The 57671-nt window shown below is 61.7% G+C and carries 52 protein-coding genes and 4 tRNA genes (2 of these 56 cut by a window edge); 13 read left to right on the forward strand and 43 right to left on the reverse strand.

Annotated elements, in window-relative coordinates:
- From AB0O81_RS11530 to AB0O81_RS11600, 15 genes are all read right to left on the reverse strand, one after another.
- On the reverse strand, window positions 1-1402 hold the 5' portion of the coding sequence (locus AB0O81_RS11530) for a Rieske 2Fe-2S domain-containing protein (RefSeq protein WP_363584376.1). It extends 173 nt beyond the left edge of the window; 1402 of the gene's 1575 nt are visible here — the first part of the coding sequence; it begins with the start codon at window positions 1400-1402; the stop codon falls past the left edge of the window.
- 77 nt (window positions 1403-1479) lie between these two features.
- Window positions 1480-4752 carry an SNF2-related protein gene (locus tag AB0O81_RS11535; protein ID WP_363584378.1) on the reverse strand — a complete coding sequence of 1091 codons (3273 nt, stop codon included), beginning with the start codon at window positions 4750-4752 and terminating at the stop codon, window positions 1480-1482.
- A 31-nt stretch (window positions 4753-4783) separates the two neighbouring features.
- On the reverse strand, window positions 4784-5194 hold the full coding sequence (gene nusB / locus AB0O81_RS11540; protein ID WP_363584380.1) for a transcription antitermination factor NusB: 411 nt from the start codon (window positions 5192-5194) through the stop codon (window positions 4784-4786).
- A 2-nt stretch (window positions 5195-5196) separates the two neighbouring features.
- The gene (gene efp, locus AB0O81_RS11545) at window positions 5197-5757 is read right to left on the reverse strand and encodes an elongation factor P (protein ID WP_337337907.1); all 561 of its coding nucleotides are present in this window, start codon (window positions 5755-5757) and stop codon (window positions 5197-5199) included.
- Between the two features lie 83 nt (window positions 5758-5840).
- Window positions 5841-6299 (reverse strand): type II 3-dehydroquinate dehydratase, encoded by a 459-nt coding sequence (aroQ, locus tag AB0O81_RS11550; protein WP_363584382.1) that lies wholly within the window; start codon window positions 6297-6299, stop codon window positions 5841-5843.
- 9 nt (window positions 6300-6308) lie between these two features.
- Window positions 6309-7388: a 3-dehydroquinate synthase gene (gene aroB, locus AB0O81_RS11555; RefSeq protein ID WP_363584384.1), complete on the reverse strand. Its 1080-nt coding sequence runs from the start codon at window positions 7386-7388 to the stop codon at window positions 6309-6311.
- Window positions 7385-7912, reverse strand: a complete 528-nt coding sequence (locus tag AB0O81_RS11560; RefSeq protein WP_363584386.1) for a shikimate kinase — start codon at window positions 7910-7912, stop codon at window positions 7385-7387. The genes aroB and AB0O81_RS11560 overlap by 4 nt, the downstream gene beginning before the upstream one ends.
- Window positions 7896-9122, reverse strand: a complete 1227-nt coding sequence (aroC, locus tag AB0O81_RS11565; RefSeq protein WP_363584388.1) for a chorismate synthase — start codon at window positions 9120-9122, stop codon at window positions 7896-7898. Before aroC ends, AB0O81_RS11560 begins: the two co-directional genes overlap by 17 nt.
- A 4-nt stretch (window positions 9123-9126) precedes the next feature.
- On the reverse strand, window positions 9127-9963 hold the full coding sequence (locus AB0O81_RS11570) for a shikimate dehydrogenase (RefSeq protein WP_363584390.1): 837 nt from the start codon (window positions 9961-9963) through the stop codon (window positions 9127-9129).
- Complete coding sequence (gene mltG, locus AB0O81_RS11575) at window positions 9957-11405, reverse strand: endolytic transglycosylase MltG (protein ID WP_363584392.1); 1449 nt, start codon at window positions 11403-11405, stop codon at window positions 9957-9959. Before mltG ends, AB0O81_RS11570 begins: the two co-directional genes overlap by 7 nt.
- Window positions 11406-11407: 2 nt before the next feature.
- Window positions 11408-11875, reverse strand: coding sequence for a Holliday junction resolvase RuvX (gene ruvX / locus AB0O81_RS11580; protein ID WP_363584394.1), 468 nt, complete (start codon window positions 11873-11875; stop codon window positions 11408-11410).
- Window positions 11872-14529 carry an alanine--tRNA ligase gene (alaS, locus tag AB0O81_RS11585; protein ID WP_363584396.1) on the reverse strand — a complete coding sequence of 886 codons (2658 nt, stop codon included), beginning with the start codon at window positions 14527-14529 and terminating at the stop codon, window positions 11872-11874. The genes ruvX and alaS overlap by 4 nt, the downstream gene beginning before the upstream one ends.
- Window positions 14530-14600: 71 nt before the next feature.
- On the reverse strand, window positions 14601-14885 hold the full coding sequence (locus AB0O81_RS11590; protein WP_363584398.1) for an ATPase: 285 nt from the start codon (window positions 14883-14885) through the stop codon (window positions 14601-14603).
- Between the two features lie 111 nt (window positions 14886-14996).
- Complete coding sequence (gene rpsD, locus AB0O81_RS11595) at window positions 14997-15626, reverse strand: 30S ribosomal protein S4 (protein WP_337337917.1); 630 nt, start codon at window positions 15624-15626, stop codon at window positions 14997-14999.
- A 188-nt stretch (window positions 15627-15814) separates the two neighbouring features.
- Window positions 15815-17164 (reverse strand): replication-associated recombination protein A, encoded by a 1350-nt coding sequence (locus AB0O81_RS11600; protein WP_363584401.1) that lies wholly within the window; start codon window positions 17162-17164, stop codon window positions 15815-15817.
- A gap of 108 nt (window positions 17165-17272) precedes the next feature.
- Here AB0O81_RS11600 and AB0O81_RS11605 point away from each other — a divergent pair, with 108 nt between their 5' ends.
- From AB0O81_RS11605 to AB0O81_RS11615, 3 genes are all read left to right on the forward strand, one after another.
- Window positions 17273-17584, forward strand: a complete 312-nt coding sequence (locus AB0O81_RS11605) for a dioxygenase (protein WP_363584403.1) — start codon at window positions 17273-17275, stop codon at window positions 17582-17584.
- Between the two features lie 96 nt (window positions 17585-17680).
- Complete coding sequence (locus AB0O81_RS11610) at window positions 17681-18943, forward strand: DUF349 domain-containing protein (protein WP_363584405.1); 1263 nt, start codon at window positions 17681-17683, stop codon at window positions 18941-18943.
- Window positions 18944-19019: 76 nt separating this feature from the next.
- Entirely contained in the window at window positions 19020-19568 is a 549-nt protein-coding gene (locus AB0O81_RS11615) for a hypothetical protein (RefSeq protein WP_363584407.1), read from the forward strand.
- On the opposite strand, the gene AB0O81_RS11620 is transcribed toward AB0O81_RS11615, so the two are convergent.
- The 11 genes from AB0O81_RS11620 to pdxS all read right to left on the reverse strand — a co-directional run bounded on the left by AB0O81_RS11620 (window position 19555) and on the right by pdxS (window position 30354).
- Entirely contained in the window at window positions 19555-21804 is a 2250-nt protein-coding gene (locus AB0O81_RS11620) for a bifunctional (p)ppGpp synthetase/guanosine-3',5'-bis(diphosphate) 3'-pyrophosphohydrolase (RefSeq protein ID WP_363584409.1), read from the reverse strand. The genes AB0O81_RS11615 and AB0O81_RS11620 overlap by 14 nt on opposite strands.
- A 58-nt stretch (window positions 21805-21862) precedes the next feature.
- Window positions 21863-22852 carry a protein translocase subunit SecF gene (gene secF / locus AB0O81_RS11625; protein ID WP_363584411.1) on the reverse strand — a complete coding sequence of 330 codons (990 nt, stop codon included), beginning with the start codon at window positions 22850-22852 and terminating at the stop codon, window positions 21863-21865.
- Complete coding sequence (gene secD, locus AB0O81_RS11630) at window positions 22852-24585, reverse strand: protein translocase subunit SecD (protein WP_363584413.1); 1734 nt, start codon at window positions 24583-24585, stop codon at window positions 22852-22854. The genes secF and secD overlap by 1 nt, the downstream gene beginning before the upstream one ends.
- Window positions 24586-24624: 39 nt before the next feature.
- A complete protein-coding gene (locus tag AB0O81_RS11635) occupies window positions 24625-25080 on the reverse strand; it encodes a preprotein translocase subunit YajC (protein WP_363584415.1) in 456 nt (151 codons plus the stop codon).
- An 80-nt stretch (window positions 25081-25160) separates the two neighbouring features.
- Window positions 25161-26189: a Holliday junction branch migration DNA helicase RuvB gene (ruvB, locus tag AB0O81_RS11640; RefSeq protein WP_363584417.1), complete on the reverse strand. Its 1029-nt coding sequence runs from the start codon at window positions 26187-26189 to the stop codon at window positions 25161-25163.
- Entirely contained in the window at window positions 26182-26805 is a 624-nt protein-coding gene (gene ruvA, locus AB0O81_RS11645; protein ID WP_363584419.1) for a Holliday junction branch migration protein RuvA, read from the reverse strand. Before ruvA ends, ruvB begins: the two co-directional genes overlap by 8 nt.
- 46 nt (window positions 26806-26851) lie before the next feature.
- Entirely contained in the window at window positions 26852-27424 is a 573-nt protein-coding gene (gene ruvC, locus AB0O81_RS11650) for a crossover junction endodeoxyribonuclease RuvC (RefSeq protein WP_363584550.1), read from the reverse strand.
- Window positions 27425-27483: 59 nt separating this feature from the next.
- The gene (locus AB0O81_RS11655; protein WP_363584421.1) at window positions 27484-28248 is read right to left on the reverse strand and encodes a YebC/PmpR family DNA-binding transcriptional regulator; all 765 of its coding nucleotides are present in this window, start codon (window positions 28246-28248) and stop codon (window positions 27484-27486) included.
- Between the two features lie 72 nt (window positions 28249-28320).
- Complete coding sequence (locus AB0O81_RS11660) at window positions 28321-28863, reverse strand: DUF1697 domain-containing protein (RefSeq protein WP_363584423.1); 543 nt, start codon at window positions 28861-28863, stop codon at window positions 28321-28323.
- Window positions 28860-29456, reverse strand: coding sequence for a pyridoxal 5'-phosphate synthase glutaminase subunit PdxT (gene pdxT / locus AB0O81_RS11665; protein WP_363584425.1), 597 nt, complete (start codon window positions 29454-29456; stop codon window positions 28860-28862). Before pdxT ends, AB0O81_RS11660 begins: the two co-directional genes overlap by 4 nt.
- Before the next feature lie 4 nt (window positions 29457-29460).
- The gene (gene pdxS, locus AB0O81_RS11670) at window positions 29461-30354 is read right to left on the reverse strand and encodes a pyridoxal 5'-phosphate synthase lyase subunit PdxS (protein WP_363584427.1); all 894 of its coding nucleotides are present in this window, start codon (window positions 30352-30354) and stop codon (window positions 29461-29463) included.
- Between the two features lie 98 nt (window positions 30355-30452).
- Between pdxS and AB0O81_RS11675 the strand changes: the two genes are divergently transcribed.
- A complete protein-coding gene (locus tag AB0O81_RS11675) occupies window positions 30453-31796 on the forward strand; it encodes an aminotransferase class I/II-fold pyridoxal phosphate-dependent enzyme (protein ID WP_363584429.1) in 1344 nt (447 codons plus the stop codon).
- 7 nt (window positions 31797-31803) lie between these two features.
- Window positions 31804-32655 (forward strand): pyridoxal kinase PdxY, encoded by an 852-nt coding sequence (gene pdxY, locus AB0O81_RS11680; RefSeq protein ID WP_363584431.1) that lies wholly within the window; start codon window positions 31804-31806, stop codon window positions 32653-32655.
- 4 nt (window positions 32656-32659) lie between these two features.
- Here pdxY and AB0O81_RS11685 read toward each other — a convergent pair whose 3' ends face one another.
- The 6 genes from AB0O81_RS11685 to AB0O81_RS11710 form a co-directional block, all read right to left on the reverse strand.
- On the reverse strand, window positions 32660-33184 hold the full coding sequence (locus AB0O81_RS11685) for an HIT domain-containing protein (RefSeq protein WP_363584552.1): 525 nt from the start codon (window positions 33182-33184) through the stop codon (window positions 32660-32662).
- A gap of 38 nt (window positions 33185-33222) precedes the next feature.
- Window positions 33223-35232 carry a threonine--tRNA ligase gene (thrS, locus tag AB0O81_RS11690; protein WP_363584433.1) on the reverse strand — a complete coding sequence of 670 codons (2010 nt, stop codon included), beginning with the start codon at window positions 35230-35232 and terminating at the stop codon, window positions 33223-33225.
- 198 nt (window positions 35233-35430) lie between these two features.
- Complete coding sequence (locus AB0O81_RS11695) at window positions 35431-36285, reverse strand: DUF6159 family protein (RefSeq protein WP_363584435.1); 855 nt, start codon at window positions 36283-36285, stop codon at window positions 35431-35433.
- A gap of 78 nt (window positions 36286-36363) precedes the next feature.
- Window positions 36364-36435, reverse strand: a tRNA-Val gene (locus AB0O81_RS11700).
- Window positions 36436-36461: 26 nt separating this feature from the next.
- Window positions 36462-36532, reverse strand: a tRNA-Cys gene (locus tag AB0O81_RS11705).
- 54 nt (window positions 36533-36586) lie between these two features.
- Window positions 36587-36658: transfer RNA gene (locus tag AB0O81_RS11710), tRNA-Gly, on the reverse strand.
- 153 nt (window positions 36659-36811) lie between these two features.
- Between AB0O81_RS11710 and AB0O81_RS11715 the strand changes: the two genes are divergently transcribed.
- A tRNA-Val gene (locus tag AB0O81_RS11715) sits at window positions 36812-36887 on the forward strand.
- A 31-nt stretch (window positions 36888-36918) separates the two neighbouring features.
- Here the strand turns inward: AB0O81_RS11715 and AB0O81_RS11720 are convergent.
- The 4 genes from AB0O81_RS11720 to AB0O81_RS11735 form a co-directional block, all read right to left on the reverse strand.
- Window positions 36919-37464, reverse strand: a complete 546-nt coding sequence (locus AB0O81_RS11720; protein WP_363584437.1) for a type II toxin-antitoxin system PemK/MazF family toxin — start codon at window positions 37462-37464, stop codon at window positions 36919-36921.
- Window positions 37465-37540: 76 nt separating this feature from the next.
- Window positions 37541-38764, reverse strand: coding sequence for an ammonium transporter (locus tag AB0O81_RS11725; protein WP_363584439.1), 1224 nt, complete (start codon window positions 38762-38764; stop codon window positions 37541-37543).
- A 213-nt stretch (window positions 38765-38977) separates the two neighbouring features.
- Complete coding sequence (gene zapE / locus AB0O81_RS11730) at window positions 38978-40003, reverse strand: cell division protein ZapE (protein WP_363584441.1); 1026 nt, start codon at window positions 40001-40003, stop codon at window positions 38978-38980.
- Window positions 40004-40015: 12 nt separating this feature from the next.
- Window positions 40016-41209, reverse strand: a complete 1194-nt coding sequence (locus AB0O81_RS11735) for an alpha/beta fold hydrolase (protein ID WP_363584443.1) — start codon at window positions 41207-41209, stop codon at window positions 40016-40018.
- 25 nt (window positions 41210-41234) lie between these two features.
- Here AB0O81_RS11735 and AB0O81_RS11740 point away from each other — a divergent pair, with 25 nt between their 5' ends.
- The 4 genes from AB0O81_RS11740 (at window position 41235) to AB0O81_RS11755 (ending at window position 46455) form a co-directional block, all read left to right on the forward strand.
- Window positions 41235-41825, forward strand: a complete 591-nt coding sequence (locus tag AB0O81_RS11740; RefSeq protein WP_363584445.1) for a DUF3000 domain-containing protein — start codon at window positions 41235-41237, stop codon at window positions 41823-41825.
- Entirely contained in the window at window positions 41818-43017 is a 1200-nt protein-coding gene (locus tag AB0O81_RS11745) for a ribonuclease D (protein ID WP_363584446.1), read from the forward strand. Before AB0O81_RS11740 ends, AB0O81_RS11745 begins: the two co-directional genes overlap by 8 nt.
- Window positions 43018-43090: 73 nt before the next feature.
- Window positions 43091-44296 (forward strand): thiolase family protein, encoded by a 1206-nt coding sequence (locus AB0O81_RS11750; RefSeq protein ID WP_363584448.1) that lies wholly within the window; start codon window positions 43091-43093, stop codon window positions 44294-44296.
- Window positions 44297-44307: 11 nt separating this feature from the next.
- On the forward strand, window positions 44308-46455 hold the full coding sequence (locus AB0O81_RS11755; RefSeq protein WP_363584554.1) for a 3-hydroxyacyl-CoA dehydrogenase NAD-binding domain-containing protein: 2148 nt from the start codon (window positions 44308-44310) through the stop codon (window positions 46453-46455).
- A gap of 57 nt (window positions 46456-46512) precedes the next feature.
- On the opposite strand, the gene dxs is transcribed toward AB0O81_RS11755, so the two are convergent.
- From dxs to dut, 5 genes are all read right to left on the reverse strand, one after another.
- On the reverse strand, window positions 46513-48438 hold the full coding sequence (gene dxs, locus AB0O81_RS11760; protein ID WP_363584450.1) for a 1-deoxy-D-xylulose-5-phosphate synthase: 1926 nt from the start codon (window positions 48436-48438) through the stop codon (window positions 46513-46515).
- A 99-nt stretch (window positions 48439-48537) separates the two neighbouring features.
- The gene (acnA, locus tag AB0O81_RS11765; protein ID WP_363584452.1) at window positions 48538-51363 is read right to left on the reverse strand and encodes an aconitate hydratase AcnA; all 2826 of its coding nucleotides are present in this window, start codon (window positions 51361-51363) and stop codon (window positions 48538-48540) included.
- A 139-nt stretch (window positions 51364-51502) separates the two neighbouring features.
- Window positions 51503-52291, reverse strand: a complete 789-nt coding sequence (locus tag AB0O81_RS11770) for a DUF3159 domain-containing protein (RefSeq protein ID WP_363584454.1) — start codon at window positions 52289-52291, stop codon at window positions 51503-51505.
- Window positions 52288-52887 carry a DUF3710 domain-containing protein gene (locus AB0O81_RS11775; RefSeq protein WP_363584456.1) on the reverse strand — a complete coding sequence of 200 codons (600 nt, stop codon included), beginning with the start codon at window positions 52885-52887 and terminating at the stop codon, window positions 52288-52290. Before AB0O81_RS11775 ends, AB0O81_RS11770 begins: the two co-directional genes overlap by 4 nt.
- A complete protein-coding gene (dut, locus tag AB0O81_RS11780) occupies window positions 52884-53336 on the reverse strand; it encodes a dUTP diphosphatase (RefSeq protein ID WP_363584458.1) in 453 nt (150 codons plus the stop codon). Before dut ends, AB0O81_RS11775 begins: the two co-directional genes overlap by 4 nt.
- Window positions 53337-53348: 12 nt before the next feature.
- Here dut and AB0O81_RS11785 point away from each other — a divergent pair, with 12 nt between their 5' ends.
- The gene (locus AB0O81_RS11785; protein WP_363584460.1) at window positions 53349-53837 is read left to right on the forward strand and encodes a DUF3093 domain-containing protein; all 489 of its coding nucleotides are present in this window, start codon (window positions 53349-53351) and stop codon (window positions 53835-53837) included.
- On the opposite strand, the gene AB0O81_RS11790 is transcribed toward AB0O81_RS11785, so the two are convergent.
- Window positions 53812-54108: a DUF4193 domain-containing protein gene (locus AB0O81_RS11790; protein ID WP_337337949.1), complete on the reverse strand. Its 297-nt coding sequence runs from the start codon at window positions 54106-54108 to the stop codon at window positions 53812-53814. The two genes, AB0O81_RS11785 and AB0O81_RS11790, sit on opposite strands and share 26 nt — an antisense overlap.
- 210 nt (window positions 54109-54318) lie before the next feature.
- Between AB0O81_RS11790 and sepH the strand changes: the two genes are divergently transcribed.
- A complete protein-coding gene (gene sepH / locus AB0O81_RS11795; RefSeq protein ID WP_363584462.1) occupies window positions 54319-55368 on the forward strand; it encodes a septation protein SepH in 1050 nt (349 codons plus the stop codon).
- A gap of 8 nt (window positions 55369-55376) precedes the next feature.
- Here the strand turns inward: sepH and AB0O81_RS11800 are convergent, their stop codons facing one another.
- Window positions 55377-56492 (reverse strand): nucleotide pyrophosphatase/phosphodiesterase family protein, encoded by a 1116-nt coding sequence (locus tag AB0O81_RS11800; protein ID WP_363584464.1) that lies wholly within the window; start codon window positions 56490-56492, stop codon window positions 55377-55379.
- A gap of 68 nt (window positions 56493-56560) precedes the next feature.
- On the opposite strand from AB0O81_RS11800, the gene AB0O81_RS11805 reads away from it, so the two are divergent.
- On the forward strand, window positions 56561-57671 hold the 5' end (the start) of the coding sequence (locus AB0O81_RS11805) for a DNA topoisomerase IV subunit A (protein WP_363584466.1). Its footprint extends 1349 nt past the window's final position; 1111 of the gene's 2460 nt are visible here — the first part of the coding sequence; the start codon lies at window positions 56561-56563; its stop codon lies off the right edge, out of view.

A 57671-nucleotide genomic window follows, 5' to 3' on the forward strand; every position in this document is an offset into this window, starting at 1 on the left:
GCAGATGGGGGCACCGCCGCTGCACCACCCAGTCTTCCAGCTGCACGTCTTCTGACACGTCGGACTGCTCGGCATACCAATTCTCGACGTACTCGATGCGATCGCGGGAAAGGCACTTGAAGAACGTATAGATGAACTCGTTGAACTTGCCGATGCGGCCCGCGCCGAACTGCATCGAAAGGAAGATGGAGTTCGACCAGTCGATCTCGTGATCACGGATATTCGTTGAAACAAGATCGGCGGGGATCGTGAACCAGTAGTTCGTCTCCTCCCCCGCGTACTCACGCACCTTGGCCTTCGGAAAGTCGACCACAAGGTCGAGTTCGCCGATGGTCATGCGCACTGCCCCGCCGACGCCGTTGCGGAAGATTTTTCCGCGACGCAACAGAGGCTCCCACCAAGACTTCAGTTCAGAGAGCATTTCGGCAGGGGCGAGCACCGGCGCCCGAGAAGCGACTTCTGCGGCGACTTCGTCTTGGCGGGTATCGCGCTGTTCGGCAAGATACGCCCACTTGTCGTCGAAGATTCTGTCGATCTCAGCATCGGTATACAGCGTTTGCGTGACTGAGATCTCACCTTGATTGAGTTCCACTGCGGTGCCTGGCACGAACTCGTAGCCGTTCTGCTCCGGCCGAAGCTGCTTCATATGCGCGAGAAACTGACGTTGGTCTGTGAAGATCGAATCGTCTTCGAGACCGTAGCCGTTGTAGCGGAACAGCTCTTCGCGGAGGAACATCGGCGGCCCGGCCATAGGGAACACGTGCGCCGCATCGACCTTGTCGATGTAGTACATGGCTCGCTTGTTCTGAGCGTCGCGCTTGAGCCTCGCGAAGTTCTGCTTGGCATCGTGTGGCAGGTCGTAGACCATCGGCCACCAGATAGCGCCTGAGACCTGAGTGAAATACGCTTCCGGCTTGCTGAATCGAAGCAGGGTCTCGAGATCGAGCGGGTGGGAGTCGTTTTGATTCAGGATGCTGGCTGTACCGTCGTCGACGCTCAGCGACGAGTCTCCGATCGGGCCATCGCTCGGTGCGCGCAACGGAGTGACCATGATCTTCAGTTCGCCGAAGGTCAACGGCTCCCCTGCCTGGGTGTGGATGATGTTGTTGTAGCCGAGCCGGCGCAGATCGTTCTCGAGGTCCTCGGTCGGGTAGTCAGGCAACAGCACCTTGATGCTCTTGGGAACGTGTTTCTGCATCAGCGCGGGATCGAAGTGATCACGGTGGCGGTGTGAGATGTACAGAAAGTCAGCGTTGCCGAAGTGAGCCCAGTCGAGCGCACGGTTGTCGGGAAATGGGAACCACGATCCGAAGAATGTTGGTCCGACGACGGGGTCGCAAAGGATGCTGCCGCCCGCCGTCTCGATGAACATTCCGGCGTGGCCGAGGCCCGTGATGCGCATGAAATCCTCCTGATTGGAACAGTCCCAATTCTATGGTGCGCGATCGCGCACCAGCGAAGCGGCGCGGCTTGTGAGCGTTACGACTCAAAGAGGCCGCGAATATCGTCCGCGGTGAGCGCGCTGCCGAATAGCGCGTCATCGTCCATCACCGACCGGAACAGGCGGGCCTTTCGTTGCTGCAGTGCCATCACCTTCTCTTCAATCGTGCCGTTCGCGATGAGTCGATAGACCATGACCGTGCGAGTCTGCCCGATGCGGTGAGCTCGATCGACGGCCTGTGCTTCTGCAGCCGGGTTCCACCATGGATCCAACAGGAACACATAGTCGGCTTCGGTCAGCGTGAGTCCGAAACCACCCGCCTTGAGGCTGATCAAGAACACCGGGGCATCGCCTTGGCGAAAGGCTTGTACCGCGGCGTCGCGATCTTTGGTCGACCCATCAAGGTATGCGTATGGCACGCCCCGCTTGTCGAGTTCGGCGGTGACGAGCGCCAGAAACGATGTGAACTGGCTGAAGATCAGCGTGCGATGGCCCTCAGCGAGGATCTCGTCGAGCTGTTCGAAGAGTGCCGTGATCTTGCTCGGGGCGATGTGTGAATGCTCTGGGTCTACCAAGGCGGGAGCCAGCGCAAGCATGCGCAGCAGGGTGAGCGAACGAAACACAATGAACCGGTTGCGGTCGAGATCATCGAGCAAACCGAGCACCTTTTGACGCTCTCGCTGCAGCACGGTGTCGTAAAGCTCTCGATGGGCAGCGCTGAGCTCAATGCGCACTTCCTGCTCTTGCTTGGGCGGGAGGTCGGCGGCGACGATATCTTTGGTGCGTCGCAATACCAGGGGGCGGATCCGACGTCGAAGCTGAGCCAAACGCGCCGCTCGATACTCACCACCCTCACGGTTACTGGGTACCTTGCCCTGCTCGATCGGGCCGACATACTCTTCGCGGAAGCGGCGAGCGGAAGGAAAGAGCCCTGGAGCAGAGAGCGCGAGTAGCGACCAGAGCTCAGTCAGGCTGTTCTCCAGCGGGGTGCCCGTGATGGCAAAGGTGACCTCGGCAGAAACCGCGCGCGCCGCACGGTGCGCCTTGGTCTTGGCGTTCTTCACGAACTGTGCCTCGTCAAGCACGAGTACGGCCCACTCGACGGCAGCGAACTCGCGCTCGTTGAGCCGAAGCAACGTGTAAGAGGTGATCAGCACATCAGCCGTGGCGGCCACGACAGGCACTGTGTCGCCGCGTTTGCTTGTCGTCGCGTCTACGAGCGCCACCCGCAACTCAGGCGCGAAGCGAGCGGCTTCGCGCTGCCATGTCGACATCACCGAAGTCGGCGCCACCACAAGCACGGGCCGCGTCTCGCCTGACTCACGCAGGTGCTCGATGAGGGCCAGCATCTGCAGCGTCTTACCGAGCCCCATATCATCGGCAAGAATGCCGCCGAGCCGGTGCTGCCAGAGGAACGCGAGCCAGTCGAAGCCCGCGCGTTGGTACGGCCGCAATTCCGCTGCAATCCCACGAGGCATCGGCGTCGTCGCGATCCGCTCGACGTCACGTAGCCCTTCCGCAGTGCGTCGCCACGATATCGCCGGCTCCGCTTCGTCTGCGACGTCTTCGAAATCTGCCCAGAGATCGGTTTGATACCGGCTGAGCCGAGGAGGTGTCTCCCATTCGCTCAAGCCACCCGCTTCATCGATGAGGTCGCGAAGGCGCTGCAACGCTGGATGGGAAAGTGAGAAGTATCGGCCATCGCTCAAGAGCATCTTCTTGCGACCACGAGCAAGTGCGGTGAACAGTGGCGTGAACGGGATCGTGCGACCGTCTACTGTGACGATGATGCCCAGGTCGAACCAGTCTGGGTCGGTAGATTCCACCGTCGAGATCTTGACGTGCGGATCAGCGGACAGCTCGCGATACTTGGGACGCTCACCTCGCAACCCCACTCGCACCCCGTCGCAGGATTCGAGCTCGGGAAGCAGCTCGGCCGCAAACACGGCAGCATCCAGCCCGGTTGCCAGTCCCTTGGCACCCATCGGTACGGGCGAAATCGGATCCCATAGGCGCTCGACGCGTGTCAGAATCTCAGACTCGCCGTCGTGATCTCGATGAGTTGAGGAATTCCAGATGAAGGGTTCGCGCCGTCGCGCACCATAGCGCCATTCCAAAGTGAACGACAGACGATGTTGCGCCGAGAACTGCACCTCGACGACAAGTTCTGGGCGAGGCGCGAGCGGAACCTCGACGCCCTGAGTCTCTACGGTGCTTTGTCTGGCGAGCAGAGGAAGGTGCTCGTCGAGGAATTCGTCGGCGTCGGCCTCGGGAACCTCGACGGGAGTTCGCGCAACGAGCAAACCGCGCAACGGCGCTGACAATGGCACTTGCGCGAGCGTCACATCAATGCGCTCGCGGTGCACCTCGAACCTATACACGCCCACATGGCCGATCGGCCTCAGCGATTCGATATCCGCGACTTCGCCATCGATGCGCACTCGCGGCGAGAGCCGGATTCCGCTGGCGGTGCGCTCGGCGCGCACGACTGCATCAGCGCTGTCAGCGATCGTGACTCTGTTCTGCTTCTTCGTTGCGACGATCGGAATGTTCCGCGCGGCGGTCTCACCCAGGTGTGCCCATAGCAAGGTCGACTCGACGTCGTCGATGGTGAGCCACTCCGAGACGTCGACAAAGGAACCTAACGAACGTACTTCGTGGGCGATGCTCCACAGCTCCGCGAACCAGCGTGCTTGCGCGGGCTCGAACGGGTTGCCGGGGCGCCTGACCGTGTCCCATGAAGCGCCACCCTTGATCCAGGTGGCACTGCGACCGCTGAGCTCGAGCGGGCGTAGACCTACGAGCAGGTCGGCGCCGGCAAAATGCAGGCTGCGGGCCGTCGCGGCTTCCGCGCGAATCGGTGCCCAATTCGATGCTCCGCGCCTGATGCGTTGCCGCAGTTCGACGCCGAGCGCGAGAGGTGTCGCCGTCTCACGGGGTGCTGCCGCATCGACAAAAAGCGACCTCCACCGGTCAGATCCAGCCGCCGGTGTTTCTGCTGCTTGCTCGGCGCGTTGGTTGCTGGCGAGCAGCGTCGCTATGGTGTGCTTGCAATCTGCATGCAGCGGGCAGGTGCACCGGGCGGAAAGAATTGGTCTCGTGCTTCGGGCCGGGTCGAGATGAATGCGACAGCGGTAGGAGAAGTCTCCGCTGCCGGTCACCTCACCGATCAGCAAGGATCGGCGATCATCCCAGGTCAGGTTTCGCACCGCGCCGTCCGCAAAGTAGGCGACGCCTCGCTCGTACGCACCGCCCGATGCCTGTCGGCGGATGTGCGACGAATCGATGAAGGGCGCGTTCACAGCATCCATCCTGCTGCTCGCCCCTGACAATGCCAGAAGATCAGGAAGAGCGTGCGATGCGCGCGAGCACCCCGTGGACGAATGATCCTGCTTCGTCGGTCGAGAACTCTTTTGCGAGGTCTACTGCTTCATCGATCGCCACGGCTGTCGGCACAGCGTCGTTGTACAGAATCTCCCACACGCCGATCCGCAACACGGCTCGATCGACGGCCGGCATACGCTCCAGCGTCCAGTCTTTGGCAAAGGTAGTGATCTGCTCATCGATGGCCTCGCGGTTGTCGACGACACCATCGACGATCTCGCGCGCGTACAACCATGAGGCCTCGCGAGACGGTTCATTTGCCGCGCGCTTAGCTTCGGTAGCGAGCATCTCTGCAAGCGCGACGTCGCGGACGTCGGCTTGAAAGAGAATATCGAGCGCCCGTTTGCGTGCCTTAGTGCGAGCACTCACGGTTAGTTCACACGACCGAGGTAGTCTCCGGTGCGGGTATCGACTTTGACCTTGGTGCCGGTCTCGAGGAACAGCGGCACCTGAATCTCGTAGCCCGTCTCCACGGTGGCAGCCTTGGTTCCGGCCGAAGAACGGTCGCCCTGGAGGCCTGGCTCGGTGTAGGTGATTTCAAGAACAACAGAGGGGGGCAACTCGACATAGAGCGGGTTGTCGTTGTTCAGCGCGATCTGAACCTGCTGGTTCTCAAGCATGAAGTTTGCCGCGTCGCCGACTGTAGCCGCCTGAAGGCTGATCTGGTCGTACAGTTCAACATCCATGAACACGAAGCTGTCGCCGTCGTTGTAGAGGTAGGTGAAGTCGCGGCGGTCAACGTTCTCGACGTCTACCTTTGCGCCAGCGTTGAAGGTGCGGTCGATGACCTTGCCGCTGAGTACGTTCTTCAGCTTGGTGCGGACGAATGCTCCGCCCTTGCCAGGCTTGACGTGCTGAAACTCCACAACGTTCCAGAGCTGTCCGTCGATCTTGAGCACGACGCCGTTCTTGATGTCTGCGGTGGATGCCATGAGGAAAACAAGTCCGTTCGTGAGGGAAGGGGGCCGTGGCGGCCCGACGTGTCATTCTACGGGATGGGTGGGCTCCCGCGTGTTTAGGCCGTTGCGCGCTCGACGATGACATCGAGCAGTTGCTCTACCGCGCGAGCATATCCGGCTACTCCCTCACCGATCACGTGCACCGATGCGATATCGCGGACATATGAGTGGTGGCGAAATTCCTCTCGCGCCATAACGTCTGAGATGTGCACTTCGGCGACGGGTAGCGAAACTCCTGCCAGCGCATCGCGTAGCACTACTGAGGTGTGAGTCAGGCCGCCCGGATTGATGACGATCCCGGCACACTGTTGCCGCGCCTCGTGAATAGCGTCTATGAGAACGCCTTCGTGATTGGACTGGATCGTGCGCACGTCATACCCGCGCGCCTGGGCAGTGGCGGTCACCAGCGCTTCGACGTCGCGCAGCGTCTCGTGCCCGTAGATCTCAGGCTGGCGCACCCCAAGCAAGTTGAGGTTGGGCCCATTGACGAGCAACAGCGGCAGGTTCGATGTCACGCGCTCAGCCTACGACGCCGCAACTTCTTGGTATGCCGCAAACAGCAGCGATTCGTCGGGAGCTTGAAGCACGGTGGGCTTGGCAATGTCGTCAAGCACGATGAAGCGCAGCATTCCGCCGCGGCTCTTCTTGTCGCGTTGCATCGAGGCTTTCAAGGTGGGCCACGCTCCCGCGCGGTAGCTGACTGGAAGCCCCAGTGATTCGAGAATGTCGCGGTGGCGCGCCGCGGCTTCGTCAGAGAGTCGTCCCGCTAGCCGGGACAGTTCTGCGGCGAACACCATGCCGATAGAGATCGCAGCGCCGTGGCGCCAACGATAGCGCTCCGCATGTTCGATCGCGTGGCCGAGCGTGTGGCCGTAGTTGAGGATCTCGCGCAGTCCGGCTTCGCGAAGGTCCTCCCCCACTACACGTGCCTTCATATCGATGGCGAGTTCCACAGTGCGCCGAAACTCTGGGGTTGTGGGGTCGGTGGCCACGAGCGGATCCGCTTCGATGATCTCAAGGATCTCTGGTGCCCAAATGAAACCCGCCTTGACCACTTCGGCGTAGCCGGCGACCAACTCGTTGCGTGAGAGGGTGTCGAGCAATTCCAGGTCGCAGATCACCGCACGAGGCGCCCAGAAGGCGCCCACCAGGTTCTTTCCCTCGGCGGTGTTGATTCCCGTCTTGCCGCCGACGGCTGCATCGACCATGCCGAGCACCGTTGTGGGAATCTGCAACACTTCGACACCGCGCAGCCAGGTCGCCGCGACGAAGCCCGCGAGGTCAGTCACCGCCCCACCGCCGAAGCCGATGACGGCGTCGGTGCGTGTGAAGTCGGCCTGGCCCATGACCTGCCAGCAGAAGGCGGCTACCTCGACGCGCTTGCCTTGTTCCGCGTCGGGAACCTCTGCGAGAAGCACCTCGCGTTCGCCGCGAAGCGCATCTCGCAGCGCTTCGGCCTGGGCAGCGAGCGTTGGCGGATGGATGATGAGCACTTTACGTGCCGCGGGAGGCAGCAGCTCGCCCGCGCTAGCGAGGATGCCGCGTCCTACCGTGATGTCATACCGTGCGTCGCCGCTGACCGAGATGGTGGTCACGTCTGTCACTTCTCCTCCGGGGTTTCGTTCTTTCGCGACCACGCCACAATCTCTGCGACGATGTCGGCCAACGGGCCGCTCGAGGTGTCGAAAGTGACATCCGCGAGCGTTTCGTAGATGGGGCGCCGTGTCTCGAATATTTCGGTCCAGCGCTGGGCGGCGTCGTCGCCCTGCAATAGCGGACGTTTCGAACCGGACACTCGAGTTGCCACCACGCGGGGCGCAACAGTGAGGAAGACCACGCGGTGCTCCGAGAGCTCGCGCTGTGTCGCTTCATCGAGCACCGCGCCACCTCCCAGAGCGACCACTCCGCCGTCGACCAACGCATCGCGCACCGCGACGCGTTCCAGAGAGCGAAAGTGTGCCTCGCCACGCTCGGCGAACAACTCAGCGATCGCGCCGTGTTCGCGCACGACGACAGCGTCGGTGTCGACGAATCGCACGTTCAGAGCGCGTGCCACGCGTTTTCCGATACTGGTCTTGCCAGCACCCATCGGCCCGATCAGAACGATCGAATCAGACCGATTCGTCATTGCTCAGAGAAGCGTCGCTGGCCGCAGCGGTGTGGAGTGGCTCGGGGATTGAGGCGAGGTACGACTCGACGTTGCGACGAGTCTCTCCGATGCTGTCGCCACCGAACTTTTCGAGCACAACATCGGCGAGCACCACAGCAACCATCGCTTCCGCAACGACACCAGCCGCAGGAACCGCACACACGTCGGAGCGTTGATGGTGAGCGGTCGCATCATCACCCGTGGCAACATCGATCGTGCGCAGCGCCTTGGGCACGGTGGCGATCGGTTTCATCCCGGCGCGGACGCGCAGAACGGTGCCGGTCGACATGCCACCTTCTGTCCCACCCGCACGATCGGTTGAACGAGTAATTCCGTCGTCAGTCGCATAGAGCTCGTCATGAGCTTTTGAGCCGCGACGAGTCGTGGTGAGGAAACCGTCGCCGACCTCAACGCCCTTGATCGCCTGGATGCTCATCAGCGCCTGCGCAAGCTTGCCATCGAGGCGACGATCCCAGTGCACGTGAGAGCCCAGACCGGGTGGCAGTCCGTAGGCGAGCACCTCGACGATGCCACCAAGCGTGTCGCCAGCCCTGCGCGCGTCGTCAACTTCTTCGACCATTTTCGCGCTCGTCGTGGCGTCGAAGCAGCGCAACGGATCGGCATCCAGCGCCTCGACATCATCGGCTGAGGGAACCGGAGCGTCTTCAGGCACGCGAACCGGACCGATTGAGAGCGTGTGACTGACAAGCTCGATGCCAAGTTCAGCGAGAAAACTCCGTGCCACAGCGCCAAGTGCCACGCGGGCGGCGGTTTCGCGCGCGCTCGCACGCTCAAGGATCGGTCGGGCTTCGTTGAAGTCGTACTTCTGCATGCCGACGAGGTCGGCATGACCGGGCCGTGGGCGTGTCAACGCTGCGCCGCGGCCACGTGACTTGTCGCTGAGTTCGACGGGTTCGGCACTCATCACCTCGACCCATTTGGGCCATTCGGTGTTGCCAATGCGCAACGCAATCGGACTGCCCAGGGAATAGCCGTGTACGACACCCGTTGAGATCGTCAATTCGTCTTGCTCGAACTTCATGCGAGAACCGCGGCCGTAGCCGAGCTTGCGTCGTTCGAGGTCGGCTTGGATGGCAACGCTGGAGACAGGGACGCCCGAGGGCAGACCTTCCATGACAGCGACAAGTTCGGGGCCGTGCGATTCGCCGGCCGTGAGCACACGGAGCATTGGTCTAGTCTCCCATGAGCGTCGCGCGCATTTCGGCGACGACAGCTGATTCGTTGTTCAGTGGCACATCAATCTCACCCGATGTGAATACTCGTACCTGCAGAACTGCTTGGTGCAGAAGCATTCCGAGCCCCGATGACGCGGTGTGCCCGGCTCTGACCCAGGCGGTAGAGAGCGGGGTCGGCCAGTTTCCGTATACGACGTCGCAAAGGTGTCCGCCGGAGTCCGCAAGAGCGTCAGATTGTGCGTCGTCGAGCACGGTCCCGCCGGGCAGAGTGGCGATCGTCACCGTCACCGCGTTGAATCGTTCAGCACCGAATGCCACACCATCGACCTGCACGCCGAGCTTCTCGCCAAGGGCTCGCAAGGGCAGAACAGATTCTGGTCTACGCGCGACGACCTGCACATCTCGCGCACCGATCTCGCTCAGCGCGATGAGCGCTGATGTCGCGGTGGCACCGGCCCCGATAATGCGCCCAGTGGGCGCCTGAGCTACCCCGTCTTCGCCAAGTGCGCGGACCAAACCGCCGACATCGGTGTTGAACGCACGAGGGCCCGCAACAGTGAGCAAGAGAGTATTCGCAACACCGGTGAGGGCGGAGTGGCGATCATGGCTGATGGCGTGGTTGAACGCTGCGGTCTTGAGAGGCATCGTCAGCGACAACCCGCGCCAGCGTTCATCCAGACTGGCGAGTGCGGCTGCGAATCCTTGCTCGTTGACGCAACGGCGTCCGTAGTGCCAATTCAGGCCGAGCGCTCGGTATGCCGCGGCATGAAGCCTCGGAGATCGGCTGTGCTCTATGGGGTCACCCCATACCGCGAGCTCGGCAGAAGTCAGCACCCGGCGTCCGGGTTCTCAGAGCACCACGACAGCCAGTCGTTCACGGCCGCGTTGTGGTCGTTGAGGTTCGTGGTGAATGTCGTTTCACCGGTGTTCAAATTCACGGTGACGAAGTAGAGCCAGTCGCCTTCGGCGGGGTCCATTGCCGCGGCAATCGCGACATCGCCGGGGTTTGCAATCGGACCTACTGGCAGGCCAGGGTGCACATAGGTGTTCCACGGGTTGTCGTCGTACTGAGCATCCTCTGACGTGCTCACTGTCCCATCATCTTCACCGAAGCCGTACTGCGACGTCGAGTCCATCTGGAGATACCCGAAGGTCTCCTGGTTGTCTGCGTCCAGGCGATTTTCGATCACCGTGGCAACCTTGCGCATGTCTTCTTCGTAGCGCGCTTCGCGCTGAATGATCGACGCGATCGTGAGGATCTCTTGACGCTGGTCGACCGGAACCTCTGCGGCATCCAATGAGGTGACAGTTCGGTTGACCAGCGTTTGGATCACTTCTTCGGCGGTCACACCTGGATCGAACGAGTAAGTGGCCGGAAAGAGCCAGCCCTCGAGAGTGTCAGCTTCAACCCCGTAGTCAGCAGGGTTCTCGACGGCAGCCTCGAAGTCTTCAAGCGGCAATCCGATGCCCTCTGCCAGCAGGGGCAGCGAGTCTTCGACGGTGAGGCCCTCGCGCAACTGCGCAGAGTTCTCCATCTTGTTCTCGGGATTCATCAGTGCGGCAAGCGCGGCTTCAGAAGTCATTTGCTGCTGCAGCGTGAACACACCGGGTACGAAATTCGGATTCTGTCCGGTATCGATCAGATAGTCGTAAAAGGCATCGGGCGTTTTGGTCACTCCGGCGTCGTACAACGACTGCGAGATCGGCGAACCCGTATCGCCCTCTGAGATGGTGACAAACGTCTCGCCTGTCGCGAGACCTTCCTCGTAGTCCTGCGGTTCTTCCCAGCCCATGACCTCGCGGATCTGGCTTTCGTACGTAGACCAGACATACCAGGTGGCGACGGCCGCGCCGCCGATGAGAAGCAGAAAGATCGCGAGAGCTATCCATGCGCCGATGCGACGCTTTCGCCGGTTCGCTGGCGGCGGCGCCGCTCCGAGAACATCGGCGGTCGCCTCTCCGCTGAACAGGTCATCGAGAGTAGCGGTTGATGCGCGTGGCGTCGGCGCAGTCGAAGATACAGCGGCTGGGTCGGCGCTCGCGCGCGGGTACGACGGTGAGGCGGTTGGACGCGTTGCGGGGGTGCCGAAGATCCACGAGTCGTCGTCCGAGCCGTTCGACTGCGCTGATGCACGCACAGGTGCTGCGGGCGCTGGCTGCTCAAGCGCATCGGGAGCGTTGGATGACGCTGCCTCACGCGCCGCCGCTTCGCGCGCGGCGCGTCGCGAAACAGGCGCCGCATCGTCAGCGGGACCGTGCGTCGGGGTATCAGACATGTTCAGGTGGGCTCCTGAGAGAGTGGGGTTCCAGGAGATCGCCCGGTGTTCTTCTCAACGTCGAGAGCCTGTTGCAACAGAACCACTGCGGCGACCTGATCAACAATGTTACGAGACGAACGCTGTGATCTGCCCGAACTGCGTAAGGCCGCGTGCGCTGAGACCGTCGACAATCGTTCGTCAACGAGCCTCACAGGGCGCTCCGCCAGCTGCGCAAGTGCTGCGGCGAACTCCCTGGCGTCGGTCGTCGATTGTGTGTCGGAGCCTTGCATGTTCAATGGCAAACCAACAAGAATCTCGAGCGCCTCGTACTCAGCGGCAATCGCGACTACCCGGGCCACGCTCTGCTGCTCTCGTGCGACCGTTTCTACCGGAACGGCGAGCATTCCGTCGGGATCGCACCGCGCGACACCCACTCGGGCACGCCCGACGTCCACGCCGATGCGCACGCCACGCCGAAAGCCGTTCACGCCTCGAGTGCCGCCGCGATCGCGGCGAACGCGGCGGGGAGAGCAGCGACGTCTGTGCCGCCACCCTGCGCAACGTCATCGCGTCCGCCACCGCCGCCGCCGAGTATGGCTGAAGCCGTCTTCACAAGCGCACCCGCTTTCGCTCCAGCGCGTCGAGCCGAATCATTCGTCGCAACGATCACGATCGGCCGACCAGAGATCTCAGCACCCAGGGCGACAACGGCTGCGCGATCTCCCAGGCGCTCCCGCACCTGAAGAGCGACTGCACGAACATCGTCTGCCGAGGCTGCGTTGCCCAGGGACGATGCGACAACGGTGTACTCCCCCACACTGCTGGCCGAGGCGACAAGGGCAGGCAATTGATCGCCCAACGCCTTGGACTCGAAAGCAGCGATCTTCTTCTCGGCTGCTTTGAGGCTCGCCGTTAGCTCAGCAATCTTCGCGGGTAGACCTTCGCGCGGCGTCTTCAACGTTGTGGTGAGCTGCGAAACCAGGGCGCGCTCTGCAGCCATGGAGCGGAACGCGTCCAATCCGACCAGCGCTTCGACGCGACGGTTCGAGGCTCCGACGGACGACTCCCCCACGAGGTTGATGATGCCGATCTCGGCGCTCGATGCCACGTGCGTGCCGCCGCAGAGTTCGCGCGACCAGGGGCCGCCGATGTCGACCATACGCACGGTATCGCCGTACTTCTCGCCGAAGAGTGCCATCGCGCCGAGAGCCTTCGCGTCATCCAGCGCCAGCACGCGCGTCGTGACTTCGAGATTGTCGTGCACCGCATTGTTTGCGATCTCTTCGATCTCGGTCTTCGTTTCATCCGACAGTGCTTGGCCCCACCTGAAGTCGAAGCGCATGTAGCCGGCGCGGTTGAGCGAGCCGGACTGTGCCGCAGACTTGCCTAAGGTGTCGCGCAGCGCGGCGTGCACCAGGTGTGTGGCGGAGTGCGCCTGCTGCCCAGCACGACGATTCGCGGCGTCAACCACGGAGGTCGCAACCTGGCCGACGCCGACTTCGCCCGAGCTCACCTGCACGGTGTGGCTGATGAGACCGGCGACGGGGCGCTGCACATCGAGCACCTCGAGCTCGAATCCCGGTCCGACGATGAGGCCCTTGTCGGCGACCTGTCCACCAGACTCCGCGTAAAGAGCGGTTTCGGCAAGAATTACCTCGGCGATCTGCCCGACGGCGGCGCTGGGGACTGGCAGTCCATCGACCAGCAGTCCGAGAACGCGCGACTCCGTCTCAAGGTCGGAGTACCCGGTGAAGATCGTCTCGCCCTGCGAGCGGAAGTCGCGGTAGACGCTGAGGTCTGCCAGCTGACGCTTGCGCGACTTCGCATCGGCCTTGGCCCGAGTGCGCTGCTCCTGCATCAGGCTGTCAAAAGCGGGGCGATCGACGCTGAGCCCGGCTTCTTCGGCGATCTCCAAAGTGAGGTCGATGGGAAAACCGTAGGTGTCGTGAAGCAGGAACGCTTCGTCACCGGCGAGGCGTGAGCCCCCAGCATCCTTCGTCGAAGCCAGCGCATCGTCAAGAATCACCGATCCGGCTGCGAGCGTGCGCAGGAATGTCTGCTCTTCTGCGTACGCATAGACGGAGAGGCGGTCGTACTCTTCGCCAACGACGGGGTACGCCTCTTGCATCGCATCACGCGAGGCAGTGAAAAGGTCGGGGAATGTCGCGCCCTCAACGCCGAGAAGGCGCATTGAGCGGATTGCGCGCCGCATGAGTCGGCGCAGGATGTAGCCACGGCCTTCGTTCGACGGGGTGACCCCGTCGGCAAGCAGCATGAGCGAGGAGCGCACGTGATCGGCAACGATGCGAAAGCGCACGTCATCTTCGTGAACAGCGCCATAGGTCTTGCCGCTCAGTTCGACAGCCTTGTCGAGAACGGGCCGAACCTGGTCGGTCTCATACATGTTGTCGACGCCCTGCTTGATGAACGCGACGCGCTCAAGTCCCATGCCGGTGTCGATGTTCTTGTTCGGCAGTTCGCCAATGATGTCGAAGTCGATCTTCGATCTCACATTGTGAATTGCGTACTGCATGAAGACCAGATTCCAGATCTCCACGTAGCGGTCGTCGTCGGTGGCGGGACCACCGTCAATGCCATAGTCGGGGCCGCGGTCGAAAAAGATCTCTGAGCACGGGCCGGCGGGGCCGGGCACGCCGGTGCTCCAGTAGTTTGTGTCCTTGCCCAGCCGCTGGATGCGCTCATCTGGCAGGCCAGCGATCGTTTGCCAGAGCCCGAACGCTTCATCGTCGTCTTCATAGACCGTGACCCAGAGGTCCTTGGGGTCGAAGCCGAACTTTCCGTCGTCTTCAGATCCGGTGAGCAAGTCCCACGCGAAGGTGATTGCACCCTCTTTGAAGTAGTCGCCGAACGACCAGTTACCGAGCATCTGGAAGAACGTGCCGTGTCGGGGCGTCTTACCGACCTCTTCGATGTCGTTGGTGCGGATGCACTTCTGCACATCGGCGGCGCTCGGATAGGGCGCGGGCACGACGCCGCTGAGGTAAGGAATGAAGGGGACCATGCCAGCGACGGTGAACAGCAGCGTTGGGTCGTCACTCACGAGAGACGCGCTCGGAACGATCGTGTGACCGTTCTTTTCGAAATAGTCCAGATAGCGCTTCGCGATTTCGGCAGTCTTCATCGGGGTCCTCGTCGTTCAGCGCGCCAGAGACGGTCCCTGTGGGGACACTGGCGCAAAGGTCGGGCAGTGTGTCAGTCGCGGGTCTTGTCGACGATCGCGGCCGCGGAATCGGCGGCGTCGGATGCCGCCGCGAGGGCAGCTTCAGCGCCCGCAGCCGCAGCATCTTTCACATCGTCTACGAGCCCAGAGAAGCGGGATTCTTGTTCACGGTAGGCGTCGCTCATGCGATCGGTGAACTCGGTGATACGAGCGTCAACGTCGGTGAGGACCTCGTGGCCACGGGGGTCTTTGTCGATCAGATGCGCCAAGACGAACCCACCAACGACGCCCGTCAGGAACCACAGCAGCTTTCTCATGTCACCACTCTCTCGTGGGCCGCACATGCGCGGCCTCCCCCATCGTAGGCGGAAACGATGAAGGGTGCCGGGATTCCCCGGCACCCTTCTCGCTACAGCTTGCTGTTTTGTTTAGCGCGCTGCGTAGTACTCAACGACGAGCTGAACGTCGCATACGACCGGAACCTCGGCGCGCTTCGGGCGACGCTCGAGGCGTGCCTGCAGCTTGTCGAGCTCAACCTCGAGGTAGCCGGGAACGGGAGGCAGAACCTCGGCGTGACCGCCGGCTGCTGCAACCTGGAAGGGCTCGGTGCCCTCGCTCTTGGCCTTGACGTGGATGGTCTGTCCCGGCTTGACGCGGAACGAGGGGCGGTCTACGGGCTGGCCGTCGACGAGAATGTGGCGGTGCACAACCAGCTGGCGTGCCTGCGCGGTGGTGCGGGCAAAACCCGAACGAAGCACAAGAGCGTCCAGACGCATTTCGAGCAGCTCGACCAGGTTCTCACCGGTCAGGCCGTCCTTGCGGCGGGCTTCGTTGAACGTGTTGCGCATCTGCTTCTCGCGAATGCCGTACTGCTCGCGCAAGCGCTGCTTCTCGCGCAGACGAACGGCGTAGTCGCTGTCCTGCTTGCGCTTGGTGCGGCCGTGCTCACCCGGAGCGTAGGGACGCTTTTCGAGGTAGCGAGCAGCCTTGGGGGTCAGCGCAATACCGAGTGCGCGTGAGAGGCGGACCTTGCGGCGGTCCTGGGACTTCGTGGTCACGAAGATGTCCTTCCGATGACGTGGCCGCGTCTTTCGCAGCTCACGGACGTATCGCCCATTCCCGCCATTCGGCGCGCACGTCGGGGCGAACCGGTGGTTTTGTGGGGAGTGGGGATGCCCGAAAACTGTGTTTCGAGCCGGTCAACCTTATCAGAGAAGCACAGAGAGATTTCTGAGTGGATGCCGCGTCACTGTCCGTCCGACAGGATTCGCCGAATTTTCTCGAGGCGGGCTTGCACATCGCGCTCAGCGCCGTGGTTCGTCGGCTGGTAGTAGTGCTTGCCTACGAGCTCGTCTGGCAAGTATTGCTGAGCCACGACGCCGATTTCAGAATCATGGGGGTATCGATAGCCCTTACCGTGTCCAAGCCGCTTCGCTCCGGCGTAGTGCGCGTCTCGAAGCGGCACGGGCACACGGCCGAATCCACCGGCACGTACGTCAGCGATAGCCGCGTCAATCGCTACGTAAGCGGCGTTGGACTTGGCAGTCGTCGCGAGATAGGCGGTCGCTTCCGCGAGTGGAATGCGCCCTTCGGGCATACCGATGAATTGCACGGCATCGGCGGCAGCCACCGCGATCGTGAGCGCCTGTGGGTCAGCGAGGCCGATATCTTCGGCTGCCGAGACTATGAGACGCCGAGAGATGAATCGAGGGTCCTCCCCCGCTTCGATCATGCGAGCTAGGTAGTGAATTGACGCATCCACATCAGACCCGCGGATCGACTTGATAAACGCACTGATCACGTCATAGTGCTCGTCGCCCTGGCGGTCGTAGCGCAACAACGCCCGATCGACCGCCAAGGACACATGCTCCGCGGTAATCACCGGCGTGCTCTCGGACGTGTCAGCGTCAGCGTCGCTGGCGGGTTCGGCCAGTGACGCAGCGGCTTCGAGTGATGTTAATGCGCGACGCGCATCACCCGACGCAAGCTGTACTAGCGCCGCGCGCGCGGCAGGCTCAAGGGTTGCGGCATCGGCGAGCCCCCGAGGGTCTGACACGGCGCGATCGAGCAGCGTTGCGATGTCTTCATCGGTCAGCGGCTGCAGCGTGAGCAAGAGGGAGCGCGAGAGCAACGGTGAGATCACCGAGAATGACGGATTCTCTGTCGTAGCGGCGATAAGAACGACCCAGCCGTTTTCCACTCCCGGGAGCAAGGCGTCTTGTTGCGCTTTTGTGAAGCGATGAATCTCGTCGAGGAACAGAATCGTTGACTGGTCGTAGAGATCACGTTGGGTCAGCGCCTCTTGCATCACCTCTCGCACGTCTCGCACGCCCGCGGTGACTGCCGACAGTTCAACGAAACGCCGACCTGAAGTTCGTGCGATTGCTTGAGCCAAGGTGGTTTTGCCTGTGCCGGGCGGGCCCCACAAGATGACAGAGGTGCCCGCTCTGGTGGCTGCGCCTGGATCGGCGAGGGCTACCAGAGGCGAGCCTCTTCGCAACAAGTGGCCTTGCCCAGCCACCTCGCTGAGGGAGGTAGGACGCATGCGCACCGCGAGGGGGGTCTGCCCCTGGAAGAGTGCGCTAGGAGTGGTCACGTCTCCAGGCTAATGCGCGAGCTGGCTGTGTTCGGCGGTTTGGTTGTCGGTGAAGCCGCGCCGTAGGATCAACCCGGCCCGGGCATCGTCCCGGAGCGAGGAGGTCCCGTGGCCGCTGGTGGCAAGGATCGCGAAACACGCGAGTCCCGTGAACGTGCGCGTCGGTATGTGGCGCGCCAGCAGTATCAGGCGGGTCTCAGCACGCGCCGCACGCGCGACAATGTGATTGCGGCTGTGGTTGGCGGCTTGATCATCGTCGCCGCGTTCGTCGCTCAGTCGCTGTATTTCACGTCGGGACCTGGCGCACCTGAACCGGTGCCCACTCCTGCACTCACCTCGACCCCCACGCCCGCGGTCGAGCCCACAGCGGAGCCGTCTGCAAGCCTCGAGCCAGAAGCAACCGAGACTCCCGAGCCGTAACGACTAGTGAAACTCCCGTAGAAGCGGTCCCGGCGTACTAGGCTTGGGAGCCGTCCATCCCCCACAGGCGGCGTATGCCGCGATGAGGTGCATTCCGTGACTGCCGCAGCAGATTCAACTCCCGATCCGACAACAAGCGAGCCCTGGGGCCGCGTCGACGACGACGGTACGGTTTCCGTGCGCGAAGCCGACGGATGGCGGGTCGTGGGCCAATACCCCGACGGCTCCCCCGAAGAGGCACTCGGATACTTCGAACGGAAGTATGCCGACCTGGCCAGCGAAGTCGGACTGCTCGAGGTGAGGCACCGTCGCGCGGGAGCGTCTGCCGCAGACTTGCGTGGCGCGGCCCGCACCGTCAGTGGCAAGCTCAAGGACGCCGCGGCTGTGGGAGACCTCGCAGCCTTGGAAGCGCGAGTGGCTGCCCTCAACGTGCAGTTGGCCGCAGAGTCTGAGACCGAGGCCGTCGCTGCCCGCGAGGCCGTCGACAACGCAGTCGCCCTGCGTACGGCGCTGGTCGAGAGAGCTGAGGCTCTCGCCGCTCGTGACCCCAAGACTGTGCAGTGGAAGCAAGCCTCCGCTGAGCTCGCCGAGATGTTCGACCAGTGGCAAGCTCAGCAGCAGAACGGTCCACGCTTGCCGAAGTCGACGGCTCAGCAGCTATGGAAGCGTTTTCGCGATGCTCGTGCCACAGTCGACAAGCACCGCCGCGAGTTCTACGCCGAGCTTGACAGCGCCCACAAGGTTGTTCGCGACCAGAAGACTCGACTCGTAGAGAAGGCTGAAGCGCTCGCGCCAAAGGGCGAAGACGGAATCGCCTCATACCGGGAGCTTCTCGACCAGTGGAAGAGCGCAGGCCGCGCGGGCAAAAAGGTAGATGACGCGCTCTGGGCCAGGTTCAAAGCCGCCGGTGACGCGCTCTATGGCGCGCGCATTGAGCGCGAAGCGGCCGAGAATGAGGCCTCAGTCGAGAAGATTGCCGCCAAGCGCGAGCTTCTTGAGGAAGCCAAGGCTGTCGCGGACGAACGCGTGATCGCCAAGGCTCGCACCCTGCTGACCAGTATTCAACGCCGTTGGGACGAGATCGGACGCATCTTCCCGCGCGATACTGAACGCGGACTCGACGACAGTTTGCGCAAGATCGAGACGGCGTTGCGCACGCGTGAGGACGCAGACTGGAAGAGCAACAACCCCGAAACTAAGGCGCGCGCCAACGACATGACCCGCCAGCTCACCGACGCAATCGAAAAGCTTGAAGAAGAGCTTGAAGCTGCGAAGAGATCTGGCGACAAGCGTGCAATCGCGGACGCCAATGATGCGCTCGAAGCTCGGCGCACCTGGTTGAAGGCACTGGGGGGCTAGGTGACGCGGCGGGCGATCTGTCCACAGATCGCCCCGCAAGCGCTTCTCGGAGCCGCTCGTCAGGCACGATGCCGGTATGTCATCGCCGTTTCTTTACTTTCCTGATGATCGCTTGTCTCTTGCCGAGCTAACGGCGGCCTGCCTGGACGGAGACCTCGTCGATCTCGGGCCGGCTTTCATGCCTGCGGATGCCGTTGAGACCACGGCGATGCGTGCGGGATCGATGCGATTGTTGCTTGGTGATTCGTTGGCGGCGACGCACTTGAGCGCCGCATGGATTTATGGGACGCGTTACAATCCACCTCTTCGCCACAACGTGCAACGGGCGGTTTCGCAGCGGCGCAACCGGCTTCCTGCGCGGAGCGTGATCTACCGAGACGTGCAGCTGCCCAGATCCGACCTGCAGCGCATCGGTGGAGTGTGGGTCACCTCGCCCGCGCGCACGGTCGGAGATCTCGCTCGTACGCGCGATGAAGAGTACCGAGCTGCCGCCATGCAGATGGTCGCAGGTGACCTTCCGCTGCTACAGAGGAGTATCTCCCAGTTGGAGGCGAGCACATTGCCGTACAAGCACGATGCGCTCGCGCTCTTGAGTCAGCAAGAACCTCCGGCTAAGAGGACTTGACTCGATACACGTCGTAGACAGCGTCGATCCGACGCACAGCGTTCAGGACTCGGTCGAGGTGCACGATGTCGCCCATCTCGAAAACGAACTTGCTGATTGCGAGCTGATTCTTCGACGTGGCGACCGTAGCCGAGAGGATGTTCACATGGTGCTCGCTGAGCACGCGCGTGACGTCGCTGAGCAATCCCGAACGATCGAGAGCTTCCACTTGGATCTGCACCATGAAGATGCTCTTCGTCGAGGGCGCCCACTCGACGTCGATCATTCGCTCTGGCTCGTCGCGTAGCGCGCTGACGTTGGTGCAGTCGTCACGATGCACTGACACTCCGCTCCCCCGCGTGACAAAGCCGAGAATCGCGTCGCCAGGAACCGGGGTGCAGCACTTCGCCAATTTGACGAGAATGTCGGGGGCCCCACGAACAAGCACTCCCGAATCGCCTGTGCGAGGTTGGCGAGCACGGCCGAGGGGAAGGTCGATGGGTCCGGTGTTGGTGTCTTCTTCGGCGCTCACCAGCGCAGTGACCTTTTCAATCACCGACTGGGTCGAAATGTGCCCTTCGCCTACGGCGGCGTAGAGGGCGGAGACGTCTTCGAACCGGAGCTGGCGGGCTACTTCGGTGAACGAATCCTGACTCATGAGGCGTTGTAAAGGAAGGTTCTGACGCCTCATTGCCCGAGCAATGCCCTCTTTGCCCTGCTCTACAGCCTCTTCACGGCGCTCCTTGGTGAACCAGCCGCGAATCTTGCTGCGCGCCCGCGTACTCTTCACGAAGCTCAGCCAGTCTTGACTAGGACTCGCGTCAGGGTTCTTCGAGGTGAATACCTCGACGACGTCGCCGCTCTTCAGCTCAGACTCCAGAGGAACCAGCCGTCCATTGACCTTGGCACCCATCGTGCGATGGCCCACTTCGGTGTGCACGGCATACGCGAAGTCGACAGGAGTTGCTCCCGCGGGAAGACCGATCACACGCCCCTTGGGGGTGAACACGTAGACCTCTTTGGCTCCGATTTCGAATCTGAGCGAATCGAGGAACTCACCCGGATCGGCGGTCTCGGCCTGCCAATCCGAGATATGTGCCAACCAGGCCATGTCGGTGTCGTTCGCCTTGACATCGAACTTGCCGCCAGCAATCTGCTCTTTGTATTTCCAGTGTGCCGCAACGCCGTACTCGGCCTGCTGATGCATCTCGTGGGTGCGAATCTGGATCTCCACGGTGCGACCGCCGGGGCCGATCACGGTGGTGTGCAGAGACTGGTAGAGATTGAACTTAGGCGTGGCGATGTAGTCCTTAAACCGGCCCGGTAGCGGCGTCCAACGGGCGTGAATTGAGCCCAGCACCGCGTAACAATCGCGCACGCTGCCCACCAGGATGCGAATGCCGATCAGATCGTAGATGTCGTCGAACTCGCGGCCGCGCACGACCATCTTCTGGTACACCGAGTACAGCTGTTTGGGACGGCCCATGACTCGTCCGCGAATGCGCAATTCGCGCAGGTCGGAATCAACGGCGTTGATGACGTTCTGCACATATTGCTCTCGCTGTGGAGTGCGCTGAGTCACCAAGCTGTCAATTTCGGCAAAGATCTTCGGGTGCAGCACGGCGAAAGAAAGATCCTCGAGTTCAGACTTGATTGCCTGGATGCCGAGACGGTGCGCGAGCGGCGCGAAGATTTCGAGTGTCTCAGTGGCCTTCTTCGCTGCTTTTTCTGGGGGGACGAAACCCCAGGTGCGCGCGTTGTGAAGCCGATCGGCAAGCTTGATCAACAGAACGCGAATGTCCCTTGACATCGCCACGATCATCTTGCGAACGGTCTCGGCCTGTGCGGAGTCGCCGTATTTGACCTTGTCAAGCTTCGTCACGCCATCGACGAGCATCGCGACTTCGTCACCGAACTCTGCCGTCAGCTCATCTAGGCCGTATGACGTGTCTTCGACCGTATCGTGCAGCAGGGCTGCCGCAATCGCTTTCGGGCCCAGCCCGAGGTCTGCGAGAATCTGTGCCACTGCGAGAGGGTGGGTGATGTAGGGCTCGCCGCTCTGGCGCTTTTGCCCGGTATGGGCTCGCTCGGCGACCGAGTAGGCGCGCTCGATGATCGAAAGGTCGCCCTTGGGATGGTGCGTACGCACCGTGCGCAGTAGCTGTTCAACGTCGTCTCTGCGCGCGGATCGCGAAAAAATGCGCGGGACGAGACGACGCAGCGACGAGGGAGGCGCAGGAGGAGACGTCTCTGCCACTAGATCTCCCCCCTCTGCCGAGTGTCACAATCCTATGCCCGCCTGACGGCGGAGAAATTCATGCGGACGTGACGGCAAGCTCTCGTGCTGCAACGATGCGTGCATCACGTTCTTTGAGCGTGGGCTCATTCTCACGGAACAACGAATACAGCGGCGCTGCGACGAAGAGCGTCGAGTAGGCCGCAACGATCGTGCCGACGAAGATCGACAGCGACAGGTCGGTGAGTGTTTCGGCACCGAGCCAGAGCGCACCGATGAACAGAATTGCTCCGGTGGGCAGAATCGCGACAACCGTCGTGTTGATGGATCGGATCAGCGTCTGGTTCACCGCAAGGTTCACGGACTCGCCGAATGTGCGGCCAGACACTTCACCGTCTTCGCTGGTGTTTTCTCGAATCTTGTCGAATACAACGGTTGTGTCGTACAAGGCATACGACAAGATCGTCAGGAAGCCGATGACGGCTGCGGGAGAGATCTCGAAGCCAAACAGCGCGTAGACGCCGACCGTGATCACCAATACGTCAACCAGCCCGATGATGGCCGAGACCGACATCTTCCACGTGCGGAAATACAGCGCCAAGATGGCGAACGTAAGCGCGAGGAAGATCGCCAGACCCCACAGGGACTGGCGCGTGACGTCGGCACCCCAGCTGGGCCCGATGAACGAGTAGCTCACCTCAGCGAGGGGAACGTCGTACGCGGTCGCAAGCGCGTCGCTGACTTCGCTGCTGTCGTCTGCCGTCAGCTGATCGGTCTGCACACGCACAGCATCTTCACCGATGACGACAACCTTTGTGGTTGCATCGGGAACGACAGACCGCACGGCGTCGGTGGCCAACTGCTGATCGGGGGCTGCCACGCTGTTGACGGTGAACTGCGATCCACCCGTGAACTCGATTGAGAACTGAATCGGGCGGAACAGCGGCACAAGTGCTGCCGCGATCACGAGGATTGCTGCGATCAGAAACCACAGCCGGCGTCGCCCGACGAACGGGAACGATGCTTTTCCGGTGTAAAGATCATTACCGAGCTGACCCATGGAACGCATCAGTTGCCTCCCTCGTTGCCGGTCGTGCCGGGTTTGGTCTTGTTTGATGCCGCCGCGACTTCCGCCTGCTTGCGTTCCGCGATGGTCTGGCGGCGAACTGCTTCGCCGCGCGATTTAGCGGCCCGCTTGCCTGACTGTGTGGTGGCTGCGGCAGCCGCCGGTTCACGGAACTGTGCTCGCCCTCGATAGACGGCTCCAAGGGCGGTCGGGTCGAGGCCGGACAGCGGATGGCCGCCACCGAAGAATCTGGTGCGAGCAAGAAGCTGCATCACAGGGTGGGTGAACATGATGAAGATGAACACGTCGATAGCGGTCGTGAGCCCGAGGGTGAACGCGAAGCCCTTCACTGTCGAATCAGCGAGAAGATACAGAACGACGGCCGCAAGCACGTTGATGGACTTGGAGATGTAGATGGTGCGCTTTGCCCGGCCCCAGCCATCTTCCACGGCCGCGGTGATCGACTTGCCGTCTCGTAGTTCATCTCGGATGCGTTCGAAGTAGACGATGAACGAGTCGGCGGTGAAACCGATCGTCACGATCAAACCTGCGACGCCAGCGAGCGAGAGCCGGAAGCCGATTCGCCACGCAAGAATCGCCAGGGCGAGATAGGTCAGAATTCCCATCACCACAAGGGAGGCGATGATCACGGTGCCGAGCGCGCGATAAACAATCAGCGAGTAGACGGCAACCAGAATGAGGCCGATAAGTCCGGCGATCAACCCAATCTGCAGTTGCTGTGAACCCAGCGTGGCAGAGATCGTGTCGGAGCTCACCACCTGGAAGCTCAGCGGCAGCGCACCGTACTTGAGCTGGTCGGCAAGAACTTGAGCTGTCTCCTGCGTGAAGCTTCCGGTGATGCTGGGCTTGCCGTCGAGAATGATGCCGTTCATCGACGGTGCCGAGAGCACCGTACCGTCCAAAACGAACGCGAACTGATTGAGCGGTGCTTCTGCGCCATAGAGGCGCTGGCTGATCTCGCCGAACGTCTGCGTGCCTTCGCTGTCGAAGGTCAGGTTGACCGACCACAGACCGTTCGTCTGCTGAAGGCCGAACGTCGCGTCGTCGATCGATGAACCGTCGAGCTCTACCGGGCCGAGAATGTACTTGTAGAGGCCATCCACGTCGCAGGTGATGAGGGGCTCATCGACAGGCTCAGAAGCGGGGTCGTTGTTGGGATCGGCACAGTCGTAGGAGAGGAACTCTGCCTGAAGCGCAGGCGTTATCCAGTTCAGGTCACTGCCGCTGGTTGGTGCGACGGTCGGTGTCGCTTCGAGCGTGGGTTCTGGTGTTGGGAACGGCGTCTCGAGGCCGTCTTCGCCCACGTAGCTGGTCACGGGCGAACCGGTGTACAGCACGGCCCGCAACTGAAGCTGCGCCGATGCTTCGATGCGTGCACGAGTCTCATCGTCGGCTGCGCCGGGAATCTGCACCACGATCTGGTTGCCGGACTGCGTGGTCACGTCGGCCTCGCCGACGCCCGAGGCGTCGACACGCTGGCGAATGATCGTCACAGCCTGCTGCATCTGCTCGGACGAAGGATCGGCGCCGTCTTCCGTTTGCGCCTCAAGGACGATTTGCGTTCCGCCTTGAAGATCGAGCGCCAGCTCGGGGGTCCACGAGCTCTCTTCGAACCCCCAGACGCCGAGGGCGTTGATGCCGAAGAGAACGGCAATGGTCACGAGAAGTCCGGTCAGCGCGCGCCAGGCATGCCGGACGGGAGTAGAAGTCGCCACGAGGGTCAGCTTTCTGCAAGTACCCCGAAGGGCGGTCGGTCAGGCCTGGGGCTTCGTTCCGGCGTCAGAGTCCGGTTCGCTGGAGTCGCGCACCGTTCCCGTCGTGTCGTCAGCGGCCAGATCGATTCGTTCGTGTGAGCCGTCAGCGTAGCCTGCGACGGTTTCGTCGACCTCAACGAGCTCATCGTCGTCGGCGGTCTCTTCGATGTCTGACACAACGCGCAGGATTGCCTGGCTGTGTACCTCGATTTCGACGCCCGGGGCGATCTCCACGATTGCGGGCTGGTCGAGGTTCTCGGCATCAAAAGTGACGATGGTGCCGTAGAGGCCGCCCTGCATGAGCACCTTCGCGCCCGGAATGGTCTGACGAGCCTTCTGCTCCTGTTCGGTCTTCTGCTTCTGCATGCGTCGACGCGAACTCCAGAACATGAAGACGAGCAACGCGCCCAAAAGCAGAATCAGGCCGTACTGTTCGAAGAATGTCGCGAGATCCATGGAGGAGGAAGAGCCTTTCGGTTCAGACACGCGCCGAGCGGCACTGCCAGGTATTCGGGGGCAAGAGATGCCCTCAGCGATTATAGGTCATTGAAGCGCAGCACCGATTCGGGACTGGGTAGTCCAAGGTGCTCGTACGCCTCCGGCATGGCAATGCGGCCACGGGGCGTGCGCCCGATAAACCCGATGCGCACGAGATACGGTTCCACCACTGATTCGATGGTTTCGCCTTCTTCTCCGACCGCGACCGCGAGCGTGCTGAGGCCGACTGGGCCGCCGCGGAAGCGGCGCACGAGACTGTCAAGCACAGCGCGGTCGAGCCGATCGAGGCCGATCGCGTCGACGTCATACAGATCGAGAGCTGCATCGACGATGCCCATCGTTGCTCCCTGATCTGAGCCATGAACGATGACGTAGTCGCGTACCCGCCGCAGCAGACGATTGGAGATTCGGGGAGTGCCGCGTGACCTCTTTGCAATCTCTGCGCGGGCGGCTCGAGGAAGTTGAACATCGAGCATCACGGCGGATCGTTCGATGACGCGTTCGAGCTCACTGGGTTCGTAGTACTCAAGATGAGCGGTGAAACCGAAGCGATCGCGGAGAGGGTTCGGCAGTAGCCCCGAACGAGTCGTCGCGCCGACAAGTGTGAACGGCGCAAGATCAAGCGGAATACTGGTTGCGCCCGCGCCCTTGCCGACCATGATGTCGATGCGAAAGTCTTCCATCGCGAGATACAGCATCTCTTCGGCAGAGCGAGCCATGCGATGGATCTCGTCGATGAACAGCACTTCACCCGGTGTGAGGCTCGACAGCAGCGCGGCGAGATCGCCGGCATGCTGAATGGCGGGTCCGCTTGACAGACGAAGCGGGCGCTCGCTCTCGTGAGCAACGATCATCGCCAGGGTGGTCTTGCCAAGCCCAGGGGGGCCGGAGAGAAGAATGTGATCGGCGGGGCGCTGTTGGATCTTCGCCGCATCCAAAAGCAACTGAAGCTGCCCGCGAACCTTCTGCTGGCCCACAAATTCGGCGAGCGACTGCGGGCGCAACGCACCCTCAACGGCGAGTTCGACCTCGTCTTCAGGTTCGGCCGTGTCTCGAAGGTCATCCATGCACGCCCTCCTTGCGGCTTGGGCCGAGCGCAGCGAGAGTCAGACGCAGCAGAGCGGGCACCGATTGCCGGTCGGCCGGGTCAGCATCCGGAATCACGCCCTCGAGAGCCTCAATGGCAACACGCTCGCTCCACCCGAGGCCAACAAGTGCTTGCACCACCTGTGGGGCGATCTCCGTTCGACCAGGTGCAGTATCTGTCGTCGCGGCGACGTCCGACACGGCAACCTTGCCCGCCAGTTGGACCACAATGAGCTTCGCTGTCTTTGGGCCGATGCCAGAGACGCGTCGAAAGGGTGCATCATCGTCGGCAGAAACAGCATCGGCGATCTGTGCGACCGATAGCGTCGCCAACACACCGAGAGCAGATTTCGGCCCCACGCCGGTGACGCCGAGCAGAAGCGTGAAGACGGCGAGATCATCGCGGCTGTCGAAGCCGAACAGCGAGAGGGAATCCTCGCGCACGATCAGAGTGGTGTGCAAAGCGATCTGGTCGCCAACATGGGTCTGGCGTGCAAGTTGAGCGGTCACGGCGACCGAAAGGCCGACCCCGCCGACCTCGACCACCACGGTGTCAGATTCGACATGCACCACGGCGCCACGAAGTGAAGAGATCATGAAACGAGCCTACGGAGAAGTTAGGACATTTGTTCGAGCGACACGCTTATCGTTTGGCCGAGCGTTCGGCATTGGCCCACGCTTGTTGTGCTGGGGTGAGTGATTGCGATGTTGCGCTGGGCCCCGCCGATCGCCACGCGTGGCAAAGTGCCAGCGCGAGCGCATCAGCGGCATCCGCGGGCTGCGGAATAGTGTCGAGGCGCAGAACACGCGCCACCATCGTCTGCACTTGGCGTTTGTCGGCAGCGCCGTACCCGGTGATCGCTGCCTTTACTTCGGTGGGGGTGTGGGTCGCGGCCCGCAGGCCACGCTCCCCCGCGACGAGAAGCGCGATGCCACTCGCCTGAGCGGTTCCGATCACGCTCTCACGATTGTGCTGCGCGAATACACGCTCGACCGCGATGACCTGAGGCGAGTGAGTATCAACGATCTCCCGCAGTCCCGCCGCAATGGTGGCCAAGCGTTGCTCGATGGCTGCGTCCGCATCCGATCGGATTACCCCGACGTGCACGAGTGTCGCGGAACGATCACGCGCAACATCCACGATTCCCACCCCGCACCGTGTCAGGCCGGGGTCGACGCCAAGCACTCTGAGGGTTCCCCTGCGCGGCGGTGTCATCACCCTCTCACGCTACGTGACCTCGGCTACCAAGGCCGCAAGGCGCGCACCAGTGAGGGCTACTCTTCGTGATCGGTCTCGAGTTCTGCCTGCACCTCGGCGGTGAGATCGAAGTTGCTGAACACGTTCTGCACGTCGTCGCTGTCTTCGAGAGAGTCGATCAGACGAAACACCTTTCGTGCGGTGTCGGCATCGATTTCGACCTTGAGGTTGGGAACGAACTCTACGTCTGCCGACTCGTAGTCGATTCCTGCTGCTTGCAGGGCGCTGCGCACCGCGACAAGATCTGTCGCCTCAGTAATGATCTCGAAACCCTGGGCGTGTGGCTCGACGTCATCGGCGCCTGCCTCGAGAGCGACGAGCATGACATCGTCTTCGGTGGTTCCGTCTTTCGACACGACGATCACGCCTTTGCGCGAGAAGTTGTAGGCAACGCTGCCGGGGTCGGCCAGAGTCGCACCGTTGCGGCTGAGTGCCGTGCGTACTTCTGCGGCGGCGCGGTTCTTGTTGTCGGTAAGACACTCGATCATCAGCGCCACGCCGTTGGGCCCATAGCCTTCGTAGACGATAGAGGTGTACTCGACGGCTTCACCGCCGATGCCCGCGCCACGCTTTACGGCACGGTCGATGTTGTCGTTGGGAACCGAGGTCTTCTTGGCCTTCTGAATCGCGTCATAGAGCGTGGGGTTGCCGGCGAGATCGGCGCCGCCCATCTTGGCCGCTACTTCGATGTTCTTGATCAGCTTGGCGAACGACTTGGCACGGCGGCTGTCGATGATCGCCTTCTTGTGCTTGGTCGTTGCCCACTTGGAATGCCCGGACATTGTGCTCCTGAAATCGCTTGCCGACGGGTCTGTCGTCGGCGACCCATTCTAAGACAGGCTATGCGATGACGCTCAGCCGACCACTTTTCGCAGGGTACGGAGGTTGCGATTGGTGGTGCGTGTGCGAAACGTTGGCTTCGCCAGGAGCTTGGCAAACGGAGTGTCTGTCGAATGGCCTTTGGCAGGGTTCCAATACACGACGCCTTGGCCGCCGACTACTGGATCAGTCGCAGCATCCAGATTCTGGCTCATGCCCACGAGCTCATCGCGGGTGGAGTTGTCGACGCAGAAGATCACCCAGGGCTGGCGGTGCGTAGCGGTCTCATCATAGGGAAAGCCGCTGATGGCGACCGCTGCCTCGTCGCGAGTGACCAGCACGATCCACGCGTCGTAGTCGAATGTCTCGCGCAGGGCAACCTCAATGCGGGCCTTGAGAGTGGCGCGTTCACTGACCGATTCGGACGCGGAGAATGTCACATTTCCACTCGCGAGCACAGTGCGCACATCGCCGAATCCGAGATCAGCAAACATCTCCGCGAGGGCGGCGCTGCGGATTGTGACCCCACCGACATTCACCCCGCGCAACAGCGCCACCCATGCGGTCTCGTCTGTCACGCCGCTGCTTTCACTCGGTCGAGGAACAGGCGGTGAAACCGGTACTCCCCCGTGACCTCGGGGTGAAACGCCGTCGCGAGCAGATTCCCCTGGCGCACCGCAACGATTCGCCCGTCATCAAGCTGCGCGATGCGCTCGACACCGGCGCCTGCTTCTTCGACGAGCGGTGCGCGAATGAACACTGCGTGCACGGGGCCGCCAGTCAGCACGGGCACATCCAGATCAACCTCGAATGAGTCGACCTGGCTGCCAAATGCGTTTCGGCGAACCTGAACGTTGAGGCCGCCGAACGTCTGCTGGCCATCGATGCCATCGCTGATCGAATCTGCCAGCATGATGAGGCCAGCGCAGGTGCCATACATGGGCATGCCAGCGGCGATCGCGGCTCTGATGGGTTCGCGCATTCCGAAGATGCGCGACAGCTTGTCGATGACGCTCGACTCTCCGCCGGGAATCACTAGGCCGTCAACGCCGTCGAGCTCCGCGGGGCGCCGCACCAGAGTGACGTCTGCGCCGATGTCCGTGAGCGCACGCGCGTGCTCACGGACATCGCCCTGCAGCGCAAGCACGCCGACTTTAGGGCGTGTCGACATTCCGTTACCAGCCGCGCTCGGCGAGCCGGTGTGGGGCGGGGAGGTCCGAAACGTTGATGCCCACCATTGCTTCGCCCAAGCCCCGCGATGCCTCGGCGATCACCTTGGCGTCGTCGAAGAATGTTGTTGCCTTGACGATGGCAGCGGCGCGCTCGGCAGGGTTTCCTGACTTGAAGATTCCCGACCCGACGAAGACGCCGTCAGCGCCCATCTGCATCATCATTGCGGCGTCCGCGGGCGTCGCGACGCCACCGGCTACGAAGAGCACGACGGGCAGCTTGCCGGTCTCGGCGACTTCGGCGACCAGTTCGTAGGGAGCCTGCAGTTCTTTGGCCGCCACGTAGAGCTCATCCTTCGTCATCGAGCGGAGCATGTTGATCTCCCCAGTGATCTTGCGGATGTGCTTGGTCGCCTCAGACACATCGCCGGTGCCTGCCTCGCCCTTAGAGCGAATCATGGCTGCGCCTTCGTTGATGCGGCGCAACGCTTCTCCGAGGTTCGTCGCACCGCAGACGAAAGGCACGGTGTAGCCCCACTTGTCGATGTGGTTGACGTAGTCGGCGGGCGAGAGCACTTCAGACTCATCGATGTAGTCGACGCCCAGCTCCTGCAAAATCTGAGCTTCGACGAAGTGGCCGATGCGAGCCTTAGCCATCACTGGGATCGACACCGAATCGATGATGCTGTCGATCATGTCGGGGTCGCTCATGCGTGAAACGCCGCCCTGCGCGCGAATGTCTGCGGGCACCCGTTCAAGAGCCATGACGGCCACGGCGCCCGCATCTTCAGCGATTTTGGCCTGTTCGGCGGTGACGACGTCCATGATGACGCCGCCCTTCAGCATTTCTGCGAGACCGCGCTTGACACGGTTGGATCCGGTTGAGGTTGCAGTGGTCACAGGGTTTCCTTCGGGACGGCGCGGCGCGCAGTGCTCCGCGATCGGGTCGATTGGCCTAGGCCAAAACATAGCATGCACTAGGCCGTACACTTCGTAGCATGAACCACAACGTCGCGGTGCGCATCGTAGGGGGCTCTGCCATCGAGATCGCCGACAGCGTGCGTGCACTCACGGAGCGTGGGGTTTTCTCGCCTGGCGACACACTGCCTTCAGTTCGCGCCCTTGCGCAAGAGCTTGGTGTGAATCGCAACACCGTGATCGCCGCCTACCGGCAATTGTCACAGAGCGGGCTAGTGGAATCCCGTGGCCGCGCTGGCACGCGGATTACCGACCGTGCTCCGGTCGCGCAAGAGGGTTTTGCGCCAGGGACGGTCTTGCGCGATATCGGCACCGGAAACCCTGATCCGTCGCTCATCCCCGACCTTTCCGTAGCTCTCGCAGGCCTTGCTGGCAGGCCGGTGCTCTACGGCGAGCCAGTGATCGATCGTGACCTTGAGCGCTGGGCGCTGCCGTGGATGTCAGAAGCCGTGGGCGAGGGGCACGCGATGCAGGTGACAATCACCGGAGGCGCGATCGATGCGCTGGAGCGGCTGCTCGCGCAGGCGCTTCATCGAGATGACGCGGTGGCCCTCGAAGACCCCTGCTTCTTGTCGAGCCTTCACACCGTGCGATTGGGCGGCTACCGCGCGGTGCCCGTCGCCGTCGACGATGAGGGGATGACGGTCGCCGGCCTGCGCGCAGCCCTCAACGAAGGAGTGCGAGCGGTCGTGTGCACTCCCCGAGCTCAGAACCCGACCGGCACAAGCCTGACTGCTGAACGTGCGTCAGCGCTTCGCGATGTGCTGGCCGAGCATCCCTACGTCTTGATCATCGAAGACGACCACTTTTCAATGCTCTCCACGCAGCCTTACCACTCGCTCATCTCAGCGGAACACCAGCGGTGGTCGCTCGTGCGATCCGTGTCGAAGTTCCTCGGACCCGACATGTGTCTGGCCATCACCGCATCCGACCCGTATACCGCGGCCCAACTGGCGAAGCGGCTCAGCCCTGGTACGACCTGGGTCAGTCACCTGTTGCAACGGCTTGCCCACGCACTCGTAACAAGCGATGAGGCGCTCACGGTGGTGCGTCGTGCTGCGCAGCACTACGCGGAACGCAACGCGGCCTTCGCTCACATGTTGACGAATCGAGGGGTACCGGTATCTGCTGGCGACGGACTCAGCCTCTGGGTCGCGCTGCCCGTGCCCGCGCGTGATGTCTCGGACCAACTGATGCGGCGGGGCTGGTTGGCGCGCACCGGCGACGAATTCGTGCTGGCAGATGCGGCGGCTAGGCGACGACTGCGGCTCACCGTGCATGACCTTTCCGATGAAGACGCCGAGCGGCTCGCGACAGATATCGCTGAGTCGGTCGCGGCAGCGACAGCGCGAAAAGTGGGATGATCGAACGGTGAAAATCCTTTCGATCCAGTCAGCCGTCGCCTACGGTCACGTCGGAAACTCTGCGGCGGTGTTCCCGTTGCAGCGTATTGGCGTTGAGGTGATGCCGGTCTATACCGTTAACTTCTCCAACCACACCGGGTACGGGCAGTGGCGAGGCCCGATGATCAGCCCGGATGATGTGCGCGATGTGATCAACGGCATCGAAGAGCGCGGCGTCTTCGGCGAGACCGATGTCGTGCTCTCGGGATATCAGGGTGGCGAGGGCATCGCTGATGTGATCCTCGACGCGGTATCACGTGTGAAGCAGGCGAACCCCGAAGCGATCTATGCCTGCGATCCGGTGATGGGTAACGCGAAGTCGGGATGCTTCGTTGCCCCAGCCATCCCGGTGCTCCTGCGTGAGCGAGTTGTGCCCGCCGCAGATCTGATCACACCGAACCAATTCGAGCTGGGATACCTGACCGACACCGAGCCAGACACTCTTGAGTCCACCCTGGCATCTGTCGACCTTGTCCGCGCACGCGGCCCTCGTGCTGTGCTGGTCACGAGCGTCGAGCGACCCGATCAGCCATCCGACACGATCGAGATGCTTGCGGTTGACGAAAGCGGTGCCTGGATTGTGCAAACCCCGCGCCTGCCGTTGAAAGCGAATGGCTCAGGAGACGTCACGGCGGCCCTCTTCACCGCGCACTACACGCGCACCAAGAGCGCATCGGATGCGCTCGCTCGCACGGTATCGAGTGTCTATGATCTGCTGGCTCGCACGCACGACTCGGGTCAGCGCGAACTGCAACTCATCGAGTCGCAGGAATTCTATGCCGAACCGCGTATGCAGTTCGCAGCGCGACAGGTGCGCTGAGCCTTCAGTCGTTCCATGCCGCCGCGACGGCCTCGCGCACATCGCCGAGCAGCTGAGGCAGAGCCTTGGTTCTGGCGATGATCGGAAAGAAGTTCGCGTCGGTGGCCCATCGCGGCACGACGTGTTGGTGAAGATGCTCATCGACCCCGGCGCCTGCGACGCTGCCCTGATTCATTCCAATGTTGAATCCGTCGCATCGCGATACCTTACGAAGAACGCTCATCCCCCGCTGAGTGAGCGCGCCGATCTCGGCGACCTCTTCGGGAGTGGCCTGGTCGTACGTGGCGATATGCCGATACGGGCACACCAGCAGATGACCTGAGTTATACGGGAACAGATTGAGAAGCACATACGCGGTTTTGCCGCGATGCACAATCAAGCCGTTCTCGTCGCTCTTGTCTGGTGCGGCGCAGAAAGGACACTCCTTGCGGAGCACTTCGGGGCCGGCCTGAATGTAGGCCATGCGATGAGGCGTCCACAGTCTTTGGAACTCATCCGGCACACCCGCAAACTCTGCAGCATCCCGCATGCCTTCTACGTTGGGCGTCGGCTGTTCAGAGCCTTCGGTCACGCGAAGTCCTCGGCAGTGTTGATCAGCGTCTTGGCATCGATGACCTCATGGATGAGGCGCACCGCATCAGCGATCGGCACCGCGTTCTGTTGAGTTCCATCGCGGAAGCGGAACGAGACGGTGCCGCCCGCTCGGTCTTGCTCACCGGCGATCAGCATGAGCGGAACCTTCTGCGTGGTGTGAGTGCGAATCTTCTTCTGCATTCGATCGTCGCTGTGATCGAGCTCCGCGCGCACGCCACCCGTCTTGAGCGTTTCAACGACCTCCTGCAGATAGTCGGCGTACTCATCGGCGACGGGAATGGCAACGACCTGCGTGGGAGCGAGCCAGACCGGGAACGCGCCAGCGTAGTGCTCGAGAAGGATTGCAAAGAAGCGTTCCACGGAGCCGAACAGTGCGCGGTGGATCATGATCGGGCGCTTCTTCTGCCCGTCACTGTCGGTGTATTCGAGTTCAAAACGTTCGGGCAAGTTCGGGTCAACTTGAACGGTGGACAGCTGCCACGTGCGACCGATGGCATCTTTGGTCTTCAGATCGATCTTCGGACCGTAAAAAGCCGCTTCACCGGGAACCTCGGTGAGCTTGAGACCACTTGCGAGTGCCACGTTGCGCAGCGCGTTCGTGGAGTAGTCCCAGAACTCTTCGGTGCCGATCCACTTCTCTTTTTCGTCGTCACGCATCGAGAGTTCGAGTTCGAAGTCGCTGAGGCCGAAGTCGCGCAGCATCGAGATGACGAACTCGAGCACACGAGCCGTCTCTGTCTCGAGCTGCTCTGGGGTAACGAAGAGGTGTGAATCATCCTGAGTGAAGCCGCGCACGCGCGTGAGGCCGTGCAGAGCGCCAGAGAGCTCGTTGCGGTAGACAGTGCCGTTCTCGGCGAGGCGCATAGGCAGATCGCGGTAGCTGCGCGCACGTTCTTTGAAAATCAGAATGTGCATCGGGCAGTTCATCGGCTTGAGGTAGTAGTCCACCCCGACCTTGGTGATTGCGCCGTCGGCATCTCGCTCTTCATCCATATGGATGGGAGGGAACATGCCCTCCTTGTAGGTCACCAGGTGGTTCGAGGTGAGAAAAAGATCTTCCTTGGAGATATGCGGGGTGTACACATAGGTGTAGCCGCCCTCGATGTGCCTGCGGCGCGCGTGCTGTTCCATCTCGCCGCGGATGATGCCCCCACGCGGGTGCCACACTGACAGACCTGAACCGATCTCTTCGGGGAACGAGAACAGATCGAGTTCTTTGCCGAGCTTGCGGTGGTCGCGCTTGGCTGCCTCTTCGAGCCGCTGCTGGTAGGCACGCAGTTCATCTTTGGTGGGCCACGCCGTGCCATAGATGCGCTGAAGTTGTGGGTTCTTCTCACTGCCGCGCCAGTATGCGCCAGCCGTGCGAGTGAGCGCCCAACCGTTGCCAATCATGCGAGTGCTCGGCACGTGGGGTCCGCGGCAGAGATCCTTCCAGACCGTCTCGCCGGTGCGATTCACGTTGTCATAGATCGTGAGCTCTGAACCGCCGACCTCGACGTTCGCGCCTTCGGCAGCCTCTTTTGAGCCGCCTTTGAGGCCGATCAGCTCGAGCTTGAACGGTTCATTGGCAAGTTCAGCGCGTGCTTCATCGTCGGTCACCACGCGACGCGTGAAACGTTGCGCTTCGCGCACGATGCGCTGCATCTCTTTGTCGATGGCCTTCACATCTTCGGGTGTGAAGGGCTGCTCGACATCGAAGTCATAGTAGAAGCCATCGGTGATGGGCGGACCAATACCGAGCTTCGCCTGGGGCTTGATCCGCTGTACGGCCTGTGCCAACACGTGGGCCGTTGAATGGCGCAAGATGCTGAGACCATCGGGAGTATCGATGGCGACCGGCTCCACTTCGTCGGTTGCTTCGACCGTAGCCGCGAGGTCTTTGAGGTCACCGTTGACGCGCATCGCGACAACAGAGCGGTCAGGGAACAGGGCGAAACCATCCGCGGGAAAGGAAACATCAGCAGGAAGGGCGACGTCAGTCACAGGAGTTCTCCAAGGTAATTCGCGATAAAGACCAGTCAGCTTCGGACACCAACCGTGTCCCGCCCGCTCAGGCCCGCGGTGTTCGCATGAGTGCACCCAGAACGACACCACACGTGATCGCTGGGCACAACTGCATGGGTTCGATTCTAGCGGCGTGCTGTCGCCGGCGCCTATCGGAGCTCGACTGGAGCGTGAACTCTACTTCGCTCGAAACGCACCCTGGAGTACTTCAGGCGAAACGCCCTTCGGCGTCACCCCGGTCGCGAAGCGGTAGAGCAACACCTGCGCGTAGGCGGTGACAGTGGAAACGAATCCAGCCATCATCACGAGCACAACGACACCCAAAGCGAACAGTGTTGCGCCGAGTGCATCGCTGTCGTTGGTGATGAAGTGCCATCCGAGCGCGAGAAGGGCGATGCCCGCAAGCGCGAATGGCAGCAGTATCAAACCGAACCTCACCGTGGTGCGCGCAGCGCTGCCCCAGGTCGTGCGCAGCAACTGCGACGAGCGCTTCAGTGCGTCGAAAGGGCCCGTCTTTTCGACCAAGATGACCGGAAGTGCGAAGTACGAAGCAATCTTCCACGCCAATCCACCGAGTGCAGAAACAATGTCGCCGAGGGCACCCGCACGGTCCGAAATCAGTCCCATAACTACGCCCACAGTGGCGTTGACCAGGCTCCATTGAAAAAGACGTCCGAAAGAGCGGAAGGAATCTGAAAACCCTTGTCGAACGCTCGCGTGCTCGCCGATGGATTGTCGCAGTGCCACGCTGGTGACAGCGCCTTGGAAAACGACGAGCAACACTGCAGCCGCGATACCACCCACGACAAGAGTCAGGGCCAGCACGAGCAGAATCGACAGACCAGAGGTCAGTCCCACCGCGATCGCGAGGCCCGGTGCCGCAAGCCCCAGAAAAAGCACCGCGGCCGCCAGTGGACCGAGAACCGCCAAGGCTACGACTCCTGGCACAGCCTTCATCTGGTGAAGCGACACTTTCAACAGCTCACGGCCCGTCGCTGGTGTTCGTGCGCTCACGCCTGTGAAATTCGTCATCTGCTGCCTCCGTGGTTGGCCGAGGCAGAGTTCTCCTCAGAAACAAAAAACCCCTGGTCAATCAGGGGTTTCTTTCTGTGCGCGATACTGGGATCGAACCAGTGACCTCTTCCGTGTCAGGGAAGCGCGCTACCGCTGCGCCAATCGCGCCTATACAGGCTGTTAAGTTAGAAGCGAGGTGGCGACGGGATTCGAACCCGTGTAAACGGCTTTGCAGGCCGGTGCCTAGCCGCTCGGCCACGCCACCGTGTGGTTTGACCCCACGTGCTGTGATTTCTCCAAAGAGACATCTCTACACTCGAGCGGATGACGAGATTCGAACTCGCGACCCTAACCTTGGCAAGGTTATGCGCTACCACTGCGCCACATCCGCATTTTGCACCCCGATTCTCACCCGGGCACTTGGAAAACTTTAGCCCACAAATGGCCGTGCGCAAAACCAGACGCACTCCGCGCGTGTCTTGCTCGACGGTTCTGAAAGCCTCGGGGCATCCGGTAGTATCGTCTCCGGTCCTTTCGGGCTTTTGGGCGATTGGCGCAGCTGGTAGCGCGCTTCCTTCACACGGAAGAGGTCGTGGGTTCAAGTCCCGCATCGCCCACCATGCATTTCCCGCACCGCGGGAGAGGTCGCTTCTACTCCCCCACGCTCCAGCCGTAGCGCTTGCTCAGGGCATGGGCAACTTGCACGAATCGGTCGAGGTCAAGCGCTGCGGCTTCGCGACGCATCCCGGAATTGTGCACGCTATACACCTGGTCGATGTCCACCCAGGAGTCTCGCCCTTTGCTATCCCACGGGCCTGATCCGATGGGCAGGTAGTCGTGCTCGCCCTCATGTGGTCGAGACGTCAGCTTCACCGCGAACACCCGGTCCGCGCTCTGGCGGCCGATAACGAGAACGGGGCGGTCCTTGCCACGCCCGTCGCGTTCAACGTACGGTACCCACGTCCAGACGATCTCTCCGGCGTCTGGGTCGCCATCCTGCGAGGGTGCATAGGTGATCCGCAACGAACGCTGCGCACGCACGTCGATCTCGACGGTCGCTGTGGCGCCATGCTGTCCAGGGGTGACGCTGGTGTCGTTCGTCGAGACGCTTGTGCGGGAGCGTGCGGCGCCTGTGCGCGCCGTGGTGGCGCGAATGAGGCGACGTAGCGCGTTGACGATTCCGGTGCTCCTGCTCATGAACAAACCCTAGCGAACGCGGCGAAGGGCGCCACGGCCGAAGCCGTGACGCCCTTCGCTGTACGCGAGAGTTCGATCAGACGCGCTCGTCGAGGAGGTAGCCCTCTTCGCCGTGCACGACGGTGTCGACGCCAGCGATCTCGTCTTCGTTCTTGATGCGGAAGCCGATGGTCTTGTTGATCACGAAGCCGATGATGTAGGCAACGACGAACGAGTAGACCAGGACGCCAGCCGCGGCAACAACCTGAAGGATGAGCTGCTCCGAGCCGCCACCGAGGAACAGGCCGGTGTCGATTGCGAAGAAGCCAAGGTAGATCGTTCCGATGAGGCCACCAACGAGGTGGATGCCGACAACGTCGAGCGAGTCGTCGAAGCCAAGCTTCCACTTGAGCTCAACGGCAAGTGCACAAACGACACCGGCAACGACACCGAGCACGAGTGCCCAGCCGGGCGTCAGGTTGGCACATGCCGGGGTGATTGCAACGAGACCAGCAACTGCACCAGAGCCAGCGCCGACCGAGGTGGCCTTGCCGTCTTTGAGCTTCTCAACGACCAACCAGCCGAGGATTGCTGCTGCGGTTGCACCGAGTGTGTTGATGACGATCAGACCGACGACGGTGTCTTCGGTTCCGAGCGCACCCAAGCCCTCAGCACCAGCGTTGAAGCCGAACCAGCCGAACCACAGCAACGAAGCGCCAAGGAGTACGAGGGGCACGTTGTGGGGCTTCTGGATGCCCTTCTGGAAGCCGATGCGCTTTCCGAGCACGAGCGCCAGGGCGAGAGCTGCAGCACCCGCGTTGATGTGAACAGCAGTACCACCGGCGTAGTCAATTACTTCAGTGGAGAAGCCGAACGAGGTGCCGAGGTTGTAGATCCAGCCACCTCCCCAGACCCATGCAGCAACCGGGAAGTAGACGAGCGTGGCGAAAACGCCAGCGAAGATCATCCATGCGCCGAACTTGGCGCGGTCTGCGATCGCACCCGAGATCAGGGCGACGGTGATGATCGCGAAGGTTGCACCGAAGAGTGCGCCTACGAGGTCATCGCTGCCAGCGCTTGCCAGACCGAAGTCTGAGAAGGGGTTGCCGGCGAAGCTCCAAGTGTCGGGGACTGCACTCATGTTGAATCCGTAGAGGATCCACAGCACGCTGATGAGGCCCATTGCACCGAAGCTCATCATCATCATGCTGACGACGCTCTTCGCCTTAACGAGGCCGCCGTAGAAGAACGCCACACCGGGTGTCATCAAAAGCACCAACGCCGACGCAGTGATCAACCACGCGAGATTTCCGCTATCCATCAAATTCCTCATCCATGTCGTTTACCCAAGGTCCTGCGGAAGCCACAAAATCGGGTTGCGGTCTTCCAGGTACCCCTAGTGTTGCCAGCCGCGGTTACCGGCGCTGTGCTCGCCGTGTTTCGAGTTTGTTACGCAACCCGCGCTCAGGTAAACATCAGGTTTCCTCGCGGCGTGAGCGAACTTGGAATTTCGTCCAGCGGCGTGGAATTCAGATCAGGCGAGAGTAGAAGCGACCAGTCGTGAAATGGCTCTGAGGTATTTCTTGCGGTAACCGCCCGCAAGCATCTCTTCGGGGAACACCAGGTCAAGACTCACGCCCGTTGCGCGAATCGGAGTCTGAGCGTCATAGACGCGGTCAATAAATGCAACGAAGCGAAGAGCTGCGGACTGATCCTCGAACGGGCGGACATCGCGAAGCCCTACAACTTCCACTGATTCGATCAATCGGATGTAGCGCGAAGGATGAACGCGAGAGAGATGCGTGACCAGTCGATCGAAGTCGTCATCTGAGGCGAGTGCGTGATCTGCGATCGATGCGATGGATGCGTCATAGTCCTCCACGTCAAGAACGGCAGCGTGCCCATCAACCGCTCGATGGCGAAAGTCGGTGCCGTCGATGCGGATGGTTTGGAAGCTTGCCGACATCGCGTGAATTTCGCGCAGAAAGTCCTGTGCGGCAAAGCGCCCTTCTCCCAGAGCGTTCGGGGGCGTGTTGGATGTCGCTGCGAGGCGGGTGCCAGAGGCGACGAGTTCGCCGAGCAGCCTCGTCATTACCATCGTGTCGCCGGGATCATCGAGCTCGAACTCATCGATGCAAAGCAGATCCGCGCCACGGAACAGCTCGACCGTGTTCTGATATCCCATCGATCCGACCAGTGCGGTGTACTCGATGAACGAGCCGAAGTACTTCCTACGCGCCGGCATCGCGTGATAAATCGCTGCCAACAGGTGAGTCTTGCCTACGCCGAAGCCGCCGTCGAGGTACACCCCGGGTTTCACTTCGGGGGCTCGCTTGGCCCGACGGAAGAACCCCGTGCGCTCGACGGTGCGCGCGCCGGCGAAAACCATCAGCAGATCCTTGGCTTCTTGTTGTGACGTGAATTGCGCGTCAGCGCGGTATGACTCGAACGTCGCGGAAGCGAACTGAGGCGGTGGCACGAGTGCCGCTACCATCTCTGCGCCGGAGAGTTCCGGCGACCGGTCTGTCAGTTGAATGGTGCCGGTCGCGGTCGTAGTCATCGTGTTGCAACTCTACTTCGCGTGTCGGCTCAGCCAGTCATTGATGCTCGACGTCCAGCGCTCCTGGTCGTAGTTCCACAACTTCGTGTGCCGAGCGACGTCGAACACGACCATGTCCACTAGATCGGGGCGAAGCACAGCGAGATCGTGAGATGCATCGGACGGCACGAACCCATCGTCGTCGCTGTGAAGAATCAGAATGGGATGCTGCAACTCCGCGGCCCGCGAGAGAATGTCGAGCTTGTCGAAAGGTATCGCTCCCCCGCTGCGTGTGATGGGTGAGGCCCACGGGGTAGAAAGCGCTCCGATCGCCAAGCTGCTCACCGCAGTCGGCACATTTAGCGTGGCGGACTGGTATTCGAGTACCAGTCTCCAGTCGACAACGGGTGACTCGAGAATCAGACCGATGATGTGTTCACGGTGTGCAGAGTTGAGCGACACCTGAAGCGCAATCGCTCCGCCCATCGACCACCCCATCAACACAATTCGATTTGCGCCCCGGCGTCGCGCGAAGCCGATGGCTGCATCGACATCGCGCCACTCCGTTGCGCCAAGCGCATATGTGCCAGAGCGGCTTCGTGGTGCTTCGGAATCGTTTCGATATGACACGAGCAACGATGAGATGCCGGCCGCGGCGAAAAGCGGCACCGCTCGAAGTGCCTCAGCGCGGGTGGTGCCGCGACCGTGAATCTGGATCACCCATAGATCGCCGTCGCCCGCAGGGAACAGCCATGCAGGGCAGGGCCCGACCGATGTGCCGATGAGTTCTGGCGTGAATGGGAGATGAAGCTGCTCGGGCGAGTCGAAATACCAGCCGCTGAAAGCAGCCCGGGGCTGAAGATGCGCATCTGCACCGATATGGGTGAGGAGCTTGCGAGTCACGCGCGTGTCATCTTCGGCAAGCACTGATCCGAGCTTGACGTAGGTCGCTGACCCGGTTGTGAAGAGGCCGTAACGGCCCGGCAACTCCGTATCGGGCGTGCGATCGAGCGTGATGGTCTGCGCCGCGGTGTCGAGATCGAGAATTGTCGTATCGGGCACTCGCGCCGCGGGCGTCACTACCCGCCGCGCCATGTGGATAGATGCGAGTGCCGTCGCGGCGAGCACGCCGGTGAGAGCCATGCTGAGAACTGTCAGCGCGGCTCGGATTCCGGCAAGGAACGTGGGAGATGCGCGGCGCATCGCGGCGCGCCTGGAAGCGACCATCGAGGCATCAGCCTAGTCTGTCCGCGTGGCTGAGCAACGTTCTGGCGAAGGACCGTCGACGTTCGACGATGCGGCCGCGCAAGTTCGCTCGCTCTCTTTTCGCGCAGATCTGAGTGTTCGAGAGATCGCGGCACCCACTGGATTAGCGACAGACGCACTCGCGATTGCCGGCGATGTGCGTCCGGAGACCGACGCGCTCGACTCTGCATACGGCACCGGACGTCTGGTGCTTCTTCATGACGACGAGGGTCCTTCGGCATGGAACGGCGCGTGGCGCATCGTCTGTTTCGCGCAAGCTCCGCTTGAAACAGACATTGGGATCGACCCGATGCTCGCCGATGTTGCGTGGGCATGGCTCACCGACGCGCTCTCCTCCCGTGGGGCAGGCTTTCACTCCGAATCCGGCACAGCTACGAAAACGCTGTCCAAAGGATTCGGTTCACTCGCCGCGGAGGGCGATGGGGCACAGATTGAGTTGCGTGCGTCGTGGTCACCACAGGGTGAAGTGACGCCGCACGTGGAAGCATGGGCAGAATTGGTTTGCATGCTGGCGGGTCTGCCGCCAGGTTCTGAAGGGATAACGATGTTGGGATCGCGCAGGTTGCTCGGTGGCTGAGTACCACGTCATAGACGACCTCGCGGGACTGGTCGAGGCCTGCGACTTGCTTGAGGCAGGCACCGGTCCCGTCGCTGTCGATGTTGAACGGGCCTCAGGATTCCGGTATTCGCAGCGGGCATATCTCATTCAGGTATATCGGCGCGGCGCGGGAGTGTTCCTCTTTGATCCTCCCCCGATCGGCGACTTCGCGCCGCTGAAGCGAGCGATTGGGAACGTGCTGTGGATTCTCCACGCAGCGAGCCAGGATCTTCCTTCGTTGCGGGAACTCGATCTTGAGCCTGACGAGATGTTCGATACTGAGCTCGCAGCGAGATTGCTGGGTCATGAACGGGTAGGTCTCGGCGCGGTCGTCGAGCACACGCTCGGAATAACCCTGGCGAAGGCACATTCTGCCTCAGACTGGTCGACCAGGCCCTTGCCACAGTCGTGGCTTGAATACGCGGCGCTCGATGTGGAGCATCTCGTTGACGTCTATGAGGCGCTCGCGGCCGAGCTTGTGGAACAAGACAAGACAGACATCGCTGCCCAAGAGTTCACAGCTGTGCTTCAGCGCCAGCCGAAACCGCCGCGAGATGACCCCTGGCGCCGCCTTAGCGGTCTGCACACCGTGCGCGGTCGCAAGGCGTTGGCGGTCGCGCGTTCCTTGTGGACCGCCCGCGAGGAATACGCCCGCGAACAGGACGTCTCGCCCGGCCGTCTGGTACCTGATCGTGCACTGGTTGCGGCAGTAAGAGCGAACCCGACCACCAAACAGGCTCTCGCAGCCAACAAAGAATTCATGGGCCGCGCAAGCCGTACGCAGTTGGATCGCTGGTGGACCGCGATCGAGGCGGGACGCGCCGATGACAACCCGCCTGCGGAACGTGCATCCGGGGGTGACTCACTTCCCCCACCCCGGGCATGGGTCGATCGCAACCCTGAAGCAGATGCCCGCCTCAAATGTGCACGGCCCGCCGTTGAGGCGGTTGCTGAGGGCCTCGGGATGCCCACCGAGAATCTGCTGACGCCCGACACTCTGCGCAGGGTCGCCTGGTCGCCGCCAGAGGAAGTCAGCGCGGGCGCCGTCGCGGAGTCGCTCCGTGCCCTCGGCGCACGGGAATGGCAGATTGAGTACACCGCACAGACAATCGCTGATGCCTTTGTGGAATCCGTGCAAACAGAGCTGGAGCCTGAGACACCTGTTTCGTAGGAATCCGCTACCAGTTTCAGCGTTGAACCACAGACGAACCTAGGCTGGCTGTATCCCAACTATTGGAGGCAGAGTGGCCGAGCTTTCGGACGTCTATTTCGTTGATGGAATGCGCACACCTTTTGGTCGTGCTGGCGAAAAGGGCATGTACTGGAATACCCGAGCGGATGACCTTGCCGTAAAGGCAACGATCGGACTCATGGAGCGAAATGCTGAAGTTCCCGCAGATCGCATCGACGACGTGGCGATTGCCGCGACATCACAGACGGGCGATCAGGGGCTGACGCTGGGGCGTTCGGTCGCGTTGCTTGCAGGTCTGCCGCAAACCGTTCCCGGCTTCGCCATTGACCGCATGTGTGCTGGAGCGATGACAAGCGTAACGACGATGGGCGCCTCGATCGGCGTGGGGATGTATGACCTCGCTCTCGCCGGCGGTGTCGAGCACATGGGCCGTCATCCGTTGGATGGCAGCAACGTTGACCCGAACCCACGCTTTGTGACAGAGCAACTGGTCAGTGCGGATGCGCTGAACATGGGTATCACTGCTGAGCGACTTCACGATCGTTTTCCTCACATGACCAAGGAACGTGCCGACCGCTTCGGAATGTTGTCACAGCACAAGGTGCAAGCCGCGTATGACGCTGGCAAGTTCCAAGATGACCTGGTCTCCGTAGCGATCAAGGACGCGTCGGGGGCGTGGGGGCTGGCCACCGAAGACGAAGGCCGTCGCCCGCAGACAACGATGGAAGGTCTCGCCGCACTCAAGACACCGTTCCGCCCGCACGGGCGTGTGACGGCCGGCACCTCATCGCCGCTGACAGACGGTGCGACCATGAGCTTGCTTGCCGGTGGCGGAGCTGTCCGAGAGCTCGGCCTCACGCCGAAGATGAAGCTTGTTTCGTTCGCCTTCGCTGGTGTTCAGCCTGAAGTCATGGGCATCGGACCGATTCCCGCGACTGAAAAGGCGCTCAAGAAGGCAGGCCTCTCGATCACCGATATCGGACTGTTCGAGTTGAACGAGGCGTTCGCCATTCAGGTCATCTCGTTGCTCGACCACTTTGGAATCGACGACGAAGACCCGCGCGTGAATCAGTGGGGCGGCGCCATTGCAGTTGGTCACCCACTTGCCGCGACTGGTGTGCGACTGATGATCCAACTTGCGGCCCAGTTCGCTGAGCGCCCAGACGTCCGCTACGGACTGACTGCCATGTGCGTCGGCCTCGGGCAGGGCGGCTCGGTTATCTGGGAAAACCCGCACTACAACGGCAAGAAGAAGTGAGCGGCGCAGCAATGACCAACTACGCAGAGATCGACTTTTCCCCGATTCTCGCCGACACCGCCGATGAGGTGGTCACGCACTCCCCCGTGCGTGACATTCGCCTCGCATCGGGCAAGGTGCTCGCGCTTGTCACTCTCGACAACGGCCGCGATCACACTCGCCCGAACACGTTGGGTCCGGCGACACTGCAGGAGTTCAGCGACACGCTCGATGCGCTCAAGGTGCGCGCCGCTGCCGGTGACATCGACGCCGTGGCCGTGACCGGCAAGCAGTACATCCTTGCCGCTGGCGCCGACCTGAGCGACATCAGCAAGGTGGGCTCGCGGGACAACGCCAAGATGGTTGCCCAGTTCGGTCACCACGTGCTCGGCAAGCTTGGCGATCTCGGTGTGCCTTCATTTGCCTTCATCAACGGCCTTGCGCTCGGTGGCGGACTCGAGATCGCACTCAATTCGACCTATCGCACGGTGGATGCTTCGGCAGCGGCGATCGCCCTGCCGGAGGTCTTCCTCGGGATCATTCCTGGCTGGGGCGGAGCATATCTGCTTCCAAACCTGATCGGAATCGAGAACGCGCTTGAGGTTGTGATCTCGAATCCGCTCAAACAGAATCGAATGCTCAAACCGCAGCAGGCGTTTGACTATGGCATCACAGACGCGATCTTCCCCGCGGCGAACTACCTTGAGAACTCACTCGGATGGGCGGATGGGGTGCTCACCGGCAAGATCAAGGTCGAGCGCAAGAACGAGCCGGGAAAGATCGAGCGTCTCACCAAGTGGCCGATCGCTATCAAGATGGCGCGCGGCATGCTGGAGTCCAAGATCGGTACCGTTCCAAAGTCGCCATACGTGGCACTCGACCTGCTTGAAAAAGCCAAGTCGGGCACCAAGGCAGAAGGCTTTGCTCGCGAAGACGATGCGCTCGCTGACCTCGTCGTCGGCGATCAGTTCGCAGCATCTATGTACGCCTTCGACCTCGTTCAGAAGCGCGCGAAGCGTCCAGTGGGTGCACCGGATAAGTCGCTGGCGAAGAAGATCACGAAGGTGGGTGTTATCGGTGCTGGTCTGATGGCCAGCCAGTTCGCGCTGCTGTTTGTGCGCCGGTTGCAGGTTCCTGTGATTATCACTGACTTGGATCAGGCTCGTGTCGACAAGGGCGTGGCCTACATCCACGACGAGATCGGCAAGCTTGAGGCGAAGGGCCGGCTTGACTCCGACTCGGCGAACAAACTACGCGGTCTCGTGAGTGGCACCACTGACAAATCGCTCTACGCGGACTGTGACTTCGTGATTGAAGCCGTTTTCGAAGAGGTCGGCGTCAAGCAGCAGGTGTTCGGTGAGATTGAGAAATTCATCGCCGAGGACGCCATTTTGGCGACCAACACTTCCTCGCTGTCAGTCGAAGAGATCGGTGCCACTCTCGCTCACCCAGAGCGTCTGGTCGGCTTCCACTTCTTCAACCCGGTTGCGGTGATGCCGCTTATTGAGATCGTAAAGACGCCTCAAACGTCTGATGCTGCGCTCTCTACGGCTTTCGTCACAGCGAAGGGGCTCCGTAAGAATGCCGTGCTGACCGCTGATGCGCCCGGGTTCGTCGTGAACCGATTGCTGGCCAAGGTGATGGGCGAAGCTGCTCGCGCCATTTACGAGGGAACTCCCCTGCTCACGGTTGAAAAAGCCTTCGCTCCCATCGGGTTGCCGATGACGCCGTTCCAGCTCATCGATCTGGTCGGATGGAAGGTCGCAGCTCACGTCCAAGACACCATGACGCAGGCGTTCCCTGAGCGCTTCTTCGCCTCGGAAAACTTTCACAAGCTTGCTGAGCTCTCGGAGGTGGTCGAGAAGGACAAGTCCGGACGTGTCACCGGCTGGACTAAGTCAGCCGAGAAGGTACTGAAGGGCGCCGTGGGATCCGTCCCAGCGACGGAGGCGGAGATTCTGCGCCGCGTGCAGGACGGACTCGCCCAGGAGATCAAGATCATGCTCGACGATAACGTCGTTGCAGCTGTCGAAGACATCGATCTTTGCTTGATCCTCGGAGCCGGCTGGCCATTCATTGATGGTGGAGCCTCTCCGTACCTCGACCGCGAGGGCGCATCCGAGCGTGTCTTCGGCGAGACCTTCCACACACCGATGGTGAAGGGTCTCACCCACAGCTAACAGCGCACGAATGAGGGCCGGCACCGGATAGCAGTCCGGTGCCGGCCCTCATTGCGTTTAGGTCAGTGGCAGTTCGGCGTTTGCGGCCCGCGCGACAGGAATTCTGGTGCCCAAGACCTGCGCGATGACGTCTTGAGCGATCTTGGCGGGTGTGAGCCCAGCATCGTCGAGAATTTGCTCGCGTGTGGCATGGTCGATAAACTCGTCTGGCACACCGAGTTCGTCTACGGCGGTATCCACCCCTGCCTCACGAAGAACCTGGCGCACGCGTGTGCCGATCCCGCCGACGCGTATGCCGTCTTCGATCGTGATGACCAGACGGTGATTGGCTGCGAGTTCGATCAACGATGCTTGAACGGGAATTACCCATCGCGGGTCGACGACGGTGGCACCAATTCCTTGGGCACGCAGTCGGGCGGCGACATCCATTGCCGTATGAGCCATAGGCCCGATGCCGACGATGAGCACATCCTGGGCATCAGAGCGAGTCAGCACGTCGACACCATCGTGAAGGCGCTCGATCGTCGGGATATCGTCGCTTACTGTGCCCTTGGGGAAGCGAACTACAGTCGGCGCGTCATCGACAGTCACGGCCTCACGCAGCTCTTCGCGTAGTCGTTCCGCATCGCGTGGCACGGCAATACGAATGTGAGGGACGAGTTGAAGCATGGCGAGGTCCCAGATGCCGTGGTGACTCGGGCCATCTGGACCGGTGACACCAGCCCTGTCGAGCACGAACGTCACGCCGGCCCGGTGAAGAGCAACGTCCATAAGCACCTGGTCGAATGCACGGTTCATGAACGTCGCGTACATCGCGACCACGGGGTGCAGCCCACCGAACGCCAGTCCAGCAGCCGATGCGACGGCGTGCTGCTCGGCGATCCCCACATCGTAGACACGGTCAGGGAAGCGCTCTGCGAACGGGAGCAAGCCAGTCGGCCGAAGCATGGCAGCAGTCATCGCGATGACATCGTGCCGCTCTGTACCCAGCGCGAGAAGTTCATTCGCGAATACGTCGGTCCAGGCCTGACTGGTCGACACTCCACCCACCGTCTGCCCGGTGATCGGATCGATCTTGCCCACCGCATGAAACTGATCGGCATCATCGTCGAGTGCTGGCTGGTAGCCCCGGCCCTTCTCGGTGATCGCGTGGACGATAACGGGAGCTCCGTATGACTTTGCAAGCTCTAGGGTTTCGAGAAGCACGGGCAGGTCATGGCCGTCGATAGGACCGAGGTACTTGATGTCTAAGTTCGAATAGAGAGCTTCGTTGTTGGTGAAGCGAGACAAGAACCCGTGCGTACCACCTCGAATACCCCGATAGACGGCACGCGCCGCAGGGCCGAGAGTGCGAAACAGGCTGTCAGAGCCGCGACGGAGATTGCGATAGGTGTCTGCCGTGCGTACGCGGTTTAGATAGCGCGCCATGCCCCCAATGGTGGGTGCGTAAGAGCGGCCATTGTCGTTGACGACGATAACCAGGTTGCGGTCATTGTCGTCGGAGATGTTGTTCAGCGCTTCCCAGGTCATGCCTCCGGTGAGTGAGCCGTCGCCGACGACGGTGACGACGTGGCGGTCCTTACGCCCGGTTCGCACAAACGCACGAGAAACGCCATCAGCCCAGCTCAGTGAGCTAGAAGCATGCGACGACTCAACGACATCGTGCGGACTTTCAGAGCGCTGCGGGTAGCCAGCCAGGCCGCCACGCGAACGCAGCTGAGAGAAGTCCTGGCGACCGGTAAGCACCTTGTGCACGTACGACTGGTGTCCGGTATCGAAGATGAACGGGTCTTGCGGAGAGTCGAAGACTCGATGCAGTGCGATGGTGAGCTCAACAACACCGAGGTTGGGTCCCAGATGGCCACCGGTGCGCGCCACGTTCTCGACGAGGAACTCGCGCACCTCGGCGGCAAGCTGAGACAGCTGCTCGGTCGACAACGAGTCAAGATCACGTGGCCCCTGGATAGACGACAGCAACGACATCCTGGCTCCTCTCTCGGCCCGAAAGGGCGCAGTTCAGTCTAACCGGGAGACAACGAAGAGGCCGAGACTTGCGCCCCGGCCTCTTCGTTGTACACCTGCCTAGACGAGCGAGCGCAGCACGTACTGCAAAATGCCGCCGTTGCGGTAGTAGTCCGCTTCGCCGGGTGTGTCGATACGCACTACGGCGTCGAACTCAACTGTCGACTTACCTTCGGCGGAGAATTCGCTTGGCTTCGCTGTTACGCGCACTGTTTTCGGCGTAACGCCCTCGTTCAGCTGCTCGAGACCCGAGATCGAAACGATCTCGGTGCCATCGAGCCCGAGTGAGGCCCAGCTTTCGCCCGCAGGGAACTGCAACGGGACGACGCCCATGCCGATCAGGTTGGATCGGTGAATGCGCTCGAAGCTCTCGGTGATAACAGCCTTGACGCCCAGCAAGCTGGTGCCCTTGGCAGCCCAGTCGCGCGATGAACCGGAGCCGTACTCCTTGCCGCCAAAGATGACCAGTGGAGTACCTTGAGCCTGATAGTTCTGGCTCGCGTCGTAGATGAACGACTGCGGTCCACCATCCTGCGTGAAGTCGCGAGTGAAGCCACCCTCCACCTCGGCGCCGTGATTGACGGAACGCACGAGCTGGTTCTTGAGGCGGATGTTCGCGAACGTACCGCGGATCATGATCTCGTGGTTGCCGCGACGCGAGCCGTAAGAGTTGAAGTCCTTGCGGTCAACGCCGTGCTCTGCGAGGTAGTGACCAGCTGGGCTGTCTGCCTTGATGTTTCCGGCGGGGCTGATGTGGTCGGTGGTGACCGAGTCCAGCAGCGTCGCCATCACGCGGGCATCTTCGATGTCGGTGACCGGTGTCAATTCCATCGTCATGCCGTCAAAGTACGGGGGCTTGCGCACGTAGGTCGACTGCGCATCCCACTCGAAAACATCACCGGTGGGAGTCGGAAGGTTCTTCCAGCGGTCGTCGCCCTCGAACACGCTGGCGTACTGGGTGTCGAACATCTCCTTGTTGATAGAGGAATCGATCGTCGACTGAACCTCAGCAGCGTCGGGCCAGATGTCCTTCAAGAAGACATCGTTGCCGTCGGAGTCTTTGCCGAGTGCATCTGTTTCGAAGTCGAAGTTCATCGTTCCCGCGAGGGAGTAAGCGATGACCAGTGGCGGGCTTGCCAGGTAGTTCATCTTTACATCGGGGTTGATGCGGCCCTCGAAGTTGCGGTTTCCGGAAAGAACTGCTGTCACGGCGAGATCGTTCTCGTTGATCGCGGTCGAAACCTCTTCGATCAGGGGACCAGAGTTACCGATGCAGGTCGTGCACCCATAGCCCACCGTGTAGAAGCCCAAGGCTTCCAGATCGTCAGTGAGTCCTGCCTTCTCGTAGTAGTCGGTGACGACCTTCGAGCCGGGCGCGAGGGTCGTCTTGACCCACGGCTTCGCCTTGAGGCCCTTCTTGACCGCGTTGCGAGCGAGCAGTCCGGCCGCGAGCATGACCGAAGGGTTCGACGTGTTCGTGCACGAGGTGATAGCCGCGATCGTGACAGCGCCGTGATCGAGCGTGAACTTCTCACCATTTTCGAGCGTGACCGGCGCGCGCTTAGACACCGCGTGCGGCGCGTGGGCATTGTGGTGCTCGTGCGAGTTGTGCTCGTCTTCGGGCGTGTTTCCGGGTGGGTCGGAGGCCGGGAAAGATTCAGCACCTTCAAGATCGACGAGGTCGTGCTCGACCTCGGCGTAGTTGACCAGATCGAGTTCGAACTGCTCCTTCGAGCGAGACAGCTCAATGCGGTCCTGGGGTCGCTTCGGGCCGGCGATTGAGGGAACAACCGTTGATAGATCGAGTTCCATGTACTCGCTGAAAGTGGGCTCAACGGAAGCGTCGTGCCAGAGGCTCTGCTCTTTCGCATAAGCCTCGACGAGCGCGAGGGACTGCTCGCTGCGGCCGGTGAGTCGCAGGTAGTCGACGGTCACCGAGTCAATCGGGAACATGGCTGCCGTCGAGCCGAACTCCGGGCTCATGTTTCCGATAGTGGCGCGGTTGGCCAGCGGCACCGAAGCGACGCCGTCGCCGTAGAACTCCACGAACTTTCCGACGACGCCGTGCTGGCGAAGCATGTCGGTAATCGTGAGCACAACGTCAGTCGCGGTGACGGCGGCTGGGATCGTTCCGGTCAACTTGAAACCGACGACCTTGGGAATGAGCATTGACACCGGCTGGCCGAGCATTGCTGCTTCGGCCTCGATTCCGCCGACGCCCCAGCCGAGCACGCCGAGACCATTGACCATGGTGGTGTGCGAGTCGGTGCCGACGCAGGTGTCGGGATACGCACGCAGAACACCGTTGATCGTGCGGTCATAGATGACCTTCGCGAGGTGCTCGATGTTGACCTGGTGCACGATTCCGGTGCCGGGGGGAACGACCTTGAAGTCGTTGAATGCGGTCTGGCCCCAACGCAAGAACTGGTACCGCTCGCCGTTGCGCTGGTACTCGATCTCTACGTTGCGCTCTAGCGCGTTCTCGCTGCCGAACAGGTCAGCGATCACCGAGTGGTCGATGACCATTTCGGCGGGTGAAAGCGGGTTGATCTTAGTGGGGTCGCCGCCGAGCTCAACCACGGCCTCACGCATGGTGGCAAGATCCACGATGCAGGGCACACCCGTGAAGTCCTGCATGACGACTCGCGCCGGTGAGAACTGGATCTCGGTGTCGGGGTCTGCCGCAGCATCCCATGACCCAAGTGCCTCGATCTGAGCCTTCGTCACGTTCGCGCCGTCCTCGGTGCGAAGAAGGTTCTCCAACAGCACTTTGAGGCTGAACGGGAGCTTCTCGTAACCGGGGACGGTATCGATGCGGAAGATCTCGTAGTCGGTGCTGCCGACCGTCAGGGTGCTCTTGGCACCGAAGCTGTCAACCGTGGACACGTGTGTCTCCTTCGTCGGCGGCGGGGAGCGCCGAAATGAGGCGCATCCCCCATCATCCCGCGCTCCGGAGCCCTCTGCTAGTGAGGGTCACCTAAGCGAAGCGACGGATGAATTTATCTTGATGTCAAGATAAATCGTATCACTTGGGTTGCGGCGGATAAAGAGCGCGCACGGCGAGCCATGTCACCGCCACCATCGGTGCGAAAAGCGGAAGGCCCATTACCAGTTTGGCGGTGCCGAGTGCGGTCGTAGCACCCGGGTCCCCCTCCAGGCTTGCAAAGTAGAGCGGTAGCTGCACAAGCAGCCGTGCCGCAAACAAACCAGCCCACGCGATCCCAAGCCAGAAGAATGCGCGCCGCTTGCGTCTATCGGCACGCCACGAAGTGCCGTCGCCCATCAAAAAGCCGATCGCGAGACCAATCAGTGACCACCCGACGAGTGCCGATATGAGCAAGGCGGACCCGTAGAGAACGTTGGTGACGAAGCCGGGAACGAAGTTGTTACTGGCCTCACCGGTAAAGGCGGCGAAGGCGGCGGCCACTCCGGTGGTGACAAGCCCACCCATTGCCGCGGTGATCGGCTGCCGCGAGATCAGGCGGACGAGAGTGAAGACCGCTGCAGCGCCGAGTGAGACGCCGAGTGAAAGCCAGAGATTGCCCTTCTGCGTCTCAGGGTCGATCGTGATGGTGTACAGCACAATGAACAACAGTCCGGGCAAGACCGATTCGAGAATTCCGCGCCAGCCCCCCATAGCGCCCCATACGACATGTGAGGTGCTTTTGCTTTCATTGGGATCTAGCCCGGCACGCTTGGCGGCTTCTCCGAGGGCAGCCCCGAAGATCTCTGATGCCGCCGGTGTGGCGGGCGCGTCTGCTGAGGCGGGACGGTCATCGCCGGATTCGGTGCCTGCGCCGTTGGCGTTGCTCATGCGGTGCCGGGAGTCGCCGGCATGCGGAGCGGGATGAGATCTCGGGGAGGCATCGGCGTTCCGCCTCTCACCACGACGATGGATCGGAAAAGATCTTCGACTTTTGCCGCTGCTTCGACGTCTGCGGTTGCGGCCCCTCCGATGACACCTCGAAGGAACCAGCGAGGGCCGTCCACCCCTACGAAGCGGGCGAGACGCTTGCCGCTGGCACCCTCAGCACCGGCGACGACGGGGACTTCTGCCAACAGTTCAGCGCCCAAAGGCCCTTGGCGCTGCTCTACTCGCCCGCCCTGTTGCCGAACCTGCGCGCGGATCTGCTCACGCGTCTCGTCCCACAAGCCAGTGGAGCGGGGCGCCGCAAAGGGCTGCACCTGAAGCGTCGAATCGGCGTAGTCGAGGCCGACAGCAACAATGCGCTTCGTCTGCTCTTCGACTTCAAGGCGCAGATTGAGACCTTCGCGAGGGAGGATCTTGATGCCACCGAGATCGATGTAAGGCCGCACCGGATTGGCTTCAGCCTCGTCGAACGGACCATTTGCCGCGCGCAATTCTGGAGTCAAACCGCTGGCATTCTCGGCAGGTGTGGGATCGGTCATGCCGGGTTTCCCTCTTTCTGATAGCCGGTCGATCCGAAGCCGCCTTCGCCACGGATGCTGTCGGGCAGGGTTTCGACCGGGATGAAGTGAGCGCGAGAGACGGGCATCACAATGAGCTGTGCAATGCGATCGCCAACCGCAACGCTGAAGGCGGTGTGCGTGTCGGTGTTGAGCAGGGTGACTTTGATTTCGCCACGGTAGCCCGCGTCAACCGTGCCGGGAGAGTTGACAACGGTGATGCCGTGCTTGGCGGCGAGCCCGCTTCTGGGCACCACAAAAGCGGCATAACCGTCTGGCAGGGCAATACGAACGCCCGTGCCGATGAGCGCGCGACAACCGGGACCAAGCGTCACCGCTTCACTCGCGACGAGGTCGGCACCCGCATCACCGGGGTGGGCATACACCGGTGCGTCTGGGGCGATAATGGGAATGTCCACCGTTTCAGTCACCCAACGAGGGTAATGCAGAACTCAACGAGCAGTGCGGGAGTCGGCGAATATCGCGAGCGACTCGGTCCATCTTTGTGGGTGTTGGTGAGTGCCGGAGTTGTCGCTCCCATGGGGGCTCTCGTGTTTGCACCGCTGAACACAACACTCGCTTTGGCAATCGGAGTGGCGCTGGGGTTGCTCTCGGTGGTGCTGCTCGTGAGCTTCGCGCCAGTCGTGAGCACTGAGAACGGCGTGTTGCGGGCGGGACGTGCGCATATCTCCACCGAATTACTCGGAGACCCTGTGGTGTATTCCGCTGAGTCGGCTCGACATGCGAGAGGGACGGGCCTCGATCCTCGAGCGTGGCACCTGATTCGCGGGGGGATCGACGCGGTCGTTGTCGTTCCTAATTTGGATCCTGAAGATCCCGCCCCGGCGTGGGTGATCTCCTCACGCACGCCAGAGCGGTTGGCTGCGGCTATTCGCCGTGCACAACTTACGCGGAGCACTCCAGGCAGATAGCGCCGTCGGCGCCGGTGTGGTCGAGCTGCGAACGGTGCTTGACGAGGAAGCAGCTCATGCAGGTGAACTCGTCGTCCTGTGCGGGAAGAACGACAACATCGAGTTCGAGGTCTGACAGGTCCGCTCCGGGCAGTTCAAAGCCCGAGGGATTATCAGCATCCTCAGCATCGACCGAACCCGAGAGCTTGTCGGGAACGCGCTCCTTGAGCGCCTCGATCGACTCGCTGTCGTCTTCGGTCTTGTTGCGTGGTGCGTCGTAATCGGTGGCCATGCCTGTACGTCTCAACTTCCGGGTGACTCGGTGTGTATCGGCCCCGTGGGGCGGCGACAGTTTGCACGAGTTTGAGCCAATACGCAAATACGCTTGGCTTTCGCGCCCTGTCACCCACCTAAACTCGCGGCGCACGCATGAAATTCCCGGGGATTTGGGCGGCGTGTGTAAGCATTGGGGCGCATACGCAGGGATCGGAGAGGCGTCCGCATGGAACAGCTCAAGGTCATCGGAACAGAAGACGACAAACTCGTCCTGGCAACCGAGTCGGGCGAAAGGTTTGCGCTCGCTATAGACGACGTTTTGCGCGTCGAATTGCGCAAGGCGCGACGTGCTCGTGAAGACGAAAGTACCGTCCTGCGCGCGAGTCCACGAGAGATTCAGTCACATATCCGCGCCGGGCTTTCCGCCCCCGAGGTCGCTGAGCTTCTCGGTGCTCGCGTTGAGGACGTTCAGCGTTTCGAAGGCCCAGTACTGGCTGAGCGCGAACACATCGTCGGGCAAGCACTAGCTGTGCCGGTGTTGATGGGCGGCGACTTTGAGCCCAGCGCTCAACCGACATTCGGTTCGGCCGTGCGAGGCAAGCTTGCTGAAGCCGCCGCAGTGGGCGAACGCTGGACGAGCTGGAAGGAGTCCACGGGATGGATCCTGAAGCTCGAGTTCACTGCCAATGACGTCGATCATGATGCCCGATGGAGCTTTGATCCGCGGCGAAGTACTCTGGCTCCGCTCAACTCCGATGCAGTGCAGCTTTCTCGCCAAGGATCGTTGCCCGAGGGGCTTATCCCCCGTCTTCGTGCTCTAGATGTTGCCCCAGCGAAGGACGACACGCGCTTTGACAGCGGTGCCTTCGGGCCCCGCAAGATGCCCGAGGCAGATCTCGAAGCTCCCGATCTCAATGAGCCCACCGCACCTGCCGTTCAGGCTGCGGCGATCAAACGTGCTGATTCTCCGGCGACTACGTCGGCCGAGACCGCAGACCTCCTCGAGGCGCTGCGGCGTCGCCGCGGGCAACGCGAACCGTTGCCGGGTGCAGACGAAGACGCTGCTGAAGTGCCCCGCTCACACGCGCCCGTGGCACTCTTCGACGCGCTTGAGCCGGGCTACGAGGCGTCAGCCGACGAAGACAACGATCCCACGCCAGCAGAACCTTCACCATTCGAGTCCTCGTCTGCAGCTGCGGAAGGCGGACGCCGTAAGGGGCGGTCGTCGATGCCCTCATGGGACGAGATCGTTTTTGGTGCGAAGACCGACGAGTAAAGCTGTCGCTAATGGAACGCACCCAGCCTGATCAAGGGCACGATTCGTTCCTCAGAGGTCAACGATCCATGCTGGCCGATCATGCGTTGCGGACCCTTGTCGCTCGTACGATCGTCGTAGTATGCAATACCGGCGCGGGGGGCGATCAGTACATCGCCAATTCGGTCGATCACTTCGTTGCTCACCGGCCCGAGTAGTCCCGAATCGATCACCTCTGCCCGAGACAGCACCCAAGAGCGCTCGCCTTCCGACGCCCGCCATCGGGCAAGGACGCGCTCTTGCTGGCTCGCTTCCGCATAAAGATGCAGCATGCGCGGTTCGCCCCCTACCAGCGATACGCCTTCAACGAGGTCATCGCCAGCGCTCAACAGGATGTGACGGTGGCGGGGCACGTCGATCATCCCGTGGTCGGCCGTGACTACCGCACCGACACCCTGTCGCAGCTGCGCCGCCAGAAAACTAGCGGCGGCGTCCAAGGTTTCTAGAGTTCCTACCCATTCGTCGGACTGCCACCCATGTTTGTGGCCTGCGCCGTCAAGTTCTGGGGCATAGAGATAGACCAAGGATCCGGGATGCTGATGTGCAAGTCGCGCAGCTTCCGCCACTCGCTCTGTCAGATTGTCGACCCCGACGAAATGAGCTCCCGATTGGGTTGCTCGTGTATATCCTGTCGACTCGTACTCACTCTTCGTCACGACGAAGAACTCTCGACCGAGTGAGGTCGCTAGGGGGGCGGCGCGTTGCCACGATTCGGGCAGCCCGTCTGTCTCCCAGCCGCGCAACTGGTTCGCCACCCGCTGCGTGCCGGGTACACGAGCCTTATAGCCGACGATCCCATGCTCTCCGGGCAGCGTTCCAGTGAGCAGACTTGCGAGGGCACTTGCTGTGGTCGAGGGGAAAACGGTGCGGACAACGTCTTTCTTGGTTGCCATCGAGGCGAGAAAACGCGCGTGGCCCGACCGGGCGGCTAGATTGTGGCTGCCGAGACCATCGATGACGAACACGATCGCACTGGTGGCCGGCGAGAACCAATCCGACTCGCCAGCCAGTGCGCGTGCCATCTCGGGCACAACACCGGTGAGGCTGCGGGCGTGCGGCGGGTCCACGGGTAGGCTGAGAGGCATCTGGGCCAGTCTCGCATATGCGCGCCGAGCCCTCGCCGCACCGCTGTCACCCCGAGGCCACATCGTCAATGCCTGCATCACGCACCGAATCCTCCACCGCTGATCACGGACGCATCGAGGACGTCGATGTCTCCGTCGAGATGCAGGGATCCTTCCTTGAATACGCCTACTCGGTGATCTACTCGCGCGCGCTTCCGGACGCCCGCGACGGATTGAAGCCGGTTCAGCGTCGCATTCTTTTCCAGATGGCCGATATGGGCCTTCGGCCCGATCGAGGCCATGTTAAGAGCGCGCGCGTAGTCGGCGAGGTGATGGGTAAGCTGCACCCGCACGGAGACAGCGCGATCTACGACGCGCTCGTGCGCTTGGCGCAGCCCTTCTCGCTACGCGTGCCGTTGGTCGACGGCCATGGAAACTTCGGTTCGCTCGATGATGGGCCCGCAGCCTCGAGGTACACCGAAGCGCGTCTTGCTCCCCCGGCGCTCGCGCTCACTGAAAACCTCGACGAAGACGTTGTAGATTTCATTCCGAACTACGACGGCCAGTTTCAACAGCCCGAAGTGTTGCCCGCGGCATTCCCGAACCTGTTGGTGAACGGTGCATCGGGCATCGCCGTGGGTATGGCGACCAATATGGCGCCGCATAACCTGATCGAGGTCGTCGCCGCAGCGATTCATCTGCTTGAGCATCCCGAGGCAACCGTCGAAGAACTCATGGAGTTCGTGCCCGGCCCAGATTTGCCTTCAGGGGGCATCATCGTGGGCCTCGACGGAATCAAAGACGCGTACACAAATGGCCGCGGGAGTTTTCGCACCCGTTCAAAGGTCTCGATCGAATCGGTTGGCCCACGGCGCACGGGACTCATCGTCACCGAACTTCCCTATCTTGTGGGTCCCGAGCGCATCATTGAGAAGATCAAGGACGCGGTCAACGCAAAGAAGCTTCAAGGCATCGCCGATGTCGCCGATCTCACTGATCGACACCACGGTCTTCGCCTGATAATCACCATCAAGACCGGCTTTGACCCGCAGGCGGTGCTCGACCACCTCTACCGGCTGACGCCGCTTGAAGATTCGTTCAGCATGAACAACGTCGCCTTGGTAGGCGGTCAGCCGGCGACGCTTGGTCTGCGTGAAATGTTGCGGGTCTACCTAGACCATCGCATCAGCGTCATCACAC

Source organism: Microbacterium sp. NPDC076911 (assembly GCF_040687125.1).
Classification (GTDB): domain Bacteria; phylum Actinomycetota; class Actinomycetes; order Actinomycetales; family Microbacteriaceae; genus Microbacterium.

What these genes read in the sequence shown, in the direction of transcription:
- mltG (WP_363584392.1), bottom strand. Translation starts at nt 11,405, where the DNA reads ATGTCTGATACCCCGACGCACGGTCCCGCTGACGATGCGGCGCCTGTT.
- AB0O81_RS11675 (WP_363584429.1), top strand. Translation starts at nt 30,453, where the DNA reads ATGAACCACAACGTCGCGGTGCGCATCGTAGGGGGCTCTGCCATCGAG.
- secF (WP_363584411.1), bottom strand. Translation starts at nt 22,852, where the DNA reads ATGCGTTCCATGGGTCAGCTCGGTAATGATCTTTACACCGGAAAAGCA.
- dxs (WP_363584450.1), bottom strand. Translation starts at nt 48,438, where the DNA reads ATGTCGTTGCTGTCGTCTATCCAGGGGCCACGTGATCTTGACTCGTTG.
- AB0O81_RS11615 (WP_363584407.1), top strand. Translation starts at nt 19,020, where the DNA reads ATGTCATCGCCGTTTCTTTACTTTCCTGATGATCGCTTGTCTCTTGCC.
- AB0O81_RS11755 (WP_363584554.1), top strand. Translation starts at nt 44,308, where the DNA reads ATGACCAACTACGCAGAGATCGACTTTTCCCCGATTCTCGCCGACACC.
- AB0O81_RS11685 (WP_363584552.1), bottom strand. Translation starts at nt 33,184, where the DNA reads ATGCGGGATGCTGCAGAGTTTGCGGGTGTGCCGGATGAGTTCCAAAGA.
- AB0O81_RS11725 (WP_363584439.1), bottom strand. Translation starts at nt 38,764, where the DNA reads ATGGATAGCGGAAATCTCGCGTGGTTGATCACTGCGTCGGCGTTGGTG.
- AB0O81_RS11785 (WP_363584460.1), top strand. Translation starts at nt 53,349, where the DNA reads ATGCAGAACTCAACGAGCAGTGCGGGAGTCGGCGAATATCGCGAGCGA.
- AB0O81_RS11770 (WP_363584454.1), bottom strand. Translation starts at nt 52,291, where the DNA reads ATGAGCAACGCCAACGGCGCAGGCACCGAATCCGGCGATGACCGTCCC.
- efp (WP_337337907.1), bottom strand. Translation starts at nt 5,757, where the DNA reads ATGGCATCCACCGCAGACATCAAGAACGGCGTCGTGCTCAAGATCGAC.
- AB0O81_RS11655 (WP_363584421.1), bottom strand. Translation starts at nt 28,248, where the DNA reads ATGTCCGGGCATTCCAAGTGGGCAACGACCAAGCACAAGAAGGCGATC.
- AB0O81_RS11560 (WP_363584386.1), bottom strand. Translation starts at nt 7,912, where the DNA reads ATGACGAATCGGTCTGATTCGATCGTTCTGATCGGGCCGATGGGTGCT.
- AB0O81_RS11695 (WP_363584435.1), bottom strand. Translation starts at nt 36,285, where the DNA reads ATGACGAATTTCACAGGCGTGAGCGCACGAACACCAGCGACGGGCCGT.
- aroC (WP_363584388.1), bottom strand. Translation starts at nt 9,122, where the DNA reads ATGCTCCGTGTGCTCACGGCCGGCGAATCGCACGGCCCCGAACTTGTC.
- AB0O81_RS11790 (WP_337337949.1), bottom strand. Translation starts at nt 54,108, where the DNA reads ATGGCCACCGATTACGACGCACCACGCAACAAGACCGAAGACGACAGC.
- AB0O81_RS11720 (WP_363584437.1), bottom strand. Translation starts at nt 37,464, where the DNA reads ATGAGCAGGAGCACCGGAATCGTCAACGCGCTACGTCGCCTCATTCGC.
- ruvB (WP_363584417.1), bottom strand. Translation starts at nt 26,189, where the DNA reads ATGGATGACCTTCGAGACACGGCCGAACCTGAAGACGAGGTCGAACTC.
- AB0O81_RS11635 (WP_363584415.1), bottom strand. Translation starts at nt 25,080, where the DNA reads ATGGATCTCGCGACATTCTTCGAACAGTACGGCCTGATTCTGCTTTTG.
- AB0O81_RS11800 (WP_363584464.1), bottom strand. Translation starts at nt 56,492, where the DNA reads ATGCCTCTCAGCCTACCCGTGGACCCGCCGCACGCCCGCAGCCTCACC.
- sepH (WP_363584462.1), top strand. Translation starts at nt 54,319, where the DNA reads ATGGAACAGCTCAAGGTCATCGGAACAGAAGACGACAAACTCGTCCTG.
- zapE (WP_363584441.1), bottom strand. Translation starts at nt 40,003, where the DNA reads ATGACTACGACCGCGACCGGCACCATTCAACTGACAGACCGGTCGCCG.
- AB0O81_RS11735 (WP_363584443.1), bottom strand. Translation starts at nt 41,209, where the DNA reads ATGGTCGCTTCCAGGCGCGCCGCGATGCGCCGCGCATCTCCCACGTTC.
- ruvA (WP_363584419.1), bottom strand. Translation starts at nt 26,805, where the DNA reads ATGATCTCTTCACTTCGTGGCGCCGTGGTGCATGTCGAATCTGACACC.
- pdxT (WP_363584425.1), bottom strand. Translation starts at nt 29,456, where the DNA reads ATGTCGACACGCCCTAAAGTCGGCGTGCTTGCGCTGCAGGGCGATGTC.
- alaS (WP_363584396.1), bottom strand. Translation starts at nt 14,529, where the DNA reads ATGAAGACTGCCGAAATCGCGAAGCGCTATCTGGACTATTTCGAAAAG.
- AB0O81_RS11775 (WP_363584456.1), bottom strand. Translation starts at nt 52,887, where the DNA reads ATGACCGATCCCACACCTGCCGAGAATGCCAGCGGTTTGACTCCAGAA.
- ruvC (WP_363584550.1), bottom strand. Translation starts at nt 27,424, where the DNA reads ATGACACCGCCGCGCAGGGGAACCCTCAGAGTGCTTGGCGTCGACCCC.
- AB0O81_RS11590 (WP_363584398.1), bottom strand. Translation starts at nt 14,885, where the DNA reads ATGAGAAAGCTGCTGTGGTTCCTGACGGGCGTCGTTGGTGGGTTCGTC.
- AB0O81_RS11535 (WP_363584378.1), bottom strand. Translation starts at nt 4,752, where the DNA reads ATGGATGCTGTGAACGCGCCCTTCATCGATTCGTCGCACATCCGCCGA.